General features: G+C 74.6%; 52 protein-coding genes, 1 tRNA gene and 1 pseudogene (1 of these 54 cut by a window edge). 24 read left to right on the plus strand and 30 right to left on the minus strand.

All coding sequences use genetic code 11. The annotated features are described in order from the left end of the window. On the minus strand, window positions 1-196 hold a 196-nt coding region (locus tag AB0E62_RS30465; protein WP_362200903.1), incomplete at its 3' end, for an FAD-dependent monooxygenase. Between the two features lie 186 nt (window positions 197-382). Between AB0E62_RS30465 and AB0E62_RS30470 the strand changes: the two genes are divergently transcribed. Next, window positions 383-874: a DUF1360 domain-containing protein gene (locus AB0E62_RS30470; RefSeq protein WP_362200906.1), complete on the plus strand. Its 492-nt coding sequence runs from the start codon at window positions 383-385 to the stop codon at window positions 872-874. 83 nt (window positions 875-957) lie between these two features. Here the strand turns inward: AB0E62_RS30470 and AB0E62_RS30475 are convergent, their stop codons facing one another. Beyond that, window positions 958-1,695, minus strand: coding sequence for an MgtC/SapB family protein (locus AB0E62_RS30475; protein ID WP_362200909.1), 738 nt, complete (start codon window positions 1,693-1,695; stop codon window positions 958-960). Window positions 1,696-1,880: 185 nt separating this feature from the next. On the opposite strand from AB0E62_RS30475, the gene AB0E62_RS30480 reads away from it, so the two are divergent. From AB0E62_RS30480 to AB0E62_RS30495, 4 genes are all read left to right on the plus strand, one after another. Then, window positions 1,881-2,315: a DUF2267 domain-containing protein gene (locus tag AB0E62_RS30480; protein ID WP_362200912.1), complete on the plus strand. Its 435-nt coding sequence runs from the start codon at window positions 1,881-1,883 to the stop codon at window positions 2,313-2,315. 215 nt (window positions 2,316-2,530) lie between these two features. Beyond that, complete coding sequence (locus tag AB0E62_RS30485; RefSeq protein WP_362200915.1) at window positions 2,531-3,070, plus strand: ANTAR domain-containing protein; 540 nt, start codon at window positions 2,531-2,533, stop codon at window positions 3,068-3,070. A 205-nt stretch (window positions 3,071-3,275) separates the two neighbouring features. Beyond that, window positions 3,276-4,439, plus strand: a complete 1,164-nt coding sequence (locus AB0E62_RS30490; protein ID WP_362200918.1) for an AI-2E family transporter — start codon at window positions 3,276-3,278, stop codon at window positions 4,437-4,439. 410 nt (window positions 4,440-4,849) lie between these two features. Continuing rightward, on the plus strand, window positions 4,850-5,950 hold the full coding sequence (locus AB0E62_RS30495; protein ID WP_362201156.1) for an aromatic acid exporter family protein: 1,101 nt from the start codon (window positions 4,850-4,852) through the stop codon (window positions 5,948-5,950). A 10-nt stretch (window positions 5,951-5,960) separates the two neighbouring features. Here the strand turns inward: AB0E62_RS30495 and AB0E62_RS30500 are convergent, their stop codons facing one another. The 3 genes from AB0E62_RS30500 to AB0E62_RS30510 form a co-directional block, all read right to left on the minus strand. Continuing rightward, entirely contained in the window at window positions 5,961-6,461 is a 501-nt protein-coding gene (locus tag AB0E62_RS30500; protein WP_362200921.1) for a molybdenum cofactor biosysynthesis protein, read from the minus strand. A gap of 9 nt (window positions 6,462-6,470) precedes the next feature. Beyond that, the gene (locus AB0E62_RS30505; RefSeq protein WP_362200924.1) at window positions 6,471-7,673 is read right to left on the minus strand and encodes a SpoIIE family protein phosphatase; all 1,203 of its coding nucleotides are present in this window, start codon (window positions 7,671-7,673) and stop codon (window positions 6,471-6,473) included. Window positions 7,674-7,858: 185 nt separating this feature from the next. Continuing rightward, complete coding sequence (locus AB0E62_RS30510) at window positions 7,859-8,686, minus strand: alpha/beta hydrolase (RefSeq protein ID WP_362200926.1); 828 nt, start codon at window positions 8,684-8,686, stop codon at window positions 7,859-7,861. Between the two features lie 57 nt (window positions 8,687-8,743). On the opposite strand from AB0E62_RS30510, the gene AB0E62_RS30515 reads away from it, so the two are divergent. Then, on the plus strand, window positions 8,744-9,226 hold the full coding sequence (locus tag AB0E62_RS30515) for a MarR family transcriptional regulator (RefSeq protein ID WP_362200929.1): 483 nt from the start codon (window positions 8,744-8,746) through the stop codon (window positions 9,224-9,226). Between the two features lie 16 nt (window positions 9,227-9,242). On the opposite strand, the gene AB0E62_RS30520 is transcribed toward AB0E62_RS30515, so the two are convergent. The 11 genes from AB0E62_RS30520 to AB0E62_RS30570 all read right to left on the minus strand — a co-directional run bounded on the left by AB0E62_RS30520 (window position 9,243) and on the right by AB0E62_RS30570 (window position 20,980). Next, window positions 9,243-10,004 carry a lysozyme gene (locus tag AB0E62_RS30520; RefSeq protein ID WP_362200932.1) on the minus strand — a complete coding sequence of 254 codons (762 nt, stop codon included), beginning with the start codon at window positions 10,002-10,004 and terminating at the stop codon, window positions 9,243-9,245. Between the two features lie 377 nt (window positions 10,005-10,381). Further along, a complete protein-coding gene (locus AB0E62_RS30525) occupies window positions 10,382-10,543 on the minus strand; it encodes a hypothetical protein (protein WP_362200935.1) in 162 nt (53 codons plus the stop codon). A gap of 296 nt (window positions 10,544-10,839) precedes the next feature. Beyond that, complete coding sequence (locus AB0E62_RS30530; RefSeq protein ID WP_362200938.1) at window positions 10,840-11,493, minus strand: 1,4-alpha-glucan branching protein; 654 nt, start codon at window positions 11,491-11,493, stop codon at window positions 10,840-10,842. A 37-nt stretch (window positions 11,494-11,530) separates the two neighbouring features. Beyond that, a complete protein-coding gene (locus AB0E62_RS30535; protein WP_362200941.1) occupies window positions 11,531-12,202 on the minus strand; it encodes a spherulation-specific family 4 protein in 672 nt (223 codons plus the stop codon). Beyond that, entirely contained in the window at window positions 12,199-13,098 is a 900-nt protein-coding gene (locus tag AB0E62_RS30540; RefSeq protein ID WP_362200944.1) for an NAD-dependent epimerase/dehydratase, read from the minus strand. The genes AB0E62_RS30535 and AB0E62_RS30540 overlap by 4 nt, the downstream gene beginning before the upstream one ends. 7 nt (window positions 13,099-13,105) lie before the next feature. Further along, window positions 13,106-13,819: a sugar phosphate nucleotidyltransferase gene (locus AB0E62_RS30545; protein WP_362200947.1), complete on the minus strand. Its 714-nt coding sequence runs from the start codon at window positions 13,817-13,819 to the stop codon at window positions 13,106-13,108. 37 nt (window positions 13,820-13,856) lie between these two features. Beyond that, window positions 13,857-14,858, minus strand: coding sequence for a GDP-mannose 4,6-dehydratase (locus tag AB0E62_RS30550; RefSeq protein WP_362200950.1), 1,002 nt, complete (start codon window positions 14,856-14,858; stop codon window positions 13,857-13,859). 41 nt (window positions 14,859-14,899) lie between these two features. Continuing rightward, a complete protein-coding gene (locus AB0E62_RS30555; protein WP_362200953.1) occupies window positions 14,900-16,300 on the minus strand; it encodes a hypothetical protein in 1,401 nt (466 codons plus the stop codon). Continuing rightward, window positions 16,297-17,808: a GT4 family glycosyltransferase PelF gene (pelF, locus tag AB0E62_RS30560; protein WP_362200955.1), complete on the minus strand. Its 1,512-nt coding sequence runs from the start codon at window positions 17,806-17,808 to the stop codon at window positions 16,297-16,299. Before pelF ends, AB0E62_RS30555 begins: the two co-directional genes overlap by 4 nt. A gap of 122 nt (window positions 17,809-17,930) precedes the next feature. Further along, on the minus strand, window positions 17,931-20,060 hold the full coding sequence (locus tag AB0E62_RS30565) for a hypothetical protein (RefSeq protein WP_362200958.1): 2,130 nt from the start codon (window positions 20,058-20,060) through the stop codon (window positions 17,931-17,933). Between the two features lie 395 nt (window positions 20,061-20,455). Beyond that, window positions 20,456-20,980, minus strand: coding sequence for a hypothetical protein (locus tag AB0E62_RS30570; RefSeq protein WP_362200961.1), 525 nt, complete (start codon window positions 20,978-20,980; stop codon window positions 20,456-20,458). Window positions 20,981-21,367: 387 nt separating this feature from the next. On the opposite strand from AB0E62_RS30570, the gene AB0E62_RS30575 reads away from it, so the two are divergent. Further along, complete coding sequence (locus AB0E62_RS30575; protein WP_362200964.1) at window positions 21,368-21,601, plus strand: DUF5133 domain-containing protein; 234 nt, start codon at window positions 21,368-21,370, stop codon at window positions 21,599-21,601. Window positions 21,602-21,707: 106 nt separating this feature from the next. Next, window positions 21,708-22,616, plus strand: coding sequence for an SGNH/GDSL hydrolase family protein (locus AB0E62_RS30580; protein WP_362200967.1), 909 nt, complete (start codon window positions 21,708-21,710; stop codon window positions 22,614-22,616). A gap of 40 nt (window positions 22,617-22,656) precedes the next feature. Here the strand turns inward: AB0E62_RS30580 and pgm are convergent, their stop codons facing one another. Both pgm and proP read right to left on the minus strand, forming a co-directional pair. Further along, entirely contained in the window at window positions 22,657-24,297 is a 1,641-nt protein-coding gene (pgm, locus tag AB0E62_RS30585) for a phosphoglucomutase (alpha-D-glucose-1,6-bisphosphate-dependent) (protein WP_362200970.1), read from the minus strand. A 242-nt stretch (window positions 24,298-24,539) separates the two neighbouring features. After that, window positions 24,540-26,138 (minus strand): glycine betaine/L-proline transporter ProP, encoded by a 1,599-nt coding sequence (proP, locus tag AB0E62_RS30590; RefSeq protein WP_362200973.1) that lies wholly within the window; start codon window positions 26,136-26,138, stop codon window positions 24,540-24,542. Between the two features lie 201 nt (window positions 26,139-26,339). Between proP and AB0E62_RS30595 the strand changes: the two genes are divergently transcribed. From AB0E62_RS30595 to AB0E62_RS30620, 6 genes are all read left to right on the plus strand, one after another. Beyond that, on the plus strand, window positions 26,340-26,519 hold the full coding sequence (locus AB0E62_RS30595; RefSeq protein WP_362200976.1) for a hypothetical protein: 180 nt from the start codon (window positions 26,340-26,342) through the stop codon (window positions 26,517-26,519). 106 nt (window positions 26,520-26,625) lie between these two features. Then, window positions 26,626-27,111, plus strand: a complete 486-nt coding sequence (locus AB0E62_RS30600) for a TrkA C-terminal domain-containing protein (protein WP_362200979.1) — start codon at window positions 26,626-26,628, stop codon at window positions 27,109-27,111. Window positions 27,112-27,116: 5 nt separating this feature from the next. Next, complete coding sequence (locus tag AB0E62_RS30605) at window positions 27,117-28,364, plus strand: cation:proton antiporter (protein WP_362200982.1); 1,248 nt, start codon at window positions 27,117-27,119, stop codon at window positions 28,362-28,364. Window positions 28,365-28,396: 32 nt separating this feature from the next. Beyond that, complete coding sequence (locus AB0E62_RS30610; protein WP_362200985.1) at window positions 28,397-29,020, plus strand: DedA family protein; 624 nt, start codon at window positions 28,397-28,399, stop codon at window positions 29,018-29,020. A gap of 84 nt (window positions 29,021-29,104) precedes the next feature. Continuing rightward, a complete protein-coding gene (locus AB0E62_RS30615; RefSeq protein WP_362200988.1) occupies window positions 29,105-29,278 on the plus strand; it encodes a CsbD family protein in 174 nt (57 codons plus the stop codon). Window positions 29,279-29,520: 242 nt separating this feature from the next. Continuing rightward, window positions 29,521-29,973: an ATP-binding protein gene (locus tag AB0E62_RS30620; RefSeq protein WP_362200991.1), complete on the plus strand. Its 453-nt coding sequence runs from the start codon at window positions 29,521-29,523 to the stop codon at window positions 29,971-29,973. A gap of 247 nt (window positions 29,974-30,220) precedes the next feature. On the opposite strand, the gene AB0E62_RS30625 is transcribed toward AB0E62_RS30620, so the two are convergent. Further along, complete coding sequence (locus AB0E62_RS30625) at window positions 30,221-31,936, minus strand: thiamine pyrophosphate-binding protein (RefSeq protein ID WP_362200994.1); 1,716 nt, start codon at window positions 31,934-31,936, stop codon at window positions 30,221-30,223. Between the two features lie 243 nt (window positions 31,937-32,179). Here AB0E62_RS30625 and AB0E62_RS30630 point away from each other — a divergent pair, with 243 nt between their 5' ends. From AB0E62_RS30630 to AB0E62_RS30645, 4 genes are all read left to right on the plus strand, one after another. Then, entirely contained in the window at window positions 32,180-33,790 is a 1,611-nt protein-coding gene (locus tag AB0E62_RS30630; protein WP_362200997.1) for a ubiquinol-cytochrome c reductase cytochrome b subunit, read from the plus strand. After that, a complete protein-coding gene (locus AB0E62_RS30635) occupies window positions 33,787-34,740 on the plus strand; it encodes a 4Fe-4S dicluster domain-containing protein (protein WP_362201000.1) in 954 nt (317 codons plus the stop codon). Before AB0E62_RS30630 ends, AB0E62_RS30635 begins: the two co-directional genes overlap by 4 nt. Next, window positions 34,737-35,753 (plus strand): NrfD/PsrC family molybdoenzyme membrane anchor subunit, encoded by a 1,017-nt coding sequence (gene nrfD / locus AB0E62_RS30640; RefSeq protein ID WP_362201003.1) that lies wholly within the window; start codon window positions 34,737-34,739, stop codon window positions 35,751-35,753. The genes AB0E62_RS30635 and nrfD overlap by 4 nt, the downstream gene beginning before the upstream one ends. Before the next feature lie 117 nt (window positions 35,754-35,870). Further along, window positions 35,871-36,653, plus strand: a complete 783-nt coding sequence (locus AB0E62_RS30645) for an HD domain-containing protein (protein WP_362201006.1) — start codon at window positions 35,871-35,873, stop codon at window positions 36,651-36,653. Here the strand turns inward: AB0E62_RS30645 and AB0E62_RS30650 are convergent. The 4 genes from AB0E62_RS30650 to AB0E62_RS30665 are packed head-to-tail and all read right to left on the minus strand — an operon-like array spanning window position 36,587 to window position 39,818. Next, entirely contained in the window at window positions 36,587-37,153 is a 567-nt protein-coding gene (locus AB0E62_RS30650; protein WP_362201009.1) for a hypothetical protein, read from the minus strand. The two genes, AB0E62_RS30645 and AB0E62_RS30650, sit on opposite strands and share 67 nt — an antisense overlap. 6 nt (window positions 37,154-37,159) lie before the next feature. Further along, a complete protein-coding gene (locus tag AB0E62_RS30655; RefSeq protein WP_362201011.1) occupies window positions 37,160-37,519 on the minus strand; it encodes a hypothetical protein in 360 nt (119 codons plus the stop codon). Beyond that, window positions 37,516-39,174, minus strand: a complete 1,659-nt coding sequence (locus AB0E62_RS30660; protein WP_362201013.1) for a cbb3-type cytochrome c oxidase subunit I — start codon at window positions 39,172-39,174, stop codon at window positions 37,516-37,518. Before AB0E62_RS30660 ends, AB0E62_RS30655 begins: the two co-directional genes overlap by 4 nt. Beyond that, a complete protein-coding gene (locus tag AB0E62_RS30665) occupies window positions 39,171-39,818 on the minus strand; it encodes a cytochrome c oxidase subunit II (RefSeq protein ID WP_362201015.1) in 648 nt (215 codons plus the stop codon). Before AB0E62_RS30665 ends, AB0E62_RS30660 begins: the two co-directional genes overlap by 4 nt. Before the next feature lie 202 nt (window positions 39,819-40,020). On the opposite strand from AB0E62_RS30665, the gene fdh reads away from it, so the two are divergent. Next, window positions 40,021-43,281, plus strand: coding sequence for a formate dehydrogenase (fdh, locus tag AB0E62_RS30670; RefSeq protein ID WP_362201017.1), 3,261 nt, complete (start codon window positions 40,021-40,023; stop codon window positions 43,279-43,281). Between the two features lie 6 nt (window positions 43,282-43,287). Here the strand turns inward: fdh and selD are convergent, their stop codons facing one another. Beyond that, window positions 43,288-44,301 (minus strand): selenide, water dikinase SelD, encoded by a 1,014-nt coding sequence (gene selD, locus AB0E62_RS30675; RefSeq protein WP_362201020.1) that lies wholly within the window; start codon window positions 44,299-44,301, stop codon window positions 43,288-43,290. A gap of 37 nt (window positions 44,302-44,338) precedes the next feature. On the opposite strand from selD, the gene AB0E62_RS30680 reads away from it, so the two are divergent. Further along, window positions 44,339-44,431 (plus strand) — tRNA-Sec (locus AB0E62_RS30680). 41 nt (window positions 44,432-44,472) lie between these two features. Here AB0E62_RS30680 and AB0E62_RS30685 read toward each other — a convergent pair. Both AB0E62_RS30685 and selA read right to left on the minus strand, forming a co-directional pair. Continuing rightward, window positions 44,473-46,209: pseudogene (locus AB0E62_RS30685) on the minus strand (SelB C-terminal domain-containing protein); the annotation flags it as partial. After that, on the minus strand, window positions 46,209-47,600 hold the full coding sequence (selA, locus tag AB0E62_RS30690) for an L-seryl-tRNA(Sec) selenium transferase (protein WP_362201023.1): 1,392 nt from the start codon (window positions 47,598-47,600) through the stop codon (window positions 46,209-46,211). The gene selA and the pseudogene AB0E62_RS30685, both read right to left, overlap by 1 nt. 132 nt (window positions 47,601-47,732) lie before the next feature. On the opposite strand from selA, the gene AB0E62_RS30695 reads away from it, so the two are divergent. Then, window positions 47,733-48,131: a hypothetical protein gene (locus tag AB0E62_RS30695; RefSeq protein ID WP_362201026.1), complete on the plus strand. Its 399-nt coding sequence runs from the start codon at window positions 47,733-47,735 to the stop codon at window positions 48,129-48,131. Window positions 48,132-48,238: 107 nt separating this feature from the next. Here the strand turns inward: AB0E62_RS30695 and AB0E62_RS30700 are convergent, their stop codons facing one another. From AB0E62_RS30700 to AB0E62_RS30710, 3 genes are all read right to left on the minus strand, one after another. Continuing rightward, the gene (locus tag AB0E62_RS30700) at window positions 48,239-49,261 is read right to left on the minus strand and encodes an MASE1 domain-containing protein (protein WP_362201029.1); all 1,023 of its coding nucleotides are present in this window, start codon (window positions 49,259-49,261) and stop codon (window positions 48,239-48,241) included. Between the two features lie 434 nt (window positions 49,262-49,695). Continuing rightward, window positions 49,696-50,526: a PP2C family protein-serine/threonine phosphatase gene (locus AB0E62_RS30705; RefSeq protein ID WP_362201032.1), complete on the minus strand. Its 831-nt coding sequence runs from the start codon at window positions 50,524-50,526 to the stop codon at window positions 49,696-49,698. 84 nt (window positions 50,527-50,610) lie between these two features. Continuing rightward, on the minus strand, window positions 50,611-50,931 hold the full coding sequence (locus tag AB0E62_RS30710) for a hypothetical protein (RefSeq protein WP_362201035.1): 321 nt from the start codon (window positions 50,929-50,931) through the stop codon (window positions 50,611-50,613). Window positions 50,932-51,234: 303 nt separating this feature from the next. Between AB0E62_RS30710 and AB0E62_RS30715 the strand changes: the two genes are divergently transcribed. The 3 genes from AB0E62_RS30715 (at window position 51,235) to AB0E62_RS30725 (ending at window position 54,705) form a co-directional block, all read left to right on the plus strand. Further along, window positions 51,235-51,552 carry a hypothetical protein gene (locus tag AB0E62_RS30715; RefSeq protein WP_362201038.1) on the plus strand — a complete coding sequence of 106 codons (318 nt, stop codon included), beginning with the start codon at window positions 51,235-51,237 and terminating at the stop codon, window positions 51,550-51,552. Window positions 51,553-51,967: 415 nt separating this feature from the next. After that, a complete protein-coding gene (locus AB0E62_RS30720) occupies window positions 51,968-53,122 on the plus strand; it encodes a Cmx/CmrA family chloramphenicol efflux MFS transporter (protein WP_362201041.1) in 1,155 nt (384 codons plus the stop codon). A gap of 137 nt (window positions 53,123-53,259) precedes the next feature. Next, window positions 53,260-54,705 (plus strand): glyceraldehyde-3-phosphate dehydrogenase, encoded by a 1,446-nt coding sequence (locus AB0E62_RS30725; RefSeq protein ID WP_362201044.1) that lies wholly within the window; start codon window positions 53,260-53,262, stop codon window positions 54,703-54,705. 156 nt (window positions 54,706-54,861) lie between these two features. On the opposite strand, the gene AB0E62_RS30730 is transcribed toward AB0E62_RS30725, so the two are convergent. Beyond that, window positions 54,862-55,942: the 3' portion of an alkaline phosphatase PhoX gene (locus AB0E62_RS30730; RefSeq protein WP_362201047.1), read on the minus strand. 287 nt of this gene lie beyond the right edge of the window; only the last 1,081 of its 1,368 coding nucleotides appear in the window; its start codon lies off the right edge, out of view — the gene reads right to left on this strand; it ends in the stop codon at window positions 54,862-54,864.

Consider the following 55,942-nt stretch of genomic DNA (forward strand, 5'->3'; position numbering starts at 1 on the left):
CGAAGCGCTCGGCCAGGCCCAGGTCGTCCAGCAGGGCGAGGGTCGACGGATGGACCGTGTCGCCGCGGAAGTCGCGCAGGAAGTCGGCGTGCTTCTCCAGCACCGTCACCCGGACGCCGGCGCGGGCGAGCAGCAGCCCGAGCACCATGCCCGCCGGTCCGCCGCCCACGACACAGCATGTGGTCCTGCCGTCCATCGCCGTACCGCCCTTCTCAGGAGCAGTTGTTCATCCCGTGTTGTTCATCGCATGTTATTCATCGCATGATGAATATATACCCCGCCCGGCCGCCGTCACAAGACCGCGTGTCGCCGCCGGCCGGCAGGGCACTCGTCCCGCGCCCGGTACGGGGCCGCAGGACACCGGTGGAATCTTGGAGGGCTCATGACAACGGACGCCGCACGCTACGACGACGGGGAGGACCTGCCGCTGGGCGGGTACGCCGCTCTCGCCTCCGCGTTCGCGGCGGGCATCGGCGGCTTCGCCCTGGTGGCCCGGCGCCGGGGCGTACGGCTGCCGCAGGACGTGCCGCCGTGGGACGTGCTGCTGATGGGCACGGCGGCGTACAAGGCGTCCCGGGTGGTGACCAAGGACAAGATCACCAGCTTCGTCCGGGCACCGTTCACCCGGCGCGCGGACGAGGGCAAGGCCGCCGAGGTCATGGACGAGCCGAAGGGCAGCGGGCTCCGCAAGGCCGTCGGCGACCTGGTCTCCTGCCCGTTCTGCACCGCGGCCTGGGCGGCCGGCGCCCTGGCGTGCTCGTACGCCGCGTCCCCCCGGCTGACGCGGCTGGTCGGCGCCGGCTTCGCCGCGCTCACCGTGGCGGACTGGCTCCAGTACGCCTGGACGGCGACCCAGCAGGCGGTCGAAGGCTGAGCGGGAGGGGGGACGGACCCGCGGCCGGGTGGAGGCGCGGGCGGGTGGAGGCGCGGGCGGGCGGTCATTCCTCCGCGACGCGGTCATTCCTCCGCCGACGCGGTGGACAGTTCCACGTCCAGCACGCCGTCGTCCCGGAACAGCTCCGACGCCAGCCCCGAGGGATCAGCGGTGCCCTCCAGGTGCAGCAGCACCCGGGCGGCGTCGTCGGTGCGGCCGGGCAGCCGTTCGACCTTGACCTGCACGATGCGGAACCCGCGCCGGGTGCAGGTCTGCAACAGGCGGGGCAGCAGCGCCGACCCGGTCCGGTAGGTCAGGCGCGCCTCGAACGAGGTGGCGGCCCGGCCGGGGACCAGCCGGGCCGCGAGCCGCGGGAAGCCCCGGACCACCAGGAAGTGCAGGGCCGTCACCGCCAGCGCCAGCACGGGCAGCCCGCCGCCGCAGGCCATGCCGACCGCGCAGGTCAGCCAGATGGTGGCGGCCGTGGTCAGACCCCGCACGGCGTCCCGTCGTACGAAGATCAGCCCGCCGCCGATGAAGCCGATCCCGGAGACGATCTGCGCCGCGACACGTGAGGGGTCGAAGGACACGCTCTGCAGGCCGAGCACCGCGGCGAAGCCGTGCTGGGAGACCTCCATCATCAGGGCGCTCGCGATGCCGACCAGGGTATGGGTGCGCAGCCCCGCGCTCTTCTGCTGGGCCTCGCGCTCCCAGCCGATCAGGCTCGACAGCAGCAGGGCCAGCCCCAGTTCGGCCAGCTGCCGCGGACCCTGCCCGTTCTGGAGGTCCCACAACGGTGCCGCCAGTCCCCCAGCCGCCATGCGCACCTCCCGCCTCCGCGTTCGATTCCCGCTGCCGACACGTACCCCGGGACGGGCGGCCGACGCAACCGGGAGCCCGTCCCGGGTCGCCGGTGACCCGGGACGGGCGCGGGGTACCCGGCGCGGGGGCGCCCCGCCCGCGGGACGGACGTACGGTGCGCGATCGTGCGGAAGGGACCGGTCTCATGCGGCACGACGAGATGATCGGGAAGGTGCAGGCGCTGGCCCAGTTGCCGGACCGGGGTACGGCCGAACGGGCCGCGCACGCGGTCCTCAGCACGCTGGCGGAACGGCTGCCGTCCGGGCTCGCCCGGCATGTGGCCGCCCAGTTGCCGCCGGACATGGCGGCGGCCGTGCGGGAGGCCGCCGACGCCTCAGCCGGGCGGGACTCCGGTGCGGCGGGCGAGCGGTTCGGACTGACCACCTTCACCGGACGGGTCGCGGTCCGGGCCGGCACCGACGAGGACCGGGCGCTGCGGGACGCCGCCGCGGTGCTGGAGGTGCTGGACGCCGCGCTCGCCCCGGAACTGACCGAGCGGATGGCGGGCGCCCTGCCCGCGGACATCCGGGAACTGCTGCCGGTGAAACGCGCGACGGAGGACATGGGGCGCTTCGGCTGACGACGGCCACCGGGCCAGCGGACCGCGCAGGAGACCCGGGCCCGCCAGCAGGCGTCGTGCGCCCGTCACAGCCGAGGACCTGCGTCACCCGGCCCGCCGCACTTCCGCCGGGCCGCCCCCTGGGACGGCGGACCGTGCGGCCGATTCACTTCGTGTGCGGGCGCCCGCCGGGGGCAGGCGTAGGCCGTGACGCCCCCCACCCGAAAAGGTGCTCCATGGCCTTCTTCGCCCTCTCCCGCATCCGGCCCCTGGCCCTGCTCTCGACGACCGACCTGGCAGCGGAGTACGACCGCCTGCTGGAGGAGAACCGGCAGCTCCAGCGCGCCGTGACCTCGCACGCGGTGATCGACCAGGCCATGGGTGCCGTGGTGGCACTGGGGCAGATCGCCCCGGAGGAGGCCTGGCGGGCGCTGCGGGACGTGTCCCAGCGCACGAACGTCAAGCTGCGGACGGTCGCCGAGCACGTCCTCGACTACGTCCAGGGCGGCGCCCTTCCGGAACCCGAGCGGAGGGAACTGGCGAAGGCGATCGTCCGCTACCGCCGGTGCGGCGGGCGGCCCGCGCCCCTCGGTGACGGCCTGCCCGCGCCCGCCGACGCCACCGGAAGCGGGGCCGGCGCGGCAGCCGGCCCCGGCGGAGCCAGCGGTGCCGGGAGCGCGGCCGGCCGGGGGGCCGCAGCACCCACCGGTCCTCGACCTGGTCCAGCCCGAACAGCATCAGGCCGAGCACGGGGAACAGCAGAACCGTCACGGTGATCACCGGGGGCTCTCCCTCCCTGCCGACGACCCTGGCCGGGTGCCCCGATCCCCGTACGGCCCATCCGCTCCGCTTGTGAAGGTCCGGTGACCACGTGGTGCCGGCACCCGTACACCCGCACGCGCGCCGGGCGCGCCGTCCCCGCGCGGTGTGCTTACGGTGCTGTGAGGTGACCGGGCGTCAGGCACTGAGGAGGCGGCGGCGGTGGTGGGCGATGCGCGCCGCTCCGGGGGCGGGCGGTCCGGCCGGACCCGGGGCGCGGTCCTGGGCAGCCGGCCGGCGTACTCGGTGCGCCGGCCGGTCCCGCCCCGCGCCGGGCCCGTGGCGGCGGAGCGGACGGTGCCCTGGCTGCGGGTGGCCGCGTCGTACGCCTGGCGGCTGATCCTCGTCGGGATCGCCGTCTACGGCGTGTTCAGCGTCCTCGGCAGCTTCCAGCTGATCGCCGTGGCGCTGTTCGCCGCGCTGGTGGTGACGTCCGTGCTGCGCCCGCCGACCGATCTGCTCGCCCGGTTCCTGCCCCGGCCGCTGTGCGTGGCGTTGACGCTGCTGGGCAGTGTGGTGCTGTTGCTGGGACTGCTCGCGCTGGTGGGCAGCGCGGTGGCTGACGAGTCGGGCCGGCTGACGGGTGAGTTCCGCGGCGGGGTGCACCGCATCGAGGAGTGGCTGCGCCGGCCGCCGTTGCGGCTGGGGCCCGGCGCGCTGTCCCGGTTGCAGGATCAGGTGACGCACTACGTGGCCACGCACCGGTCGGCGCTGATCGGCAGTGCGGTCGGCGAGCTGGGCCGGGTGGTGGAGCTGGTGACCGGCGCCGCGCTGGCGCTGTTCGCGTCGGTGTTCTTCCTGCACTCCGGGGAGCGCCTGTGGGCCTGGGCGCGGAACCGGCTGCTGCCGAGCGGCGCCCGTGCGATGTGGGACCGGGCGGGCGGGGCGGCCTGGCGGACGTTCGCGGGGTACACGCGGGGCATCATCATCGTGGCCGCCACCAACGCCGTCCTGGTGGGCGTGGTGCTGCTGGTGCTCGAGGTGCCGCTGGCGCTGCCGCTGACACTGCTGGAGTTCTTCGCCGCGTTCGTTCCGCTGGTGGGCTCTCCGGTGGCGCTCGGCGTGGCCACGGTGGTGGCGCTGGCCGGGCGGGGGCCGTGGACCGCGGTGGGGGTGCTGGTGCTGATCGTGGTGATCGGCCAGCTGGAGGGGCATGTGCTGCATCCGCTCGTGATGAGCTGGGCGGTGCGGCTGCATCCGCTGGTCGTGGCCGTGTCGGTGATCGCGGGCAGCATCGTCGCGGGGGTGATCGGCGCGGTGGTGGCGGTGCCGCTGGTGTCGGTGGTGTGGGCGGTGCTGAACGCCCTGCGGGCGGTGCCACCCTGAGGTGTGAACCGCCCGAACAAGGGATCAGTTGTTCCCTGGAACAGGTGATCGTCGCTCGTGCGACCACCGTGACCGGTGTGCCGGGACGACACTCATGGGGTGTGAACGGACGGGCTGCAGACCGGAGTTCACCATGTCCCACTCGGAAACACCGCAAGGAGCAGCACGACATGAACCTTCTCACCGACATCCTCGCCGGGCTCGCCCACTTCCTCGGGTGGCTGGTCTGACGCCGCGAGGCGTGTGAGGAAGGCGGCGCCGTCCCCCCCGTCCCAGGGAGGCGGCGCCGCGGTCGTGTGCTCGGTCCCACGGCGCCACCCTCGTGCGCCGGCGCATGGAAGGGCGCGGGAGGTGGCACCCGGGACCGTGTGCGTGGGATACGAGTGACGTGGCAGGCGCTGCGGCGCGATCTGTCGTCCGCCGCGGACGCGGCGCGGCGGGCCTGGGCGGGACCCGGCCGGGAACGGGACCTGGCCGTACAGGCGGTGAAGGCGGCGTTCGCCGCGTGGCTGGCCTGGGCGGTGGCGGGCTGGTGGCTGAAGGCGCCGGTGGCGTTCGTCGCGCCGTGGGTCGCGGTGGTGCTGGTGGAGTCGACCGTCTACCGGTCCATCGCGCACGGGCTGCAACAGCTCGCGGCGATCGCGGCCGGCACGATCGCGGCCACGGCGGTCGGGCTGCTGCTGCCCAGCACGGTGGCCGCGATGGCGGTGGTGCTGCCGCTGGCGATGCTGCTGGGCCGGTGGCAGCGGCTGGGCAGCCAGGGGGTGTACGCGGCCACCGGTGCCCTGTTCGTCCTGACCAACGGATCGGTGAGTGTCGCCACCTCGGGCGCCCGGCTCGCCGAGGCCCTGTTCGGCGCGGTGGTCGGCATCGCGGTCAACGCGCTCGTGCGGCCGCCGCTGTATCTGCGGGACACCGAGGCGTCCCTGCGGGACGCGGTGGAGGAGGCGCACGGCATCCTGCGGGACGTGGCGGACGGCCTGGCCGCGGGCCGCTGGGACGCCGGGGAGGCCGGCGCCTGGCACGACCGGGCGCTGCGGCTGCCCCGGCTGGTGGAGCAGGTCCGCTCGGCGGTGGAGTGGAGCCGGGAGAGCCTGCGCGCCAACCCGCGCCGCCGCGCCGGTGCCGCACCGTCGGCCGACGGGTGCGAGGACGCGCTGGTGGTGCTGGACTACGCGGCCGTGCACACCGTCGAGGTGACCCGTACGGTGCTGGAGGCCGCCGCCGAGGACCACGCGGCCACCCGGCCGGACCCGGCACTGGCCCGGCGGTACGCGCAGTTCCTGTGCCGGACCGCCCGCGCCCTGCGGCTCTACGGTCACAGCCGGTTCGGCGACGACCGCGAGGACGAGCTGCGCGAGGCCGTCTCGGACCTGCGCGGCGCCCTCACCGTGCTGCGCCGGGACCTGGCCCGTGCCACGACGGACGACCCCGACCAGGTCGCCACCTACGGCGCGCTGCTGGCCCAGGCCCACCGACTGGCCGACCAGCTGCTCGCCTCGGGCACCTAGCCGGAGGCCGTCAGGCTCCGGGGCCGGGGTGCCGTATCCCGAACTCGGCGGGGCCGACGGCGAGGACGCCGTCGGTCAGCGGCCGGCACCGCACTCCCCCGCCGCCGCGCAGGAAGCGCTGGGCGCCGGGTCCGAGGGTGACGTCCATCCAGGCGCAGGGCCGGGCGGCGCGGCGCACCTCCAGTTCCACCGCCCCGTATCCGCAGTCGAGGACGACCGTCGCGCCCACGCAGGCGTCGATGTCGACCCCGCTCAGCAGGACGTTGCGCCGGGTCAGGAGGAGGTCGGCCGGATATGGCGGGGACAGTCGCTCGGCCGCCATCAGGGTGACCGACGCGTCCCGGTGGGCGGCCTGGTCGAAGTACCGGTCGCCGACGATGCCGAGGCCGGCGCGCACCTCGGCGCGGGTCACCCGTTCCCCGGGCGGCAGCTCGGGCGGGCCGTCGCCCGGCCGGCCGGCGAGCCGGTGCACCGGGGAGACCAGCAGTTGGAGTATCCGGACGCGCGGCACCCGCCGAGCCTAGCCGGGGAGGCCGGAGGCCGGCCGCGGGGCGTCCGGCTCCCACTCGACCATGACGATCGTGGCGTCGTCGCGCAGCCGGCTGTCCTGGGAGTCCAGCAGTGAGTGGATCAGGCGCCGGAGGGTCTCGGGGGCGATCTCGCCGGTGGCGCTGGCCCGGATGACGTAGTCCGCGAACCGTTCCAGGCCGAGCAGCCGGCCGTCGGCCGTGCGCGCCTCGGTGACGCCGTCGGTGTAGAGCAGCACGCGGTCCCCGGGCTGGAGCTGGGCCGTGTGCACCTGCCGGTCCCGCGCGGACAGCAGGGACCGCAGGCCCATCGGCGGGTCGGCCTCGCGGGACAGCGCGTCGACGACGAGCCGCTGTCCGCGGATCAGCAGCGGCGCGGGGTGGCCGCAGTTGAACCAGTCCAGCCGGCCGGTGCGGAAGTCGAGCCGGGCGAGGATCCCGGTGCAGAACTGGTCCGGCAGCCACCGGGTGAGGGCCTCGTCCACGCTGTCCACCAGGACCCGCAGGTCGGCGTCGTTGCGCCGGGCGTTGCGGCAGGCGGCCAGGGCGACCGCGCTGGTCAGCCCGGAGAGCAGGTTGTGCCCCATGGCGTCCAGGACGACGGCGTGCAGGGTGTTGTTGGTCAGGGCGTGGTCGAAGGCGTCGCCGCCGAGGTCGTAGGCGGGTTCGAGGACGGCCGTGGAGACGACGTGGGGGTTGCCGATGGTGCGCGGCGGCAGGAACGCGCGCAGCATCTCGGCGGGCAGGTGCATCTCCCGGGTGCGGGTCCGCCGTACGAAGGTCTCCTTGTACGCGCGTTTGGAGGTGGTCATCATGGCGAGCAGGGCGGCCAGTGCCCGGCCCTGATGCAGGGACTCCGCGGTGAGCGTCCGGGTGTGGACGGCGAGGACGCCGAGGCGTTCGGCGCCGTCGAGCAGCGGGAACCACGCCGTGATGCCGTCCCGCTCGGACTCCTCCACGCGCAGCGACTGGGTGCGGTAGCACCAGCCGGCGAGGGACTCGTCGATGGGCAGGGCCGTGGTGACGTCGGTGAGGGGTACGAGGTGCCGCTGCTGGAGGTCGGCGAGGTAGATCACGGCGTGCCTCAGGCCGAGCGCCTTCGCGCAGCGGGCGACGGCGCTCGCCATGTCCAGGGTGCAGCTGGCGGGGTCGGCGAGGAAGTCCTCCAGCGGGGCCCCGCCCGGTTCTGCGGTCACCTCTGCATCACCACCCAGGCAGCGCTCGTCCTCCCAGCAGTCTCCCCTCGGGGCAGGCGCCCCGCAGTGCCGGTACGCCCGCCCGGGTCAGGCCGCTGCGCCTCCGGGTACCCCGCCGGGGAAGCCCGCGCACACCCGCCGGGGCACGGCCGCCCGGGGGCCCGGCCCGCTCCCCCGCCGCCGGGCTACGGCAACCGTTCCAGGAAGGCGGACAGTTCGGCGTTGAAGGCGTCCGGGTTCTCCATGTTCGGGTAGTGGGCGGCACCCGGCACGGTGACGCTGCGGCCGTCCCTGACGAGGCGCGCGAGCCGGGTGGCCATGGCACGGTGGTCCGGGGAGTCCAGGGCGCCGTTGACGGTGAGCAGCGGGACCTCGATGTCCGGCACGCGCTCCCAGGTCCGGGTGACGGGGACGCGGTGATCGGGTTCGCCGGGCGTGTGCTTGCGCAGCGTGGCCAGCCCCGTCTCCCGGATCAGGCGGACCACTTCGGGGTCGACCTCGGACAGCTCCCGGTCCGGGCCCGCGGCCCACCGCGCGAACGCGTCCGCCCAGCCCTCCAGGTCGCCCGCGGCCAGGCTCCGCTGCTGGTCGGCGATGACCTGGAGCACCCAGGGGTGCTCGAAGACGGGTTCGCTGGTGCCGGCCCCGCAGACGACGAGCGCGCGGACCAGCCCGGGGTGCTCGAGCGCGCAGTCGGTCGCGATGCCGCCGCCCATCGACAGCCCGACGAGTACGGCCGGGGCGGCGTCGAGCCCGCGGAGCAGCGCGGCGAGGTCGTCGGCCTGCCGGAACGGGCGGGTGGCGTTGTCGGAGGCGCCGTGGCCGCGGGCGTCCCAGGCGATGACCCGGTGGCTCGGTGCGAAGGCCCGGATCTGCGCCTCCCACATGCGGTGGTCGGTGAAGCCGCCGTGCAGCAGGACGAGGGGCGTGCCGGAGCCGGTCTCGCGGTAGGCGAGGCGGCCGTCGGAGGTCGGCAGAGCGCGGACGGGAAGGGATGCCAGATCGACAGTCATGACAACCAAGGTGTCATTCCGCGAGCGAGTTGGCAACCAAGGTGTCATTCTTTACCCATGAACGACGACCGCACCACGCCCGCCCGTTCCACCCCGGACGAACTGGCCGAACGCCTCACCGAGGTCTTCGACCTGGTCGGCCCGCTCTACCGGCGGGTGCACCGCAAGGTGGAGCAGGCGGCACCGGTCGAGGGCCTCTCCGTCGGCGTCCGCGCCGTCCTCGATCTGCTGCGCGCCCGGGGCCCGCTGACGGTGCCGCAGATGGGCCGGGCGCAGGCGCTCAGCCGCCAGTTCGTACAGCGGATGGTGAACGACGCGGCACGGCAGGAGCTGGTGGAGAGCGTGCCCAACCCCGCACACCGCCGGTCCTCTCTGATCCGGCTCACCGAGCGCGGCCGGGCGGCGATCGGCGCCGTACGGGCCCGCGAGCACGAGCTGCTGCGCCGGGTCGACGGCGACCTGACCATGGCCGACGTCGACGCCTGTCTCCGGGTCCTCGGCGCGATGCACGCTCTCTTCGACGACGTGGACGTGGACTGAGCCCGGGCCCGCGGGCTCAGCCGGCGGCGAACTCCCGCAGCTTGTCCTGGGAGCCGTTGAAGCGGTCGTGGTCGCCGACCGCGGGGCCCGAAGAGGTGTACTGCCACATGGTGTACGACGACCAGCCGGCCGGCAGCGTCCCCGCGGTGGAGGCGTAGCGCGCGATCCACAGCGGGGTGACCGGTCCGAAGCCGGCGTAGTTCCCGGTGCACTCGGTCCACCAGCTGGTGGCCGTGTAGACGACCGCCGCCCGGCCGGTGCGGGACTTGTAGCGGTCGAGGAAGTCGCGGATCCAGCCGACCATGGCGCTCGCCGACTTGCCGTAGCAGGAGTCGCCGTAGGGGTTCCACTCGATGTCGAGGACGCCCGGGAGGGTCTTGCCGTCGGCCGACCAGCCGCCGCCGTGCGCCAGGAAGTAGTCGGCCTGCGCGGCTCCGCCGGTCGTGTCCGGGGTGGCGAAGTGGTAGGCGCCGCGGACCATGCCGACGTCGAAGGAGCCGTCGTACTGCTGGGTGAAGTAGGGGTTGGTGTAGTACGTGCCCTCGGTGGCCTTGGTGTACGCCCACCGGACACCGCTGTCCCACAGCGCCCGCCAGTCGACGTCGCCCTGGTGGCTGGAGACGTCCACGCCCTCGGTCTGGGTGGCGCGGGAGTCCGGGGGCGGGGCGCCCGAGGCACCGTCGTGCGCGAGGACACCGATGCCCATGTAGGCGTTGCCGCGGGTGAGCGGGCCTCCGGTCGGGTCGGGCGTGACCGGCGCGGCCGGGGGGCTGGACAAGGACAGGAGGAGGACGGTCAGGGCGCCGGTGAGGCGGAGACGGTACCGGCCGGGGAGAAAACATACAGGGGTTCGCACGAGTCCATCTGACCCGGGACGGGCATCCGCCGCACTCCGGACTGCGCCGGGCGAAGCCGTCCGCGGCCGCGGGTTGACCCGTGCGGGTGGCTGTCGTCGGCGGCATCGACGCCGGGCACACCGGTGACCGCTCGACCGAGTCCACAAGCGGCCGGTGCCGCCCCGCCACCCGTCGGAGGGCGGCGCCGTGCGGACACAGGCGGGCGGCGCGGCGCGAGGCGGCTTCGCAACGGTTCAGACGCTGCGAGCGGCCCTCGCCCACCTGTGTGTCACACGCTCGATCGCGGCCTCGTCGCGTCTCAAGTAAAGAGTTTGCCCAGCAGCCAAGCACAGAGGGCGGACAGCAAGCCCACGCAGAAAAGACGGAAGGCAAGCGCCTGCAGTCGCTCCACCGTGCGTTTGTCAGCCTCTCGCTGATCCAGTCCGACTTCAGCCGCGCGCTTCAGCTCGTGCTCGTCCATGACTCCCCCCTTGATCAAGCAGCCCGCTCAGCATGCCAGAACGGCACAGGGCGGGGAACCCGCACGTGAAGCACCACCTCGGCCACTGCCCTGGGGAACCCGTCGGCACCACGCCGCCGCGCGACAGGATCCTCGACCCCACCGAGCCGGGTTTCCCCGGGGAACGCGCCGCGCCGTGAAGCCGCGGAACGGACGCAGACGGGTCCGGGGATCGGCCCGCCGCCTGACCGACCGGCCCGGCCGTCCTGGCATCCCGGCGGCCGGGGCCGCGGTCCGTCACCGGTGGTACGCGGGACTCAGGCCTGGCGCAGTGTCATCAGCACCGCCCACAGCCGGCTGTCGTCCGGGCCCGGCCAGCCGGTGGTGACATGGCCGAGCGTGCCCTGGGGCGCCGGCGGACGCTCCCCGGTGACGGGTTCGAGGACGCGGTGGACGTGGAGGACCGTGCCGCCCGGCAGGGGCAGGTGCGTGCCGTCGGCGTCGTCGGACGGCTCGGGCGTGAACCCGTCCGGCTTCAGGGGGGCGCCGGTGAAGGAGCGGGTCACCTCGCGGTCGGGGGTGTCGGTGATGCTCTGGGCCATCGCCGGGGCCCGGCCCTCGATCAGCGCCAGCACCTCGGCGGTCAGCACCGGGTCGTGGCAGCCGTCGTAGACCCAGCGCGTGCCCAGCACCCCGTGCTCCATGGTGCCGACGAGGGCGTGCCCGGCACCCTCCAGCGGCGCCCCGCGATAGGTGAGCGGTGCCAGGTACGCCGTCCGTCCGGGGCTCGCGGTGTCGGTGGCGACGATGAACTCGATGCCGACCTCGCCCTCGGGGTCGTCCAGCCGGAACCCGCCGGACTTCTCCAGCACCGGGGCGGGGCCGCCGCGGTACCAGGGGCGGCCGGGCAGCCAGCCGGCGAGCAGTTCGGTCTTGGTCGGCTTGATGGTGGTGTGGTGGATGACGGCCATGCCGGTCGCTTCCTCCCGGGTGCGGTTGCTGGTCCGCTCAGCCTTGCACACCGCTGCCGCCGGTCAGTGCCGGGGTCAACGCCGCCCAGGGGTTGGGGGGTTCGCCGGTGACCGGCCCGCACACCGCGGCGCCCCGCTCGTGCGCGGTGCGGACCGCGAGCGGTACGAGGACCTCGGGGACGCCGTAGACGAGGTGGCACAGCCGCTCGGGCGGGTGCCGGGCGGTCCAGGGCGGCCGGGTGAACGACGACACGTACGTGCTCCAGTGCCCCTCGAAGGTGACGGTGAGGTCGGCCAGGCGGACATAGCCGGGCGCCGGATGCACGCCCGGGTTGAGCACGACGGTACCGGCGCCGGAGCGCCTGAGGTCCCGCACCAGCCGGCGGCAGGCGGGCAGCCCGTCCGGGCCGGCGGTCACCCGGTCCAGGAAGCAGCCGTCGGTCGCGTACCACTCCCGGTGCCGGCGTACCTCCTCGGTGATCCGGGCCCGCTCCCGCACGCCGTAGTCGGTGTCGACGTAGCCGAGCAGGCGGGCCCCGGCCGTGCGCAGCGCCCGGGCCACCGCCGTGTACGCGGGGTCGGGGGCGGTGCCGGGCCCGCTCGCCGGGTTGAGGACGACGGCACAGGTGCGGCCGGCCGCCGCGATCAGCCGGTGCCAGGCGCCGGGGTCGTCGGCCGGGTGCACGTACAGCGGTACCAGCAGGCTCACGGCACCCGCTCCAGGGTGGCCGCCCACAGCGCGGCGAGGGCGTCGTCCAGGCTGTGCGCCGGCCGCCAGCCGAGGGCCCGGGCGGCGGCGGAGACGTCCGAGCACTGCCAGGACACTTGTGCCGAGCGCGCCGAGCCGCCCGCGTTCTCCTCCAGGCGGCCCCGGAAGCCGGCGTGCCGGGCCAGGCCGTGCGCCAGCTCCCGTACCGGTACGGCCGTGCCGCCGCCGATGTTGAGCACCCTGGGCAGCGGGGCGGGGGCCGTGACGGCGCGCTCGACCGCCCGGGCCACGTCGCGTACGTCGACGAAGTCCCGGTGGGCGGAGAGGTCCCCGAGGCGCAGCACCGCCTCGGGGTCCCGTCCGGCCGGTCGGAGCAGGGCGGCCAGCCGGCCGGGCAGGCTCGCCGCGGGCGCTCCCGGGCCGACCGGGTTGCCGACCCGCAGCACCACCGCGTCCAGGGCGGCGGAGGTCACCGCGAGGGTGCCCGCCAGCTTGGTCGCGCCGTACGGGGTGACCGGGCAGGCGGGTGCCGACTCGACGGCCCGCACGCCCGGGGTGCCCGGTCCGTACTCGGCGGCCGACCCCAGGTGCACCAGGCGGGCCGTGGGGGCCGCCGCGCACAGGGCCGCGCAGAGCGCGGCGGGGCCCCGGGCGTTGACCTCGGCCAGGGTCACGGGGTCGCCGCCGGTGGCGCCCGCGCAGTTGACCACGGCGTCGGGGGCCGCCGCCGCCAGGGTCTCGGCGAGGCGTTCCGGCCGGTCGCGGGCGAGGTCGGCGGCGAGGCCGGCGTCGGCCGAGCGGCCGGCGGCGAGGACGTGCGCGCCCGGCAGGGCGCGCAGTCGCCCGGCCACATGGCGGCCCAGGTATCCGGTGGCGCCGAGGACGAGGATGCGCATGCGGTACTCAGGCTCCCTTGAGCAGCAGGGACTTGCGGCTGGTGAACTCGGCGTTGGCCCGGTCGTAGTCGTCGGGGCGGCCGATGTCCAGCCAGTATCCGTCGAACTCGTAGGCGTGCGGCGGGTTTCCCGCCTGCAGCAGGTCGAGGACGAGTTCGTCGAAGCCGAGCGGCAGGCCGGGCGTGTAGTCGTCCAGGGTGGCGCGGCTGAGGCCGTAGACGCCCATGGAGACCCGGTAGTCCATGCTGGGTTTCTCGGTGAAGGCGACGACCTTGCTGGCGTCGGTGGTGAGCACGCCGAAGTCGATGTTCACCTTGCGGGCGTAGGTGGCGATGGTGAGCGGCGCGCCGGAGTCCCGGTGGCGGCGCAGCACGTCGGCGTAGTCGAGGTCGGTGAGGACGTCGCCGTTCATCACGAGGAAGGTCTCGGGCAGCCGGTCCCTGAGGCCCAGCAGCGGGCCCATGGTGCCGAGCGGGCTCTCCTCGGTGGCGTAGTCGACGGTCATGCCCCACTGGGAGCCGTCGCCGACGTAGGCGCGGATGATCTCGCCGAGGTGGCCGATCGCCAGGGTGCAGCGGGTGAAGCCCGCGGCCGACAGCTGGCGCAGCACGATCTCCAGGATGGCGTGCTGGTCGCCGATCGGGACGAGCGGCTTGGGCAGCGCGGTGGTGTAGGGCCGCAGCCGGACGCCCTTGCCTCCGGCCAGGATCACTGCGTGCATGGGGCTCCTCCTTGGTGGGGCGATGCGTACCGGACGGTCAGATGTTGTAGATGCCGGTCTTGTAGCGGGCCAGGTTGGCCGGATCGCGGAAGAACTCCACGGTGTGGGCGAGACCTTGCTCCAGGGTGTGCGCGGGCCGCCAGCCGGTGGCCCGGGTGAGCCGGGTGGCGTCGCAGACCAGGCGCATCACCTCGGAGCCCGCGGGCCGGATGCGGGCGGGGTCCGCGCGGACGTCGAGGGCGGTGTCCATCACCTTGCCGATCAGCGCGACCAGGTCGCCGACGGAGATCTCGCCGCCGGTGCCGGCGTTGAAGGTGTGGCCGACGACGTCGGCGGCGGGCGCGGTGCCGACGGCGAGGAACGCCTGGGCGGTGTCCTTGACGAACGTGAAGTCCCGGGTGGGCCGCAGGTCGCCGAGGGTGATGGTGCGCTCTCCCGCCGCGACCTGGCCGATGACGGTGGGGATGACCGCGCGCATGGACTGCCGGGGCCCGAAGGTGTTGAACGGCCGCAGGGTGACGACGGGGGTGTCGAAGCTGGCGTGGTAGCTGTCGGCGAGCCGGTCCCCGCCGGCCTTCGAGGCGGCGTACGGGGACTGGGTGTTGATGGGGTGGTCCTCGGTGATGGGCACGGTCCGCGCGGTGCCGTAGGTCTCGCTGGTGGAGGTGTGCACCAGCCGGGGCGTGCCGAGGGAGCGGACCGCCTCCAGCACGTTGAGGGTGCCGGTGACGTTGGTGTCCACGTAACTGTGCGGCGCCTGGTAGGAGTACGGGATCGCGATGAGGGCGGCCAGGTGGTAGGCGGTGTCGGCGCCGTCGAGCAGGGCGCGGACCGAGCCGGGGTCGCGGACGTCGCCGAGGACGATCTCCACCTGGTCCAGCACGTCCGGGGCGAGGGTCTCCAGCCAGCCGTAGGAGGAGAAGGAGTTGTACTGGGCCATGGCTCTGACCCGGTGGCCGGAGGCGACCAGGGCCTCGGTGAGGTGGGAGCCGATGAAGCCCTCGGCTCCGGTGACGGCGGCGAGCGGTTGGGAGGTCAACAGGGGTGTCCTTCCGGTGGGTCGGCGGTGCGGGGACGGGATCAGACGTGCCGGGCGGGGCGGCCGAGCAGCAGCAGCGCGTACGTCACCAGGGCCAGGACGGCGGCGGCGCAGCACAGGGGCAGGACGGCGGGGTGAGGCGGCGGCCGGAGCATCGGGACGAGGCCGGCCACCGCGGCGGCGGCCAGGCAGATGACGGCCGGCGGCCAGGCGGTGCCGAACGCCTGGAGGAGCAGCGCGGTCCACAGGGTGGCCGCGAGGAGAAGCAGGGGGGCCGGGGCGGCGCCGGTCAGCCGGGCGGCGGGCAGCAGCGGCAGCAGGTAGGCGACCAGGCAGCCGGCGAGGACGGCGGCGGAGCGCAGCAGGAAGCCGGCCGGGGTGGCGGTGGCGCGCAGCGCGGCCACGGACAGGCCCCGGTAGCGGTACAGCAGCCATTCGGCGGGGCCCATGCTGACCGTCAGCACGATCACCGCGTACGGCTCCTGCCGCCCCTCCAGCAGCACCAGCACCCCGGCGGCCAGCCCGAACAGCCCGTACGGCAGGGACCACAGCGGCCGGGGCCGGGTGCCGCCGGCGGTGGCGGCGGCCGGGGTGGCGAGGGCGCCGCGCAGGACGTGGCCGGTGGCGGCGAGGGTGGCGACGAGGGCCAGCAGCGGCAGTCCGGCGCGCACCACGGTGCCGGGTTCCCACCAGGGCAGCACGGCGGCGCCCGCGATCAGCGGGGTCAGCGCGGCGAGCAGCAGCCGCTCGCGGGCCAGCACGAGCAGCACGCCGGCCGCGGCGAGGTACAGCGACTGGGCCGCCGCCGCGAGCAGCACCGGGCCGGGGCCGGCGAGCGGGGCCGCGGCGGCGGTGGCGAGGGCGGCGCCGAGCGGGGCGCCGGTCAGCAGGGTGCGGGCGGCCTCCCGTCGGCCGGTGGCCAGCCGCAGGTGGGCGCGGTGGCCGAGGGCCTGGCCCCAGGCCCAGGAGACCAGGCCGGCGACGATCGGTGCGGCGCTGTGCCGGCCGGGGTGCCACAGCGGCGCGGTGAGCAGGTAGGCGAGGCCGGGCAGGGCGAACAGGACCCCGCGCAGCAGGCAGCGGACGGTGTCGGGGCGCCAGGGGTCGGCGGGGGGCGCGGGTTCCGGGTAGGTGCGGGGCACCTGTTCGTACAGGGCGGTGGCGAGGGAGAAGAGGTTGGGGTGGCCGTAGCGCTGCTTGATCTGCTCGGCGGTCAGGCCCTCGGCCTCCAGCAGGGCGGCGACCTCGTAGGGGTGGACGGCGGGGCCGATGCGGTCGGCGAGGGTGGCGGCCAGCCGGCTGACCGCCTCCGGGTCGGGGCCGTGCCCGGGCAGCCGCAGGGCGAGGGTGTGGTCGTCGCCCCGGGCGGGCGGGTGGGCGAGCCGCAGGGCGAGGGTGTCCTGTTCGGCGCCGCCCGGTTCGAGCGCCATGGGCCCGCTCATCCGGCCAGGCTCCCCGCGGCGGCCCGGAGGTGCTGTCCGCGTGCGGCGGGCTGGGCGAACGGCCGGGCGTGGTGGGGAAGTTCGAGGTAGATGGAGCGGAAGGTGTCGATGGTCTGGCGCAGCGTGAACTGTTCGATCACCCGTAGCCGGGCGGCCTCGCCCATCGCCCGGCGCCGTCCGGCGTCGCCGAGCAGTTCGAGTGCCGCCGCCGCCATGCGCTCGGGGTCGCGCGGCGGGACGACGAGGCCGGTGTCGCCGACGGCCTCGCGGACGCCGCCGACGTCGGTGGAGACGGTGGCCCGGCCGCAGGACATGGCCTCGATCAGGGTGAACGGGAAGCCCTCGCTGATGCTGGAGAGCATCACCACGTTCCCGGCCGCGTAGGCGTCCTTGATGTCGTCGACCCGGCCCTCGAAGGTGACGGCGTCGGCGTGGCCCAGGTCGGCGGCGAGCGCCTCGCAGCGTTCCCGGTACGCCTCCCCGCCGCGTGGGGTGCCGCCGAAGAGGCGCAGCCGGGCCTCGGGTATCTCCTTGCGGACCAGGGCGAAGGCGCGGATGAGGGTCTCCAGGTCCTTGATGGGGTCGACCCGGCCGGCCCAGCTGAGGGTGGGCGTGGCGGGTTCGGGGCCGGCGGGCGGGAAGGCGGCGGGGTCCACGCCGTTGTAGACGGTGCGGATGGACCGCGGGTCGGCGCCGCCCTGTTCCTCCCACAGCCGGTTGTAGCGGTTGCCGGGGGTGATCAGGGCGGCCCGCCGGTAGGTCTCCTCGGCCAGCAGCCGGAAGAAGCCGAGGACGACGGCCTTCACCGGCCAGCGGTAGGGGGCCGTGCGATAGCCGAGGTAACGTTCCCGCAGGTAGACGCCGTGCTCGGTGAGCAGCAGCGGGACCTGGTGCCGTGCCAGGCCGGCCAGTCCCGGCAGGACGGCCACCCCGCCGCTGACGGCGTGGGCCACGCCCCGGCGGGGCGGGGGCGCGGCGAGCGGGCGCAGGGCGTGTTCCAGCAGGGTGGTGGCGGTGACCGCGTCGTGCAGGGTGGGCCGGGCCTCGCGGACGGCGAGGCCGGGGCGGTTCCACACCCCGGCGAGCAGGGAGACGGCCCGGTCGCCGCGCAGGAAGGCGCTGAGCGTGCCCTCGGCGGCGGCCTCGGCGAGGGCGTACAGCGCGGCCGGGAACCGGTCCTCGGCCCGCGGGTCGAGCAGCGCGGTCAGGAAGCGTTCGTAGGCGTCGGCGAGCCGGGTCAGGGCGCGGCCCCGGGGCGGCCGGCCCTGGGGCGGGGCTCCCCACATGGGGACGGACCGCACGCTGTGGACGTGTCCGGGCAGTTCCCATACGACGGGTTCGCTGCCGGTGCCGGTGACGGCGATGACGTCGAAGTCGAGGTCGGGCATGCCCTGGACGAGCTGGTCGCACCAGACGCTGACGCCGCCGTGGCTGTGCGGGTAGGTGCCTTCGGTGAGCAGGGTGACGTGCGCCGCGCCGGTGGGGTGCGCGCCGTGCTGAACGTGCATGGATGGGGCTCCGCGGCCGAGGTGTGGGGTGGTGTCGGTCGGGTCCCGGCCGCCGGTGGGCGGGCGGGACCGGGGCCCGTCCGCCCTGTGCGGGAGCGGACGGGCCCTGGGGCGGAGCGCGTTCAGCTGTCCGAGGTGTACGGGACCCGCTCGGTGACGCCCGCCGGGACCTTGGTGCGCGGGGCGGGCGCGGTGGTGGCGGCGGTGCCGTCCGGGTGCGCGGCGGGCGCGGCGGCGGCGGACGGCAGGGTGAAGGTCAGCGGGGTGCCGGCGGAGGCGGTCCAGCCGGAGACCGCGCCCGCGTACGCGCTGCCGTAGGCGGCGTTGCCGAGGGTGGTGCCGGTGGGCAGGGTGGCGGGGACGGCGGTGCCGCCCGGTCCCTGCACGGTGACGGTGGTGCCGACGCGGTAGGCGGTGACCCGGCCGGCCTGTACGGCGCTCTTCCAGGCGGCCCGGCGCTGGAGTTCGGCGCCGATGGCCTTCATCCGCAGGTTGACGACCGGGGTGTTGTCGGCGAACAGGGCGTCGTAGCCGTCGAGTACGCCGTTCAGGACCGGGTAGGCGATGCGGTCCTCGGCGAGGTTGGACTGGTGGATGAAGTGCGGCTTGGGGTCGTTGGACAGCACGTGGCCGAGGGCGATCCGGGTCTCCAGCGGCACGATGTAGCCGGTGTAGCCGGTGGCGGGGTCCAGCGGGGCCGGCAGGCAGGTGGTGGTGGCCGGGTTGTCCTCGCAGATGCCGCTGCCGCCCTGGGCGCGGCTGGTGTAGAGCCAGTTGTACTCGTCGACCTGTTCGGCCGCCCGGCCCGCGTTGTAGAAGACGTTCATCGGGTAGCGGGAGACGGTGGTGGCCGGGCCGACCCTGCGCTGTTCGGGGTCGCGGGAGTTGTCGGAGGCGAGCCACTTGACGCCCTCGGCGGTGAGCGTGAGGCCCAGGTTGGGGTTGTCCTGCGGCTGCTGCGGCAGGATCTTCAGGCCGGAGTGCTCGCCGGTGACCAACTCCTCGGTGTCCAGGGGGAGTCCCGCGACCTGGCCCCAGACGCGGTTGGTGGCGATCTCGTAGTCGATCGTGGCGAGGCTGACCCACTTGGTGCTGCCGTCGAAGTTGGTGGCGCAGGTCCAGGGCACGACGGTGACGTTCTGCTCGCAGCCGAGGAAGGCGTGCGTGTAGGTGTGGTTGATCCAGCGGAACTCGTTCCGGTCGGCGATCAGCTTGTCGGCGAGCTGGTCGACACCGTCGTTGTCCTCGCGCTGGTCGACGCTGCCGGCGCCGTTATAGGCCAGGTCGAGGGTGAAGCGGTGGCTGTTCTGCCAGGCGATGGCCTGGTCGACGTCCGCCGGGGTCATCCGGATCGGGTTGGGGGTGCCGCCGCCGTTCGCGCAGTCGACGTCGCCGGGCGTGCAGTTCAACTGGGTGTCCCAGCGGTCGTCGGCGGCGAACACGTCGTCCACGTGGACGGCGAAGTAGTTGCGTGAGGCGCCGAGGTGCACCCCTCCGGTCATCCACTCCACGATTCCGCGGGCCAGCAGCCGGAACTGCTGCTGGTACCGGTTGTAGACGAAGGTGACGACCAGTTCGCGCCGGCCGTCGTGGCGGTACTCGCCGACCAGCGAGCCCTGTTTCGTGGTGCCCGGGACGGGTGCCTGCACGTACGGGGTGAAGTCGGCGCCGGCGGCGGGGGCCGACAGGTAGGCGTAACTCTCGCCGACGGTCGGCGAGTTGTCCTCGAAGGGGACGGCGCCGTCGAGATAGCCGAAGGGTCCGGCCTGGCCGGCGGGGGTGACCTGGGCGCGGACGCCGTCGACGCTGCCCGAGTAGCCGCCGAACGTGGGGACCTGGAGACCGACCTGCGGCCGTGCGTACGTGTAGGCGTCGACCTGCGGGATCGCGTACGTCTGTTCGTAGGCGGCGAGCGCGCTCATCTCGGCGCTGCCGGCCGCGAACGGGTTGTCGTTGGGCAGGACGACGGCCTGGTACTTGGCGCGCGGGCGGCCGTCGACGGTGTCGGCGAGGAAGGCCGCGTCGATGGTGGGCCGGTCGGCTCGGGTGAGGTCGACCGTGGTGTACGGCGTGCCCGAGGTGTCGAGTTCGGCGGTGATGGCGGCGGTGGCCGGGCCGCCATCGCTCACCACCAGGACTCTGAGGTCGATGCGGGGCGTGGTGGTGTCGGCCCGGGCCGGGCCGGCCGGCAGGGCGAGCGCGGCGATGAGCGCGCCCGCCGTCAGGGCGGTGGTGCGTATGGTCCGCTTCATTGCGGTGAAGTCCCCTCCCCGGACAGGGGTGAGCACGGCTCCCATGGAGCGGACGCACCCCCTCGCGCGACGCCGGCGTCCCCCTCAGAACCCGGTCGCCTCGCTTCCGTCGCGTCACATGGTGATGTCTCTGTGGAGCTTTTGTGGTCGAGTTACGAAACATGACGGAAAAACGTGCGCGTCGGCTGTCCGCCGAGGCAACCAGGCGGGCCTCTTTCCCGTCCGCGGCGCCTAGTGGTACAGACCGCGGGACGGGCCCGGCGGGCTGGTCCGGCCACTGGACGACGCACCGGCGGACCGTGCGGTCCGCCGGGCGATGTGTCCTGGTGCGCCCCGTGACGGGCGCGCCGCAGGGGCTTTTTCCGGTCACCGGCGCGCGGTCGCCGCCCCGCCCGTCAGGCGCAGAGCACCCGCGTTTCAGGGGTGTAGACCGGCCCGCCGTTGGTGTTGCTGCTGTCGCTGAACTCGGCGTAGTAGTACGAGTAGAAGCCGATGTTGCCGTTGCAGCCGGAGTCGGCGGCGACCTGGAGGGTCAGCGTGACGGTGCGGCTCTGGCCGGGCGGGATGGTGGCGCCGTAGTTCGCGCCGAGGTTGCTCGGGCCGGTGCCGGAGCACGGGGTGGAGCCGGAGGCGGTGGCCAGGCTGCAGCCGGTGAAGCTGTACTTCAGGTCCGGGCGCTGGGTGGTCAGCCAGGTCGGGTCGATGGTCTGGTACACGAACCAGACGTCGTAGGTCTTGTTGTTGGTGAGCGTCATCGAGAGCTTCACCGTGCCGCCGGGGGTGGTGGTGGCGGAGTCGGTGGCGAAGGTCAGGGTGGTCGGCGCGGGGTCGGCGCTCGCGCTCGGGACGAGGCCGAAGACGGCGAGGAGGAAGGCGAGGACGGCGGTGAGACCGAGGCGTCTCGGCAGAGGTGATCGCATGGCCCGGGAGGCTAGGCACGGGCCTGGGGTGGCGTCTGTACCCGTGCACGGATCCGGAGCCGGATCGGCCGAAAGTGATCCTCGTGTGAAGAAGCTGCGATGGCGGTGTGATGTCACGTCCGCTCGCGCATCCCCGCACGCCGGACGCGGTGCACACGCGGGGAGGGCGCCAGTCGGCGGCCCGGTGGGGCACGGGACTCCGTTGGCGCGGACCCGCCGTCCCCTCCGGCGACGGAACGGGGGCCACCGCTTGTGAGGTGGGCCTTTTCCGGCCACAGAACGGATTCCGGCCGCCGCACGTCACACCGGCCTGGGCATGTCCCCGGAACGCGGGGGTATCCGGCCTGCGAATTCGTTCGTTCGGGGGATCATCAGGAGGCGAAGCGCATGCTCATGGCACACCCCGCGGTACTGAAGGACCTCATCGCCCAGTACGAGGCCCTGTCCCTGCTCGGGGCCGAGGAGAGCACCCCCGAGGCCCGGCAGCGGCTCGCGGACATCTCCTACACGCTGTGCGTGGCCACCGGCACCCGGGATGTCGACATGGCCCTGATCGCCGCCCGCCACCGCCTGTCCGGGGCCCGCCCGGAGGACGACTCCCTGCTCCAGGCGTCCGCCTGAGCCACGCCTCCCCCCAACTCGCCGCCTCCCGCTTCTGGCCGCCGGCGGGTGCCGGACGGTATACAGATCCGGTCGAACGGCGAGGGCGAGCACAGGCGGAGGGCCTATGGGGCGCGAGAAACGGCGGGCGAGGCGGCGGGCCGCCGCACTGGCGGCGGCGCTGGGCGGATGCGTCCTGGCCGGGGCGGCGACGGCACCACCGGCCGGGGCGCACACGGGGCACCCGGGCGGGCACGGCCGCCCGGCCGCGTATGTGGCGCTCGGCGACTCCTACGCCTCGGGCCCCGGTATCCCGGCACAGGTGGACGCCGGCTGCGCCCGCTCGGACCACAACTACCCCTCGCTGGTGGCCGCCGAGCGGAGGACGGACTCGTTCACGGACGTGAGCTGCGGCGGGGCCACGACGGCCGAGATGGGGCGGGCCCAGGGCGCCAACCCGCCCCAGCTCGACGCGCTGGACCGGCACACCGACCTGGTGACCGTGCAGATCGGCGGCAACGACGTCGGCTTCAGCGCCGTCATCGGCACCTGCGCCCGGCTCGCCGCCCAGGACCCGCAGGGCAACCCCTGCGAGCGCGCGTACCGGACCTCGGGGCACGACGAGCTGGCGCTCGCCGTGCTGCGCACCGCACCGAAGGTGGACCGGGTGCTGCGTGCGGTGCGCGTCCGGGCCCCGCACGCCCGGGTGCTCGTCGTCGGCTATCCCGCCCTGCTGCCCGACGACGGCAGCGGCTGCTTCCCCCAGGTCCCGTTCGCGCGGGGGGACTTCCCTTACCTGCGGGACACCGAGAAGCGGCTGAACGGCATGCTGCGGCTGGTGGCCGCGGTGAACCGGGCCGAGTACGTGGACACCTACAGCCCCACCAGGGGCCACGACATGTGCCAGGCGCCCGCCGACCGGTGGATCGAGCCGCTCCAGCCGGCCGCTCCCGCCGCGCCCGCACATCCCAACGCCCGCGGCGAGGCCGCCATGGCACGGGCCGTGCTGGACCGGCTGGAGCGGGGACGCGGCTGAACCGGGGCGGCCCCCGCCGGGAGCCGCCCCGCGCGCCCGGTCAGCCGCCGAGCGCGCCCAGCACCACCGCCTGGGCCTCCTCCTGCACCCGCGCGAGGTGGTCCTGGCCGAGGAAGGACTCGGCGTACACCTTGTACACGTCCTCGGTGCCCGAGGGCCGGGCGGCGAACCAGGCGTTGTCGGTGGTGACCTTGATGCCGCCGATCGCGGCGCCGTTGCCGGGGGCCTCGGTGAGCACGGCCGTGACCGGCTCCCCGGCCAGGGTGTCCGCGGTGACCTGGGCCGGCGACAACTTCCCCAGCAGCGCCTTCTGTTCGCGGGTGGCGGGCGCGTCGATGCGGGCGTAGGCGGGGGCGCCGAAACGTTCGGTCAGGGCGGCGTAGTGCTCCGAGGGCGTCCTGTCGGTGACGGCCGTGATCTCGGCGGCGAGCAGGGCCAGGATGATGCCGTCCTTGTCGGTGGTCCACACCGAGCCGTCCCGGCGCAGGAAGGACGCGCCGGCCGACTCCTCCCCGCCGAACCCGAGGTCCCCGCCGACGAGTCCGTCCACGAACCACTTGAAGCCGACCGGTACCTCGACCAGCCGGCGGCCGAGGTCGGCGGCGACCCGGTCGATCATGGTGGAGGAGACCAGGGTCTTGCCGATGCCCGCGGCGGCCGGCCACTGCTCGCGGTGCCGGTAGAGGTAGGAGATGGCGACCGCCAGGTAGTGGTTGGGGTTCATCAGGCCCGCGTCCGGGGTGACGATGCCGTGCCGGTCGGCGTCGGCGTCGTTGCCGGTGGCGATGCGGAAGCGGTCGCGCTGCTCGATGAGGGAGGCCATCGCGTACGGCGAGGAGCAGTCCATGCGGATCTGCCCGTCCCAGTCCAGGGTCATGAACCGCCAGGTGGGGTCGGTGTGCGGGTTGACCACCGTCAGGTCGATGCCGTGCTGCTCGGCGATCCGGCCCCAGTAGGCGACGGAGGCGCCGCCGAGCGGGTCGGCGCCGATGCGCACCCCGGCCGCGCGGACGGCGTCCAGGTCCAGCACGCTCGGCAGATCGCCGACGTAGGTGCCGAGGAAGTCGTACCGCCCGGTGGTGTCCGCGGCGAGCGCGCGGGCGTACGGAAGCCGGCGCACGTCCTTCAGGCCGCCCGCGATGATCTGGTTGGCGCGGTCCTGGATCCAGGCGGTGGCGTCGGAGGCGGCGGGACCGCCGCTCGGCGGGTTGTACTTGAAGCCGCCGTCGGCGGGCGGGTTGTGCGACGGGGTGACCACCACGCCGTCGGCGAGGCCCGAGGCGCGGCCCCGGTTGTGGGTCAGGATCGCGTGCGAGACGGCGGGGGTGGGCGTGTAGCCGTCCGCGTCGTCGATGAGCACGGTCACCTCGTTGGCGGCGAAGACCTCCAGCGCGGTGGCCTTCGCCGGCTCGGACAGGGCGTGGGTGTCGGCGCCCAGGAACAGCGGGCCGTCCGTGCCCCGGGCGGCACGGTATTCGCAGATGGCCTGGCTGGTCGCGGCGATGTGGTCCTCGTTGAAGGCGCTCGCCAGGGACGAGCCCCGGTGGCCCGAGGTGCCGAACGCCACCCGCTGCGCGGGGTCGGCCGGGTCGGGGTGCAGCGTGTAGTACGCCGTGACCAGCCGGGCCACGTCGACGAGGTCCTCGGGACGGGCCGGCCGGCCGGCTCGTTCGTGCGGCATGAGTACCCTTTCTCCGCATCGGTGTTCGGTCGTTCGCTCACCGCACATCTTTCCTCGTGGGGGGCGCGCCGGGCGAGCTCACCCCTCCAGCGGGGACACACTGTCGAAGGTGCGTCCGGCGAGCAGCGGTGCGGTACCGCGCGAGGCCGGGCCTGTCTGCCCGGGCCCGGCGGAGGCGGGGGTGGCGCGGGCGGGCGGCCGGCGCCCGGCTCACCCCCGCCGTGTGCGCTCCCCCGCCCGCCTCACCCCCGCCGTGTCCGCTCCCCCTCCCGCTCCCGCGCCTCCTTCCGTGCAAAGGCGTACAGCTCCTTGGAGGTGGCGATGAGTTCGCGCCGCTCCTCGCTCGAGCCGACCATCGGCTGCGAGCCCTTGAGCGGCACCTGGGCGCTCTCCGGCAGGAACCGCACGGTGAGCAGGCCGATGGCGCCGGCCAGCATCAGGTAGTAGGCGGGCATCAGGTCGTCGCCGCTCAGCTCGACCAGGGCGGCGGTGACCAGCGGGGTGGTGCCGCCGAACGCGGCGACCGCGAAGTTGAAGCCGATGCCCATGGCCGCGTAGCGCACGGCGGTCGGGAACAGCGCGGGCAGGGTGGCCGCGCTGGGCGCGGCGAAGCAGGCCAGCAGGGTGGCCAGCAGCAGCACGCCGGCGATCGGCGGCCAGGTGCCGTCCGCCTTGATCAGCCAGAAGGCCGGCACGGCGAGCACGATCATCGCGGCGGCGCCGACGGCGTAGAGCGGCCGCCGTCCCACCCGGTCGCTGAGCCGGCCGAGGAAGGTGATCAGGATGACGATCCACACCATGCCGACGAGCACCAGCAGGTCGGCGGTGCCGCTGGAGCGGTGCAGGGTCTCGGTCTGATAGGTCGGCAGATAGCCCGTGACCATGTAGTTGGTGACGTTGTAGAGCAGCACCAGCCCCATGCAGACGAGCAGGGCCCGCCAGTGATTGCGGACGATGTCCTTGAACTCGCTGCCGGCCGACTCCTGCGCGAGGGCCTTCTCGTGTTCGTCCAGCTGCTGCTGGAAGGCTGGGGACTCCTCCAGTTTCATCCGCATGTAGAGGCCGATCGCACCGAGCGGTCCGGCGATCAGGAACGGCACGCGCCAGCCCCAGGAGAGCATCTGGGCGTCCGTCAGGGCCAGGTTCAGCGCGGTGACCAGGGCCGAACCGAGGGCGTAGCCGGCGAAGGTGCCGAAGTCGAGCCAGCTGGAGAGGAAGCCGCGCCGGCGGTCCGGGGAGTACTCGGCGACGAAGGTGGTGGCCCCGCCGTACTCGCCGCCGGTGGAGAAGCCCTGGACCATGCGGGCCAGCAGGAGCAGCACGGGCGCGGCGATGCCGAGGGTGGCGTACCCGGGGATGAGACCGATGGCGAAGGTGCCCGCGGCCGTCATGATCATGGTGGTGGCGAGCACCTTCTGCCGGCCGATCCGGTCACCGAGCGGCCCGAAGACCAGTCCGCCGAGGGGCCGCACGACGAAGGCGGCGGCGAAGGTCGCGAACGAGGAGATGACCTGGGCGGCCGGGGAGGCGCCGGGGAAGAAGACCTTGCCGATGGTGGCGGCGAGGTAGCTGTAGACACCGAAGTCGAACCACTCCATGCAGTTGCCGAGCGCGGAGGCGCCGACGGCGCGCCGCAGCAGCGGCGGCTCGACGACCTGCACGTCGTCGGTGCGGAAGGCCCGCCGGTTGCGGTGCAGCCTGCGGCTCAGTTCCTCGCGGACCTGGTGCGGCAGCCGTGCCACCGCCTTCGGCACCCGCGCCGTGCTCCGCGCCCCCCGCTCCCCGCCGGACACGGGCCCCGCACCGGACGTGGGCTCCTCGCCGGACCTCTCACCGCTCATGAGCGCCTCCTTCCGCTCGCCGTCTTGATCACCGCCTGCCCCTCTCGCCGGGCCGGAAACGGAATCTCTTCGTCCAGTCCCGGCGGCGGGAATATGAGGCAGGCCACAGACGTAAGGAAAAAGTAGGACATAATGGAGGTCACCGGACGACACCGTCAGCGACCTTCGCGCGACCCGTCATCGCAAGGAGCCGTTCCCCTTATGGCGCACGGAGCCCACCCCAGCCCCCTTCTGCCGCCCCGTCCCGACCTGACCCTCGCCCGCGACTGCGACCAGCGCCTCGGCTGGGGCACCGTCGTCACCCACGAGGGGCACCACGAGCTGTGCCGCGACTGCCAGCCGGGCCCCACCGCAGGAGGGTGCGGCGACCCCCGCCCCTAGCGCGGCACCGGCCCCCTCTCGCCCCACCCGGAACGATCACGTTCCGGATAAGCTTCGGGTAACGATTTCACCAAGAGATGTTCAAGGCCGAGGCAGGGGGCTTTCCATGAGTACCGCACGCACCAGCAGGACACCGTTGCCGGGCATCGGTGTCCGGTACGACCTGACGACCCGCGAACACCGCAATCTGTCGGTGGTCGCCCACCGGGACGGCTCGCGGACCCTGAGCGCCTACCGGAACGACGACCCCGACGCCTGCGCGCTGTCGGTCCGCCTCACCGGGCAGGAGGCTGAGGCCCTGGTGGACGCCCTGAAGCCGACCCATCACAGCCCCACCCTGCTCTCCACGACGGAACTGGGCCTGGTGGCCGAACGGATCGAGCTGCCCGGGACCTCCTACTGGAACGGACGGCTGCTCGGCGACACCCGGATGCGCACGGAGACCGGGGTGTCGATCGTGGCCGTCCTGCGCCGCGCCGAGGCGATCCCCTCCCCCGGCCCCGGCTTCCGGCTGGCCGGCGGGGACACCCTGATCGTCATCGGTACCCGTGAGGGCGTGGACGCCGCCGCCGCGATACTCGGACGGGAGTGACCGGGATGCATTCCTCCGCGGTCTTCCTGATCGAGTTCGGCGCGATCATCCTCGGCCTCGGCCTGCTCGGCCGGCTCGCCGCCCGGCTGCGCTTCTCTCCCATCCCGCTGTATCTGCTGGCCGGGCTCGCCTTCGGCGAGGGCGGGCTGCTGCCGCTCGGCACCAGCGAGGAGTTCGTGGCCATCGGCGCCGAGATCGGCGTCGTCCTGCTGCTGCTCATGCTGGGCCTCGAGTACACCGCCGGCGATCTGGTCTCCAACCTGAAGACCCAGTACCCGGCCGGGATCGTCGACGCCGTCCTCAACGCCCTGCCCGGCGCCGCCATGGCCCTGCTGCTGGGCTGGGGCCCGATCGCCGCCGTCGTCCTGGCCGGCATCACCTGGATCTCCTCCTCCGGCGTCATCGCCAAGGTCCTCGGCGACCTCGGCCGGATCGGCAACCGGGAGACACCGGTGATCCTCAGCATCCTGGTGCTGGAGGATCTGTCCATGGCGGTGTACCTGCCCGTCGTCACCGCCCTGCTCGCCGGGACCGGCATCGCCGCGGGCAGCGCGACGCTGGCCATCGCGCTCGGCGTGGCGGGCGTGGTGCTGCTGGTCGCGGTCCGCTACGGCCGCCACATCTCCCGCTTCGTCTCCACCGACGACCCCGAGAAGCTGCTCCTCGTGGTCCTCGGCCTGACCCTGGTGGTCGCCGGGGTCGCCCAGCAGCTCCAGGTCTCGGCGGCGGTCGGCGCGTTCCTGGTGGGCATCGCCCTGTCCGGGGAGGTCGCCGAGGGCGCGCACAACCTGCTGGCACCGCTGCGGGACCTGTTCGCGGCGGTGTTCTTCGTCTTCTTCGGCCTGCACACCGATCCGGCGAGCATCCCGCCGGTCCTGCTGCCCGCGCTCGCCCTGGCCGCCGTCACCACCCTCACGAAGATCGCCACCGGCTGGTGGGCGGCCCGTCGCGCGGGCATCTCGGGCCGGGGCCGCTGGCGGGCCGGCGGCACCCTGGTGGCCCGCGGCGAGTTCTCCATCGTCATCGCGGGCCTCGCCGTCACCTCCGGCATCGACTCCGACCTCGGCCCGCTGGCCACCGCCTATGTGCTGATCCTGGTCGTCCTCGGCCCGCTCACCGCCCGGTACACCGAGCCGCTCGCCCTGCGGCTCACCGGCCGCCCGGCCCGCCCGCGCCCGGCGCCGGAGCCCGGGGCCGAGGACGGCCCGGACGCCGTCGCGCCGGACCAGGAGGCACCGGTCAGCCGCTCCTGATCACCGTGACGGCGCCGACGTACGGTGGGGGCATGTCGTCGCCTCCCCTGCCGGGACCGCTGGCCCAACTGGAACCGCTGCTCGGCCACTACGGTTACTGGGCCGTGGCGGCCGTGGTCTTCGTGGAGGACTTCGGGGTCCCCGCGCCCGGCGAGACGATCCTCCTCGCGGCGGGGGTGTACGCGGGCGCGGGCCGGCTGGACGTGGTGGCCGTGGCGCTCATCGCGTTCGCCGCGGCCGTCGCCGGGGACAACCTCGGCTATCTGATCGGCCGGGCCGGCGGACGGGCCTTCGTGCACCGGTGGGGCCGGTACGTCCTGCTGACCCCGAAGCGGTTCGAGGCCGCCGAGCGCTTCTTCACCCGGCACGGCGGCAAGATCGTGACCGTGGCCCGGTTCGTGGAGGGGCTGCGCCAGGCCAACGGCATCATCGCGGGCACGACCGGCATGCGCTGGCGCCGCTTCCTCGCCTTCAACGCTCTCGGCGCGGCCCTGTGGGTCGGCCTGTGGACCACCCTCGCCTGCCTGGCGGGCAGCCACATCACCGCGGTCCACGACCGCGTCCGGCGCTACGAACCGTACGTCCTCCTCGCCGCCGCCGTCGTGATCGCGGGGTTCGTCGTACGCCACCTCGTGCGGCGGCACCGCGCCCGCTGACCCGCCGGTCTGGTTTGGACGGCGGTGGAAGGGCAATCCGGAGGGGGACCGCAGACCGCGTCCTACGTAGGGAAGTGACACACGATGGCCGGCAACCAGAAGGCGAAGGCCAAGGCGGAGCAGGCCAAGGGCAAGGTGAAGGAGGCCGTGGGCCGCGCCGTGGGCAACGAGAGCATGGAGGCCGAGGGCCGCGCGAAGGGCGCCAAGGGGGACGCCCGGCAGTCCAAGGAGAAGGCGAAGGACGTCTTCAAGCACTGACCGAGACGGCTTCGACCGACGAGGTGTGTGCCGGTCCGGCCACGCAACGGGCCCGGGTGTCCCCGCGCGAGCGGAGGTCCCGGGCCCGTTCATGCGCGCGGGACCGGACGTTCGTGCCCATCCGGGGGATTCCTCGCAAACGTCCCCTTGACCGGCGCCCCAGCGGGTAGCCGAGCAGGGACGGCACGGTACCCCTGTGCACAGGAAGGGCCCCTGACCCCAGAGGAAAAGGGCAACGAGATATGGACATCCCTCTCAGGACTCACGCGACGACGACGCGGGACCGCCCGGCGGTGTTGCGCTACAGCCGCACCTGGGACACCGGCGTCTCCAGCATCGCTGAGGCCAGAGACGCCGTCGCCGACCTGCTCGCGCGGGCGCGGCCGACCCCGGGACGGCGTCCGGTGCAGGATGCCCAGCTCGTCGTCAGCGAACTCGTCACCAACGCGGCCAAGCACGCGCCCGGTCCGTGCGCGCTGGGCCTGGAGCTGCTGCCGGGCGCGCGGGCGCTGCGCGTCACGGTCACGGACACCTCCCGGGAGCCGCCGCGCAGGCGTCCCCCCGACCCCCGTCGGGTCGGCGGCCACGGCCTGCACCTGGTGGCGATGCTCGCCCGCGACCTGGACGTGACCTGGCTGGCCCACGGCAAACGGGTCACGGCGACGGTGCCCCTGACCACGGACCCGACCGGCTGACCGCGGGCACGTCACAGCCGTCGAGCGCCGCCGGGAGCGGACGCCGGGCGTGAGCCCGGCGGTGCCGTCAAGCGGCGTACCGCCGACGGACGACACCGCCGCGTCCGATCGTCCCCCTGCGTGCGGGGCCAGTCCAAGGGCCCTGTCGATCAGGACCTTGCCGCCGCCCGTGGTCACGGGCGGCGGCATCGGCCACCACGTCCTCGACGCGGCCCCCAGGCCGGACGGCAAGGGTGACGGCAACCGGTCAACGAGCACGGGCGCGGGTCAGCCGCCGCCCCCAGGAGCCCGCACCTGGCATCCGGGCGGAGCCTGTCCGCGCTGTCGCCCAGTCCGGGGGTGTCTCGCCGTCCACCACGAACTCGAGCAGCACAGGACCGCGCCGGCCCAGCGCCTCGGCCCAGGCGGAGCCGACCTGCCGGGGCCGGTCGCAGCGGACGGCGGGCAGCCCGGCGAGGCGCGCCCACTCGGCGTACGGCAGCGCGGGGACCTCAGCGGAGAGCGGGATCAGCGGATCGCCCACGGCGGCCCGGCGCTGCCAGGTCAGCCGGTTCAGGTCGCCGTTGCTGAAGACGCAGAACACCAGCGGGGGCAGATCGGCCAGCCGGTCCAGATGACGGCGGACGGTGATCAGCTCGTTCAGGCCCCCGCCTTGCAGAGCCCCGTCGCCGACGAGGGCGATCACCGGCCGGCCGGGGGCGGCGAACCGGGCGGCCACGGCGTAGGGCACGGACGCGCCCGGCAGTCCCAGGTGGCCGGAGAGCAGCGAGCGCATGCCGGTGCGGAGCCGGAGATGGCGGGTCCACCAGTCCAGCGCGGTGCCGGAGTCGGTGGTGACGACGGCCCCCTCCGGCAGCCGCTCGGACAGCTCGGCGACCACCGACCGCGGGTTGACCGACGTACCGAAGTAGCGGTGGGCCCGGGTCTCCCCCGCCGCCCGCCACGCCCGCACCGTGCGCTCCACCCGGACGGCCCAGCCACGGTCCGCGCCGCCGCGCAGGAGCGGGAGCAGCGCGTCCAGGCAGGCCGTCGCCTCGCCGTTCACCCGGACGGCGGAAGCCCCGGGGTCGAGCGGGCAGTCCTCCGGGTCCCGGTCCACGGTGACGATCCGGCACCGGTCCGCGGCCGGGAGCAGCGCGGGGTCCAGGTCCTCCGCGCCGACGAGCAGCAGTGTGCCGCACTCCCCCAGCAGGGCCGCGGCGGCCTCACTGCCGAGCGGGCCCGCCACGCCGGCCAGGTACGGCAGGTCGTCCGGCAGCGTGTCCCGGGCCAGGGCGGTCGTGGCGACACCGGCGCCCAGCTGCCGCGCCGCCCTGGCCGCCCGCCCGGCCGCCGCGCGGCCCCCGTTGCCGACCAGCACGACGGGACGGCCCCCGCCGCCGAGCACCTCGGCCGCGCGCCGGACGGCACCCGGGTCCGGCCGGCGCACCGGCGACGGGACGCTCGGGGCACCGGACGGACCGCACGGTCCGGGCGGTGCCGGGGCCGCGAGGGTCTCGTGGGGCAGGACGAGGCCCGCCGCCCCCCGGTCGCCGAGCGCGGCCCGGACCGCGCGGTCGAAGGCGTCGCCGACCAGCTCCGGCGCCGCCGCCTCCTCGCAGTACACGCAGACCTCCGCCAGGTGGCGTACGGCCGGGCCGCCGTCACGCCGGGGCGCCGGGTCGGCGCCCACCAGGGCCAGCACCGGCGCACGGTCGGCCGCCGCGTCGTACAGCCCGGCCAGCAGCCGCAGCACACCCGCTCCCGGCGGGGCGAGGCAGCAGCCGGGCCGGCCGGTGAGCTTGGCCTCGGCGCAGGCCATGAGCGCGGCGGACTCCTCGCCCCGCGTCTGCACGAACTCCGGGGCCCCGGCGCCGCCGAGGGCCCGCACCAGCGGGTCGACGGCCAGGGCCGGCACGCCGTACACCCGGCCCACGCCCGCCTCCCGCAGCCGGGCGGCGAGCCTGTCGGACACGTTCACCACGGCGACCTCCCTGAGCCCCGGCGGCCACTGGTCCGGGCCACCGGGTAGCCGCGCGCCGAACCCCGCAAACGGACCGGGCCGACCGGGCGGCCGTCCCGGACGCGCGGAGCCGGGCCGGGCGTGCCAGGCTCGGAGGGGAAGCACGCGCAGTGAGTGATCCGGCACCGGGCGGAGGGCGGGCACGCGGTGGAGGTGTCTCAGGAACGGGAGCCGGCCCGGCGCCCGGGCCGCGGGGAGCGCCTGGTGACGGCGCTGGACCAGCGGCTCCCGGCCGTCGCCGCGGGCCGCGAGTTCCTGCGCAAGTCCTTCCCGGACCACTGGTCGTTCCTGCTGGGCGAACTCGCGCTGTACAGCCTGCTGGTGCTGGTGCTCACGGGCGGATGGCTGACGTTCTTCTTCCACCCCGACATGACGGAACACCCGTACACCGGCTCGTACCCGCCGCTGCGCGGCACGATGACCACCGGGGCGTACGCGTCCGTGCTGCACATCAGCTTCGACGTGCGCGGCGGTCTGCTGATGCGGCAGGTGCACCACTGGGCGTCGCTGGTGTTCGTCGCGGCCGTCGGCGTCCACCTGCTGCGGATCTTCCTGACCGGCGCGTTCCGCCGGCCCAGGGAGCTGAACTGGACGGTCGGGGTGACGCTGTTCCTGCTCGCCCTGCTGGAGGGCTTCTGCGGCTACTCGCTCCCCGACGACCTGCTGTCCGGCACCGGTCTGCGCACCGCGCAGGGCATCGTGCTGTCGGTGCCGGTCGTGGGGACGTACGTGTCGTTCCTCCTCTTCGGCGGCCAGTTCCCGGGGCACGAGATCATCTCCCGGCTGTACGTGACGCACGTCCTGCTGGTACCCGGTCTGCTGCTGGCGCTGGTGGGGGTGCACCTGACGTACGTCGTGGTGCACAAGCACACCCAGTGGGCGCGGCCCGGCCGCACCAACCGGAACGTCGTCGGCAAGCCGCTGGTGCCGCAGTACACGGCGAAGTCCGCGGGCCTGTTCCTGATCGTGGCGGGGGTGCTCGCGCTGATGGGGGCGCTGTTCCAGATCAACCCGGTGTGGGACTTCGGGCCGTACCGCGCCGACCACGTCTCCCTGGACTCGCAGCCCGACTGGTACGTGGGCTATCTGGAGGGCGCGCTGCGGCTGATGCCGGGCGCGGAGACGGACGCGGCCGGGCACACCGTCGTCTGGGACGTGTTCCTGCCCGGGGTCGTGCTGCCCGCGGTGCTGTTCCTCGGCCTGTACGGCTTCCCGTTCCTCGAGCGGTGGCTCACCGGTCCCGGCCCGGAACAGCATCTGTGCGACCGGCCGCGCGACCGGCCCGCCCGGACCGCGCTCGGCGCCGCGGCCGTCTCGGTCTACGGCGTGCTGCTGCTGGCCGGCGGGCAGGACGTGCTGGCCTATGTGTTCGACCTGCCGGTGGAGCTGCTCACCCGCGTCCTGCGCGCCGGGGTGTTCGTCGTGCCGTTCGTGACCTACCAGGCCACCAGACGGGCCTGTCTCGGGCTCCAGGCGGCCGACCGGCGGCGGCTGCTGACCGGGGAGACGACCGGCGAGGTGCGGCGCACGGCGGGCGGCGGCTACGAGGAGGCGCACACCCTGCTGCCCGGCGAGGAGGTCTGCCGCATGCTCGTGCGGGACATGCCCCGGCCGCGGGCCGCGGGCTCGGAGGCCTGGCGCTGGCTGCGCCGGCACCGGCTGCGCAACGCCCTCAGCCGCTGGTACTTCGGCCGGAGCGTGGAACTGCCGGCCACGCCGGGGCAGCGCCGCCGGGTGGCCGCCGTGCGGGCCGCTCCGGGCGCGGGGGCCGGGCGGGAGGCGGAGGACGCCGTGAGCGAGGAGGAGACGCCATGACGGACGGCGCCGACCGGCGCGGGAACGCGCTGTACGGGCCGCAGCCGGACGTGTCCGGCGCGGCCGGCTACCCCGACGCCCCGCCGCGCGTGGGCTTCTTCACCGACACCTCCGTGTGCATCGGCTGCAAGGCGTGCGAGGTGGCGTGCAAGGAGTGGAACGCGATCCCGGAGGACGGCCTGGAGCTGACCGGCATGTCCTACGACAACACGCGTGGCCTCGGCGCCGACACCTGGCGGCATGTGGCCTTCGTGGAGCAGGTCCCGTCCGGCGGGCCGGGGGCGGCCGGGGACGGCGTGGACGTGTTCGCCGCAGCGTCCCGGCTCGGCACCGGTACGGAACCCGGCGGGCCGGTCCCGCCGGTGGCCCCGGACGGCCGGACCGAGCTGCGCTGGCTGATGTCCTCGGACGTGTGCAAGCACTGCACGCACGCGGGCTGCCTGGACGTGTGCCCCACGGGAGCGCTGTTCCGCACCGAGTTCGGCACGGTCGTCGTCCAGCAGGACGTCTGCAACGGCTGCGGCTACTGCGTGCCCGCCTGCCCGTACGGTGTCCTCGACCGGCGGGAGGGCGACGGGCGGGTGTGGAAGTGCACCCTGTGCTACGACCGGCTGGGCGTCGGCCTGGAGCCGGCCTGCGCCAAGTCCTGCCCGACCGACTCCATCCAGTTCGGCCCGCTGGAGGAGCTGCGGGAACGGGCGCGGGAGCGGGTGGCGCGGCTGCACGCGGCCGGTGTGACCGACGCCCGCCTGTACGGCGAGAGCCCCGGGGACGGGGTGGGCGGTGCCGGCGCGTTCTTCCTGCTGCTGGACGAGCCGGAGGTGTACGGGCTGCCACCGGACCCGCAGGTCACCACCCGGGACCTGCCCGCGATGTGGCGGCACGCGGCGGCGGCCGCGGTGACCCTGGCGGCCCTGGCCCTGGGCAGCTTCGCGAGGAGGCCCGGATGAGCGAGTCGGACGTCACGCGGGACGGGGTGCGGGGCGCCCGCCCGGGCCGGGAGGCGGTGACCGGCGCCCAGGCGGGCCGCCGGAGGCGGGGCGGCCGGGGTGAGCGGCCGGTGGTGCCGGAGGCGGAGTTCGCGTCGTACTACGGCATGCCCGTCCTCACCAAGCCGCCGTGGAAGCCGCTGGACATCGCCGGGTACCTGTACCTCGGCGGGCTGGCCGGGGCGTCCTCGCTGCTGGCGGCCGGGGCCCGGCTGACCGGCCGGCCGGGGCTCGAGGCGCCGGCGCACACGGCCGCGGCCGGGGCGATCTCGCTGTCGCTGGCGGCGCTGGTGCACGACCTGGGGCGGCCGGCCCGCTTCCTGAACATGCTGCGGGTGTGCAAACCGACCTCGCCGATGAGCGTGGGCTCGTGGCTGCTGGCGGCGTACGCGCCGCTGACGCTGACCGCCGCGGCCACCGAGGTCGCGGGCCGGTACCGGCTGCTGGGTTCGGCCGCCACGGCGGCCTGCGCCGTCCTGGGCCCGGCCGTGGCGACCTACACCGCGGTGCTGCTCGCGGACACGGCGGTGCCGTCCTGGCACGAGGGCTACCGGGAACTCCCGTTCGTCTTCGCGGGTTCGGCGGCCGGTGCCGCGTCCGGGCTGGCGCTGCTCGCGGCACCGGCCGCCCAGGCCGGTCCCGCGCGCCGGCTCGCCGTGCTCGGCACCGCTCTCGAACTGGGCGCCTTCCGCACGATGAAGCGGCGCATGGGCCTGGCCGCGCGGCCGTTCGGGCTGGGCCGGGCGGGTCTGCTGGTCCGGGCGGCGGAGCTGCTGACGGCGGGCGGCGCGGCCCTCGCGCTGTGCTCCGCGCGCGACCGGCGCCTCGCACGGGTGTCCGGGGCGGCGCTGCTGGCGGGCTCCGCGGCGCTGCGCTTCGGTGTGTTCCACGCCGGGGTGGCCTCCGCCGAGGACCCCGTGTACACGGTCGTACCGCAGCGGGAACGCCTGAAGGCCCTCGGGTCACGCCCCTGACCGGGCCGGGCCGGCACTGGCGGAATTCCGTGACTGCCTGTCACTTTCGCCGCTGTCGGCCCGGATCCGCCGTTCCTAGGCTCACGGTGACCAGTCGCTCGTGAGAGGAACGCACAGATGACCGAGGCACACACCGACGGACGCGACGTCACCCGGCGCACGATGCTCCGGCGCGGGGCCGGTGCCGCCGCGGCCGGCGCGGCGGCCGCGGTCGCCGGTCCGCCCGCCGCCGCCCACGCCCGGCCGGGCCGGGCCGCCGCGCTGCCCGCGGCGGTGGCCGGGGTCCGGATCCCCGACAGCGAGGTGGCCCGGCACACCGTGGCCTTCGCCCGCAGTGTCAGCTCCCCGTCGCTGTTCCATCACGTGCTGCGCAGCTATGTCTTCGGCGCGCTGGTGTTCGACCGGCAGGGGACGCGTTACGACCGGGAGCTGGGGTTCGTCGCCGCCGTGCTGCACGATCTCGGTCTGGTGGAGGCGTTCCAGACCCCGACCGAGCGCTTCGAGGTCGACGGCGCCGACGCCGCGCGCCGTTTCCTGCGCCGGCTGCGGGTGCCCGCCGAGCGGGTGGACGTGGTCTGGGACGCGATCGCCCTGCACACCAGCGCGGGCATCGCGGCCCGCAAGAGGCCGGAGATCGCCCTGGTGTCCGTGGGGTCGGCGCTCGACTTCACGGGGAACGGGCTGGACCGGATCCCGGCCGACGTCCTGGCGGAGGTGCTCGACGCCTTCCCCCGACTGGAGTTCAAGAAGGTCGCGCTGGAGACGATCCTGTCGCTGTGCCGCAGCAAGCCGATGGGCGAGCTGATGCACCCCTTCGCCGAGGTCGGCCGCCGTCACCTCCCCGGCTTCCCGGTGCCCTCCGCGGAGGACCTGCTGATGAACGCGCCGTTCGCGGAATGAGCGGGCCCGGGGCCCGGGGATGCCGCCCGGGCCTCGCGTTCCTCCCGGTTCACCCACGCCCAGGTGACCGCCGCCGCGGTGATGCCGAGCGGCAGCATGCCGGTGATCATGGCGAGGCCCGCCGCCGGGCGGCCCGCGGCGACGACCCCGACGACCGGCAGGTCCAGCAGCGGTGCCGCGAGGAAGAGGTACAGGCACCGGCCGGCGTCGTCCAGCCGGTGCCGGGTGCGGGCCAGGACCGGCAGCCAGAACAGCACGGCCGCCCCGAGCAGCACGGGCTGGGTGACCAGGGCCCCGCCCGGTGGCCGCAGGACGCCGAGGTCGCCGAGGACCGCCCAGGCGTGCGCCAGCACCAGCAGGGGCAGGGCCACGGCGGCGGGGACGGCGGTCCGCTCCCACAGCGGGGAGCGGCGCAGGGCGTGGACGACGGCCGGGACGGCGGCGGCGACCAGGAGCGCCGGCCCGGCCGTCACCACGACCGACGTGTGCGCGGGATGCACGGCCGGTCACCTGTCCCGGGCCGTGGTGCCGCGTACCGCGAGCACGGCCGAGACGCCCAGCAGGGGCACGGCGACGAACAGCAGCCAGTGGCCGTAGACGAAGCCCAGGGCGACCAGCAGCAGGCCGGCCGCGGCGGGCGGCACCGCGCCCGCGCCCCGGTCCGGGACCCGGTAGCGGACGTGCTGGTCGGGCGCCCGGCGGGAGGAGAGCAGCACCGCGCCGGCCGCCAGCGCGAGGAGCAGGACGACGCCGCCCCACAGCCAGAACACCAGCGGGCTCTCGCCGTAGACCGCGAGGACGGCGAGGAGGACGCCGTTGAGCAGCGCCCAACCCGCGACCACCACGGCGGACAGGTGCCGTCTCATGCGCGGCCGCCCTCCCGGCGCTTGAGGTCGAGCAGCGGGGCGAAGCTGGTGACGGGCGGCAGCGGGCGGTCCGCCGGGAAGTTCAGGCGCGGCGGCGGGGACGGGGTGGCCCACTCCAGGGTGTGCCCGTCCCACGGGTCGTCACCGGCCGGGCGGGCGCTGCCCAGGCGGCGGGCGTGCAGGGTCCGCACCACGTTGACCACGAACACCGCCATGCCGGCGGCGAGGAAGGCCGCGCCGGCCCCGGAGAGCAGGTTGAGGGTGCCGAAGCCGTCGAACGCGGCGTAGGTGGCGACCCGGCGGGGCATGCCGAGGTAGCCGAGCGCGAACATCGGCAGGAAGGTCAGATTGGTGCCGACGACCAGCAGCCAGAAGTGCAGCCGCCCCATGCCCTCGTCCAGCAGCACGCCGGTGACCTTGGGGAACCAGAAGTAGACCGCGGCGAACAGGCCGAAGGCGCTGCCCGCGAAGAGCACGTAGTGCAGGTGGGCCACGACGAAATAGCTGTCGGTGACGTGGTAGTCGATCACGGGGGTGCCCACCATGACGCCGGTGAGGCCGCCGATCAGGAACTGCGGGATGAAGGCGAGCGCGAACAGCATCGGGGTGCGCAGCCGCGGCCGGGCGCCGAGGACGGTGCCGAGCATGCCGAAGTACTCCACGCCGGCGGGGACGAGCAGGGCGATGGAGGTCAGGGAGTAGTAGTCGTTGGCCGCCTGGCCGGTGGCGAACATGTGGTGGCCCCACACGCTCATCGAGAGGGCGGCGAACACCAGCAGGGACAGCACGGTGCCCCGGTAGCCGAAGAAGCGGCGCCCGCAGAACACCGCGAGCACCTCGGCGACGGCGGCGAGGTACGGGAAGAACATCACGTACACGACGGGGTGGCCGTAGAACCAGAAGAGGTGCTGGTAGCCGATGTTCCACGCGTTGGACGCGAAGAGAGAGGCGTCGGCGCGGCCCACGGCCAGCAGGGCGAGGGCGGCCAGCAGGGCCGGGAAGGCGCCGATCACCATCAGACAGGTGGCGATCATGGCCCAGCAGAACACGGGCAGCCGCAGCATGGTCATGCCCCGGGTGCGGCGGCGCAGCAGGGTCCACAGCACCGCCCAGCCCTGCAGGATCGCTCCGGTGACGGCGAGGAGGACACCCACGATCCACAGGTCGCTGCCGGTGCCGGGCGAGAACTCGCCGTCGGCCAGCGGCGGGTAGGAGAACCAGCCGGCGGCGTGCGCGCCGGCCGGGGTGGCGAAGCCGGCGAGCAGGGCGAGGGCGCCGCCCGCGTAGAGCCAGTAACCGAGGAGGGTGAGCCGGGGCAGGGCGATGCCGGGGGCGCCGGTCTGCAACGGGACCAGGTAGACGCCGAGGCCCAGCGCGAACGGCGTCATGACCAGGTAGATCATCCCGGAGCCGTGGACGGTGAAGACCTGGTCGTACAGGTGCGCCCCGAGGAAGGTCTCCTCCGGGCGGGCGAGCTGACCGCGCATCAGCAGGGCGAGGACGCCCATGAGCAGCATGAGCACCAGGGAGGTGCCGGCGGTGAGCAGGCCGATCCGCTTGTGGTCGGTGGTGGCGGCCCAGCCGAGCCAGCCGCCCGGCGGGACGGACCGGCCGTCGTCGTCCGGCCGGGCCCGGGCGGGCGGTGCGACCGTCATGCGGCGGCCGGCCCGCCGTGCGCCCAGCGGTCGTACGCGCGGGGGGACACGGCCTCGATCCAGAAGTCCATGGTGTGGTGCCGCTGGCCGCAGAACTCGGCGCACCGGCCGCGCCAGCGGCCCGTGCGGTCCAGGGTGAGGGTGAGGGTGTTCACGTGGTGCGGGAAGGCGTCGGTCTTGTAGCGCAGCGCGGGCACCCAGAGGGAGTGGACGACGTCCCGGGAGGTGAGCCGGAACTGGACGGTCCGGCCGGCCGGCACGACGAGGGTGGGCATGTCGTGGCCCTCGCAGGTGCCGGTGACGCTGCGGCGGGCCGGGGAGCCCGGGTAGCGGAAGGTCCAGCACCACTGGAAGCCGGTGACGTCGACGCGCAGCGGACGCGGGCCGGCCGCGGGGTGCTCGCGGTGGTTCTGCCAGGCGGTCCAGGCCACCAGGAAGACCGCGAAGGCCGCGAGGGCGGCGACGTAGTAGGCCTCCAGGCGCGGCCGTTCGGCCCGCTCGGCCGGCTGGGGGCCCTCCGGCGTGCCGGGGCGCCGGTGACGCAGGAGCGTCCAGGCCAGCAGGCCGAGGACGGCGAGGAACACGGCACCGGCGATGGCCGTCTCCACCGTGAACACCGTCCCGAAGACATGGCGCTGCCTCACGGCGCCACCGTCTTCGCCCCGCCGCCCCTGACCGTCATCCGATCGCTCCCGTCACTCACTCGGGACCGTGACCATCCGGACATTACGGGCACCTCCTCGGGTCCGGGTGCCGACACACCGCAGTGGCACCTCCCCGGCGGCCGGAGATGCCGTGCGCGCGAGGCGGCGGGACAATCGAGGCACCCGAGCGGGAGGAGGAGCCGTGGGCGTACGCACCTGGATCGACTCCTGGCCGGTCTACCGGCAGCTCACGGGCACGGATCCGCTGGGCCGGGGAGCCGCCGCCAAGAGCGCGGCGAGCGCCCGGCTGACACCCCGGGTGGCCACGGCCGACCGGGTGGTGAAGTCCGTCTGCCCGTACTGCGCGGTGGGCTGCGGCCAGAACGTGTACGTCCAGGACGGCCGGGTCACGCAGATCGAGGGCGACCCGGACTCCCCCGTCTCCCGCGGCCGGCTGTGCCCCAAGGGCGCCGCCAGCCTCCAGCTGACCACCGGGGACGCCCGCGAGCAGCACGTCCTCTACCGGCGCCCGTACGGCACCGGGTGGGAGCGGCTGGACCTGGACACGGCGATGGACATGATCGCCGACCGGGTGATCGAGGCCCGCCGGGCCGGCTGGCAGTGGGAGGTCGACGGGGCCCGCACCCGGCGTACCCTCGGCATCGCGAGCCTCGGCGGCGCCACGCTCGACAACGAGGAGAACTACCTGCTGAAGAAGCTGTTCACCGCGCTCGGCGCGATCCAGATCGAGAACCAGGCGCGCGTTTGACACTCCTCCACCGTTCCCGGTCTGGGAACCTCGTTCGGCCGCGGCGGCGCGACCACCTTCCAGCAGGACCTCCAGCACGCGGACTGCATCGTCATCCAGGGCTCGAACATGGCCGAGTGCCATCCGGTCGGGTTCCAGTGGGTGATGGAGGCCAAGGCCCGCGGCGCCAAGGTGATCCACGTCGACCCGCGGTTCACCCGCACCAGCGCGCTCGCCGACCTGCACGTGCCGCTGCGCGCGGGCACGGACATCGCTTTCCTCGGCGGGATCGTCAACCACGTGCTGCGGCACGGGAAGTACTTCCGCGAGTACGTCGTGGCGTACACCAACGCGCCGGTGATCCTGCGGGAGGACTTCCGGGACACCGAGGACCTGGCCGGTGTCTTCTCCGGCCTGGACCGCGACAACCGCGGCTACGACAACACCAGCTGGCAGTACGAGGGCACCGAGGTGCAGGCGGCCTCCGGCGAGCGGGACCAGGAGTACGAGGACCGCACCCGGGGCGGCACGTCCGTGACCGAGGCCGCGCGCGGCGAGGCCCACGGCTCCGGCGGCGCGGTGATCGGCGAGGGCGAGCCGGAACGGGACGAGACGCTGTCCCACCCCCGCTGTGTCTTCCAGGTGCTCAGGCGGCACTACGCCCGCTACACCCCGGAGCTGGTCGAGCGGGTCTGCGGGGTGCCGCGGGACGTGTTCGAGCGGGTGTGCGAGCTGGTCACGGAGAACTCCGGACGCGACCGGACGACGGCCTTCGCCTACGCGGTCGGCTGGACCCAGCACACGGTGGGCGTGCAGAACATCCGGGCGGCCTCCGTCCTGCAACTGCTGCTCGGCAACATCGGCCGGCCGGGCGGCGGCATCCTGGCGCTGCGCGGGCACGCCTCCATCCAGGGGTCCACGGACATCCCGACCCTGTTCAACCTGCTGCCCGGCTACATCCCGATGCCGCACGCGCACCAGAACCAGGACCTGGACGCGTTCGTCGCCGCCGAGGCCGCGCACAAGGGCTACTGGGGCAACATGCGGGCCTACCTGGTGAGCCTGCTCAAGGCGTACTGGGGTGACGCGGCGCGCGCGGAGAACGACTTCTGCTTCGACTACCTGCCCCGGCTGACCGGCTCCCACTCGACGTACGAGACGACGACGGCCCAGCTGGACGGCGTCTGCAAGGGATACTTCCTGATCGGTGAGAACCCGGCGGTGGGCAACGCGAACTCCAGGCTGATGCGGCTCGGCATGGCGAACCTGGAGTGGCTGGTGGTGCGGGACTTCTCGCTGATCGAGTCGGCGACCTGGTGGCGGGACGGGCCGGAGACCGAGACCGGCGAGCTGCGCACCGAGGACATCCGCACGGAGGTGTTCTTCCTGCCGGCCGCCGCGCACACCGAGAAGGACGGCAGCTTCACCAACACCCAGCGGCTGCTCCAGTGGCACCACCAGGCGGTCCAGCCGCCCGGCGAGGCGCGCAGCGACCTGTGGTTCGCCTACCACCTGGGCCGGATCATCCGGGCGAAGCTCGCCGGGTCCGACGACGGGATGGACCGGCCGGTGCTCGACCTGGCCTGGGACTACCCGACGAAGGGTCCGCTCGCCGAACCGGACGCGGAGGCGGTCCTCGCCGAGATCAACGGCCGCGGCCCGGACGGCGGCCCGCTGTCCTCGTACGAGGAGCTGAAGGACGACGGCTCGACGGCCTGCGGCTGCTGGATCTACTGCGGGGTCTACGCCGACGGTGTCAACCAGGCGGCCCGCCGCAGGCCGGGCCGGGAGCAGGACTGGGTCGCGGCCGAATGGGCGTGGGCCTGGCCGGCCAACCGGCGGATCCTGTACAACCGCGCCTCCGCCGACCCCGAGGGCCGGCCGTGGAGCGAGCGGAAGGCGCTGGTGTGGTGGGACGCGGAGCGCGGCGAGTGGACGGGCCACGACGTCCCCGACTTCACGAAGGACAAGGCGCCCGGCCACGTCCCGCCCGAGGGCGCGACCGGACCGGAGGCACTGTCCGGCACGGACCCGTTCATCATGCAGGCCGACGGAAAGGGCTGGCTGTACGTCCCCTCCGGCCTCACGGACGGCCCTCTGCCCGCCCACTACGAGCCGCAGGACTCCCCCGTCCCGAACCTCGTCCACGACCAGCAGCGCAACCCGGTACGGCAGTTGCTGCCCCCGCACCCCGGCAACCGCTACCAGCCGAGCGGCGCCGAGCCCGGCTCCTCGGTGTTCCCCTGCGTGGCCACCACCTACCGGCTCACCGAGCACCACACGGCGGGCGGGATGTCCCGCTGGCAGCCGTACCTGGCCGAGCTCCAGCCGGAGTTCTTCTGCGAGGTGTCCCCCGAGCTGGCCGCCGAGCGGGGCCTCGCGCACACCGGCTGGGCCACGATCGTCAGCGCCCGGGGCGTGATCGAGGCCCGGGTGCTGGTCACCGCCCGGATGGTCCCGCTGACCGTGCACGGGCGGACGCTGCACCAGGTGGGACTGCCCTACCACTGGGGCCCGAACGGATACAGCACCGGCGACGCGGCCAACGAACTGGTGCACCTGTCCCTGGACCCCAACACACACATCCAGGAGACGAAGGCGTTCGCCGTCGACATCCGCCCGGGACGGCGGCCGAGGGGCGAGGCGGCCCTGGCACTGGTGCGGGCGTACCGGATCCGGGCGGGCATCGACGAGCGGACCGGGACCGAGCCGTGAGCGGTCCTACCGCAGGACCAGGGAGTGCGGCCCGCGCGGCACCAGCTCCCCCACCACGGGCGCTCCGGGCACCTCCCCGGCGACGAGCAGCCCGCCGGAGGTCTGCGCGTCGGCGAGCAGCAGCCGGGTGTCCGCGTCGGTGTCCCCGAAGTCGGTGTGCGGCGCGACCCACTCCAGATTGCGCCGGGTGCCACCGCTGACGTAGCCCGCCTCTACGGCCTGACGGGCGCCTTCCAGATACGGCACGGCGGCCGTGTCGACCACGGCGGTCACCCCGGAGGCGCGGGCCAGTTTGTACAGGTGGCCGAGGAGGCCGAAGCCGGTGACGTCGGTGGCACACTCGGCGCCGGCGGCGAGCGCGGCCTCGGCGGCCTCCCGGTTCAGGGCGGCCATCGTGGCGACGGCGTGCGCGAACCGCTCGCCGGTGGCCTTGTGCCGGTTGTTCAGCACTCCGGTGCCCAGCGGCTTGGTCAGGGACAGCGGCAGCCCCGGCCGGCCCGCGTCGTTGCGCAGCAGCCGCCCGGGGTCGGCGACGCCGGTGACGGCCATGCCGTACTTGGGTTCGGGGTCGTCGACGCTGTGTCCGCCGCCGACGTGGCAGCCCGCCTCGGTGGCGGTGTCGAGTCCGCCGCGCAGCACCTCCCGGGCGAGGTCGAACGGGAGCCGGTCGCGCGGCCAGGCGAGGAGGTTGACGGCGAGCACGGGCCGGCCGCCCATCGCGTACACGTCGGACAGGGCGTTGGCGGCGGCGATCCGGCCCCAGTCGTACGGGTCGTCCACGACCGGGGTGAAGAAGTCGGCCGTGGCCACGAGGGCGGTGCCCCGGTGCGTGACCACGGCCGCGTCGTCGCCGGTGGCCAGGCCGACCAGCAGCGGGGTGTCGCCTCCGGTGAGCGCGGGCGCGGTCAGGTGGGCGACCACCTCCTCGAGTTCGCCGGGCGGGATCTTGCAGGCGCAGCCGCCGCCGTGGGCGAACTGGGTGAGCCGTACGGGCGCGGGACGGGCCGGTGTCGCTGTCATGGCGGTGGTCTCCTGGGGCGGTAGCCTGACGGGCGGTGGAGGCGTGTGGGTGCCTGGTGGCCCTCCCGGTCTTCAAAACCGAGGGGCCCGAGGATCTCGGGCCGGCGGGTTCGATTCCCGTCCGTCTCCGTCTCCGTTCACCGGGTCCGTCCGGCAGCGCCGGCGCCGCGCGTCCACGCGCTCGGTATGGCCCCGGGCGTCCAGGAACTCCAGCAGCGGTACGGCCACCCGGCGGGTGGTGTCCAGCGCGCGCCGGGCCTCGCTGAGCGTGAACGGCTGGGGCAGCGCCCGCAGCACGGCGGCGGCCACGGCGTCCGCGCCGGGCAGCAGCACGATCCCGTCGGCGATCCGCAGCAGCGCCCCGCCGGCCGCCGCCGCGGCCAGCGCCCGCCGGTCCAGGCCGAGTTCGGCGAGCCGGCCGGCCTCGGGCGCGCGGAACGGGGCCCGGGCGAGGTCCCGGCGCAGGGCGTCCACGCCCGCCCGGACGGGGGCGGGCAGGGCGTCCCGCGGACCGTCGGCGGGGTACAGCCGGCCCCGGTCGGCGCGCAGCCGGGGCAGCCGCGCGGCGAGCGCGTCGACCAGGGCGCGGTCGGGCAGTCCGAGCAGCCGGCGGGCCGTCTCGGTGGGCAGGCCGGGGTCCAGCGGACGGGCGCGGGCGTGTTCGCCCACCCGGGCGACGAGCCGGTCCCTCAGCTCCGCCCAGTGCGCCGGATCGGCCAGCCAGTCCCCGGCGACCGGGTTCCCGGGCGCGGGCACGCCCATGGCGCGCAGCTCGGCGCGCCGGATCAGCTTGCGGCGGCGCAGTTCGGCGGCGGGGTCGGGGCGGCCGGTCATGGTGGCCAGTTCCGCCGCGCGGGCCCGGCCGGCGCCGCGCCGGGTCAGCCGGGGCGGCCGTACGTCCAGGACGGTGGCCCCGAGGGGGGTGCGGCCGCCGCCGGGCGCGCGCAGCACCGCCCGGTCGCCCACCCGCAGCGGCAGGCCCCGGCGCAGGGTGAGCCGGGCGGTGTCCGGGCCGAGCGGACGGACGGTCACCGGCACGGCGGCCGTACCGATGTGCAGGGTGAGGCAGCGGGGCAGCGCGGCCGCGTCCTCCCCGGTGACGCGTACGTCGGTCACCTCGGCGCACAGCCAGCGGTCCGGGGTCAGCAGCACCTGTCCGCGGCGCAGCGCGCCGTCCCCGGGCCCGTGCACATTGACGGCGACGCGGGCCACCGCGCCGACGGCGGTCCGCTCCTCGCGCAGGCTCTGCAGGCCGCGCACCCGCAGCGTGGCCGTGCCGTCGGCGGTGACCAGCCGGTCGCCGACCCGCAGGGTGCCCGCGCCGAGGGTGCCGGTCACCACGGTGCCGTGACCGCGGACGGCGAACGCCCGGTCCAGCCACAGGCGTACGTCGGCGTCGGGGTCGGGGGCGGGCAGCCGGTCCGCCAGCCGGGCCAGTGCGGCACGCAGCTCGTCCAGGCCGGCGCCGGTGACCGCGCTGACGGCGGCCGAGGCGACCGGGCCCAGCGAGGTGGCGGCCAGGCGTGCGAGGGCGTCGGCGCGCACCGGCCCGGGGTCGGCGAGGTCGCCGCGGGTCACCGCGAGGACGGCGTGCCGGACGCCGAGCGCGTCGAGGACGGCCAGGTGCTCCGCCGACTGCGGCTGCCAGCCCTGGTCGGCGGCCACCACGAACAGCACGGCGGGCACGGGTCCGACGCCGGCCAGCATGGTCGGCACGAACCGCTCGTGCCCCGGTACGTCGACGAAGACCAGGTCGTCGCCGTCCAGCCGGGTCCACACGAATCCCAGGTCCAGGGTGAGGCCCCGGCGCCGCTCCTCCTCGTGCCGGTCGGGTTCCATGCCGGTGAGCGCGCGGACCAGCGCGGACTTTCCGTGGTCGACGTGTCCGGCGGTGGCGAGGACCCGCATCAGGCCCGACCGTCCCTGGCGGGCTCCTCCACCGCGGCCCGGTGCACGGCGGGCCGGGCCGACCGTACGGCGTCGGCCAGCCGGCCGTCGTCCTCGGGCGGGACCGACCTGAGGTCCAGCAGGCAGCGCCCCGCCTCCAGCCGGCCGACGACGGGCAGGCGGCCGGTGCGCAGGGCGACGGCGTACGGCTCGGGCAGGGACAGGGCCGCGCTGGGCAGGGTGACCCCGGGTGCTCCCCCGCCGCCGACCGTGGCGGCGCTCGTGACGGCCCGTACGTCGATCCCGTCGGCGCGCAGCGCGGCGGCGAGCCGGCCGGCGCGGTCCCTGATCCGGTCCGGGTCGGCGGCGAGGGCGCGGGCGGTCGGGGTGGGCGGGCCGGTGAGGGTGGCCTCCAGCGCGGCGAGGGTCAGCTTGTCGACGCGCAGCGCGCGGGCGAGCGGATGCCGGGCCAGAGCGCCGACCAGGTCCTGACGGCCGAGGAGGAGCCCGCACTGGGGGCCGCCGAGCAGTTTGTCGCCGCTCGCGGTGACGAGCGCGGCACCGGCCCGCAGCTCGCTGTCCGCGTCGGGTTCTGCGGGCAGGGCCGGGTACGGGGCGAGCAGGCCGGAGCCGGTGTCGACCACCACGGGGACCCCGAGGCCGGCCAGTTCGGCGGTTCCGGCGGACCGGGTGAAGCCGGTGACGCGGAAGTTGGACGGGTGGACCTTCAGCACGAAGGCGGTCTCCGGCCCGACGGCCGCCGCGTAGTCGGCGGGGGCGGTGCGGTTGGTCGTCCCGACCTCGCGCAGCCGGGCGCCGGTCGACACGAGCAGGTCGGGCAGGCGGAAGCCGTCGCCGATCTCCACCATCTCGCCCCGGCTGACGACGATCTCCCGGCCGGCCGCGAGGGCGGTGGCGGCCAGGACGAGCGCGGCGGCGCCGTTGTTCACGACGTGCGCGGCGCCGGCGGCCGGCACCCGCTCGCGCAGCGCGGCGAGCGCCGAGCGGCCCCGGCGCGCCCGTACGCCGGTCGTGAGGTCGAGTTCGACGTCCGTGGGCCCGGCCGCCTCGTGGACCGCCTGCCGGGCGGCGCCCGACAGCGGGGCCCGCCCGAGGTTGGTGTGCAGCAGCACCCCGGTGGCGTTGAGCACCGGGCGCAGGCCGCTCGCGGTGCCGGGCAGCAGGTCCAGGGCCGTGCGCGGGACCTGTTCCGGCGCGATGCCGCCCGCGCGGGCCCGCTCCTGTGCCTGCCGTACGGCGGCCTTCACCCGGTGCGCGCCGAGCCGGTCCGCGGCGGCGGACAGCCGGGGGTCGCGCAGCAGGGTGTCGGTGCGCGGGATGCGGCGGCGCGCGCCGGCCGTGTCCGCCGGGGTGTCCTCGGCTGTCCGTCCTGGTACCGGCCGCTGTTCCATGGCGCCCTGTTCCTCCCGGTCCCGGCTGTGCCCGTGCGGGTCCGGCCCATCGTCCCCCGCCGCCCGCGCCGCACCGTCCGACACGCCGGGACGCACGTGGGCGGCGGCCGCCGCCCGGGTACTCGGCGCCGCATGAACGCACACGAGCACGCACACGAGCACGCACACGAACCCGAGCAGGGCCGTGACCGGGACCGGGACCGGCGGGACGAGGAGACGACGGCGGCCGGGCGGGCCGCGCGGCGCCGGCGCGAGGAGGAGCGCGAGCGGGCCGGCGCCGAGCCGTTCGACTACCCGTACCCGGAGCGCCGGGCCGGGGTCCGGGCCCGGCGCCACATCAGCGAGGCGCAGGCCGCCGCGGACACCCCGCCGGGGATTCCCGGGGGCTACGGCACGACGGGCGGCGGCCGGCCGGGGGCCACCGGGGCCGGCCGCCCGCCGGTTACCGGGCGCCGTACCGCCTCGTCCGGCACTCCGGCGGCCGAGCCCGGCAGCGACGACGAGGGCCCGACGAACCGCTCGGCGCGCTGACGTCACGGCGTGGGTGGAACCGGCGCGGGGCCGGGGCCGGTCTCGGGTGCCGGTCGAGCAGGGGTGATCGGGCGGGGCAGGTCTCGCCGGTGGTGCGGCCGGGGCGGTCAGGGGATGCCGGTCGGGTGGGAGCGGTTCCCGGGGTCGCCGGGGTCCGGGCGCGGCCGGGGCGGTGGGGCCTCCCCGGCGGTGAGGTGTTCGAGCACCTCGACCAGTTCCTGGCAGGCATTCTCCACCGAATCACGGGTGTTGCGCTGCTCGATGATCACGGCGGACAGCAGCAGCGCGGTCAGGGCGGTGGCCCCGTTGAAGGCCTGGAGCTTCAGCATCACCTCGATCCGGTTCAGCCCGGTGAACGCGCCGGTGCCGTCCGTCGCGGCGACGGTGGCCACCACGGAGGTCAGCAGCGCGCACAGCATGCTGCCCACCAGCTGGAAGCGCAGTGCCGCCCAGATGACGACCGGATAGACGAGGAAGAGCATGCTGAGCGGGCTGTACGCGGCCAGCGGCACCAGCAGACAGGCGACGACGGCCAGCGCCGTCGCCTCCCTCCACCGGCCCAGGGGCAGGGGCAGGCGCGCCCGGTGCAGCGACAGCAACAACGGGGTGACGATCAGCACGCCCATCGCGTCCCCCACCCACCAGGCGAGCCAGACGGGCCAGAAGCTGTGGGCGGCCAGGCCGTCCGTCAGGACGAGGAAGCCGGCGCCGACGGTCGCGCTGACCAGCGTGGCCGCCAGCGCGCCCAGGAACACCAGGGCGAGGCCGTCGCGCAACCGGCTCAGATCGGTGCGGAAGCGTGCCCGGCGCAGCAGGAGCGCCGCGCACACGGGCGCCGCGGTGTTGCCGAAGAGGACCCCGAGGATGTCGACGTCGGGTGTGGTCAGGGACAGCACGGCGAAGAAGGCGCCGAGCGTGATGCCGGGCCAGCAGCGCAGGCCGAAGATCAGCAGGGCGGCGACGGCGACGCCGGTGGGCGGCCAGATGGGGGTGACGACGGCGCCCTCGACGGTCAGCTCCCGCAGCAGGCCGAGCCGCGCCGCCGCGTAGTAGCAGGCGGCGACGGCGGCCACCTGGACGGCGAGCCCGCCCGGCCGGCGCAGCTCCTCGATACCCACCACAGCAGCCATCTCACACCGGCGGGCGCGGCTCGGCGAGGCGAGACGCGGTCCCGTCCGGCCCTATGGCTGAACGCCGGGGCCGTCACGGGGCCCGGCCGACGGAACGCCGGGCGGTCACGGAACCGGCTGACGGCACGCCGGGCGCCAGAGGAGCCGACCTACGGTACGTCGGGGCCGACATGGAAACCGGCCGACCGCACACCGGGCCGCCAAGGAAACCGGCTGAACGCACGCCCGGTCGCGGAACCGGCCGACCGCACGCCCGGCCGCCGGGGAAACCGGTCGCCGGCCACCGGCCGCTCACCGCCTGGGCCCCCGCGAACGCGGAACTCTGCCGTCGGACACCACCCACCACGGCGAAGGCCCGCCCGGCTGAGCACTCCACGGCCACGGCATCCGGCCGGCTGGACGAGCCGCCCCAGGGGCGGCCCGCGGCGGGCCGGTCAGGCCAGGGTGCTGGGGCCGTCCAGGCCCACGACCAGGACAGCCGCGTCGTCGTCGTGTCCGACGCTCTCCGCGCCCTTGATCACGGCCGCCGCGAGCGCGTGCGCCTCCAGACCGGCGACGGCGGCTATGCCCGCGAGCCGCACCACCTGGTCCAGGCCGTCCTCGATGTTCAGCGAGGGCCCCTCCACGACGCCGTCGGTGACCAGCACGAAGACGCCGCCGGTGGTGAGACGGTGCCGGCTCACCGGGAACTCGACACCTCGCTGGATGCCGAGCGGTGGTCCGCCCTCGTCGTCGACGACCCCGGACTTCCCGTCGGCCGTGGCCCACACGAACGGGATGTGGCCGGCCCGGGCGCTCTCCAGCACGCCGGTGGCCGGGTCGAGCCGCATGAAGGTGCAGGTCGCGAACAGTTCGCTGCCCAGGGAGAGCAGCAGGTCGTTGGTGCGGGCCAGCAGTTCCCCCGGCTCCCCGGTGACCGAGGCGAGCGCCCGCAGCCCGGCCCTGACCTGCCCCATGAAGGCCGCGGCCTCGATGTTGTGTCCCTGTACGTCGCCGATGGACAGCCCGATCCGGCCGTCGGGCATGGTGAACGCGTCGTACCAGTCGCCGCCCACGTTGAGGCCGAGGTTGGCCGGCGTGTACCGCACCGCGACGTGGACGCCGGGGGCGTCGGGCAGGTCCCGGGGGAGCATGCCCCGCTGGAGGGCGATGGCCAGCTCGACCTGGGTGCGCTGGAGCTGGGCGCGACGGCGCGCCTGGGCGGTGAGCGAACCGAGTCGGGCGAGCAGCTCGTCGCCTTCGTCCGTGGAGCGCTTGCGGGGCATCGATCACTTCCGGCGGGGCGGTGACTCTCGTCGGGCCGGTAGCCCGAATTCGGCAAACGCCTAGATTTTACCTATTTAGTACGATCAGCGGATCTCGGAGTCGATGCCGGTGACCACCGCCGGGCCGAGCGGTGCGCTCCGCTCGTCCAGTCCCACGTCCCGCAGCGCCTCACCGGCGAGCCGGCGGGCCGCCTCCTCGGCGTGCGGGCGGGTGTCCGCGTCGACGGTCAGGCGCAGGGTGAAGGTGTTGTCGTCGTTGACGCTGAGCACATCCAGGTCCTCCGCGCTGCCCATACGGGTGCCGTGCGGATCGGCGGGCCTGAGCGCCCCGGCCAGCCGGGTGCGGGTGTCGGCACCGATCCCGGCGGTGAAGGTGCCGGGGACGCTGATCACATAGGTCGTCATGAGACGGTCCTTTCCTCGGGCGTCCCCCCGTCTACCCCGATTCCGGGGCTTCGCACGGCCTCGGCGGGGTACGCCCGGCCGAGGCTCCGCGTCCCCGTCGCCGCGGGCCGCCCGTCGTCACTCGAACGGTGGACCTGCCCGTGTGGGCTCCGGGGGCGGGCCGGGCGGCGGTGGGAGATTACGGAGGCGCCCCGGTCCGCGCCCACCGCCTCCCGGTCCGCGCGCCCTGTCGTCCGCCGTCCGCCGTCGGTCGTCCGTCGCCCCCGTCCCTCATCCGACCCCGAAGTACCCGAAGGACATCCCATGCGTCTGTATCGCCGTCCGCTCGCCGCCGTGCTCGGCGGTCTCGCCCTCGCCCTGACCGCCGCGGGCTCCGCGCTCGCCGCCGACGGGACGTTCACCTGGACCGGACCGCAGGGCAAGGCGTACAGCATCCAGAACCCGCCGGACAACAAGTGCTTCGACATGGCCCAGGAGGCGCGCGGGGCGCGCAACGGGACGAAGAAGGCGCTCGTCGTCTACACCCAGAAGCGGTGCAAGGGCACGTCGACGCGGCTCGCCCCCGGAAAGTCGGCGCCCAGCGGCACCCGCTTCGCCAGCGTCGTCTTCAACCCGCGCTGACCGCACGCGCCACCCGGCAGCGGGGCTCCGCCCCCACACACCTCCATGCGCGCCACCGCGGGAAAACCGGTGGCGCGCGCCCGGGGCCGCGCGTTAGCGTGCGGGACATGTCCAGCCCCGAGGCATCCAGACGCTAGCCACCGGCCGTCCGGTGGCTTTTCGTCGTTCGTACGCCACCACCGGGCTGCCGTCCTCCGGGTTCCGGACCGGCACGCACCTCTTTCTCCTCGTGCCTCCTCACTCGTCCGTGTGATGCGTCGCCCTCGTGCGGGCGGCGGTGCCGGCCGGGACCGCACGCGATGCCCCGCGCGTCCGGCCGCTCGTCCGCGGCCGCCCCAGGACCGCACTCACCGGTCGTGACCGCCGCGGGTCCGCGTGCTCGCTACCCGTCCGCGACACGGTGTGTGGAGTCTTGATGCCTTTCGCTCTTCATCTGCTCGGGCTGGCGGTCTTCGCCCAGGGCACGTCCGAGTTCATGCTGGCCGGCCTGGTGCCGGACATCGCCCGCGATCTCGGGGTCTCGGTCCCCACGGCGGGCACGCTCACGTCCGCCTTCGCCGTCGGCATGGTCGTGGGCGCGCCGGCGGCGGCGCTGCTCGGCCGGCGCCGGCCGAGCCGGCAGTCCCTGCTGCTGTTCCTCGGGGTGTTCCTGGCCGCGCATGTCGTCGGTGCGCTCACCTCCGACTTCCTGGTGCTGCTCGCGACCCGGGTGGTCGCGGCCCTGGCCAACGCCGGTTTCCTCGCCGTCGGGCTGACCGCGGCGACGCGCATGGTCGCCCCGGACGCCAAGGGCCGGGCCACCGCCGTGCTGCTCGGCGGTACCACGCTCGCCTGTGTGGCGGGGGTGCCCGGGGGTGCCGTCCTGGGTCAGCTGCTGGGCTGGCGCTCGGCGTTCTGGGCGGTGGCCCTGGTGTCCGCCCCGGCGCTGGTGGCCATCGCCCGGTCGGTGCCGCGCGGCCCGGCGGCCGGTGGGCCCGTCCCGGGCGCGGGTACGGAGCTGCGGGCGTTGCGCCGCCCCGGGCTGCTGTCGGTGCTGTGCGTCGCCGCGCTCGTCAACGGCGCCACCTTCTGTACGTTCACCTACCTGGCGCCGCTGGTCACGCAGGTGTGCGGACTCGGGGCCGGCTGGGTGCCGGGGGTGCTGGCGCTGTTCGGCGCGGGGGCGTTCGCCGGGGTGACGGCGGCGGGCCGGCTGGCGGACCGGGGAGCCCGGCCGGTGCTGCCGGTGGCCGGCGCCGCGCTGTTCGCCGGGTGGGCCGCGCTGGCGCTCGCCGCCGGGCGGACCGGTGCGGCCGTCGCCCTGGTCCCGGCCCTCGGCCTGCTGGCCTTCGGGGTCGGCTCCACGCTGGTCACCCGGGTGCTGTACGAGGCGGTCGACGCGCCCTCGCTCGGCGGCGCGTTCGCGACATCGGCGCTGAACGTGGGCGCCGCGCTCGGCCCGGTCCTGGGCGGGGCGGCGCTCGGCGGCGGGCTCGGCCACCGTTCCCCGGTGTGGGTGAGCGCGCTGCTGATGGCCGTCGCGGGCCTGGTCGCCCGCTGCCGGACGCACCGCGCGGAACAGCCCGCCTGAGACCGGGCGCCGGCGCGCCGGTGAACCCGCCCGGGACCGGGTGCCGGCGTGCTGGTGAAGTGGCCTGGAGGGGGCTGCCGACCCGCCATATCCGTGTGGTTATCATATGAGCGCTGCCTAGCTCGAAAGATGGATCTGTGACTGTCAACGACGACTCGTTCACCAACTGGAAGATCCGCGAAGAGATCGCGGAGTCGATGATCCCGCTCATCGGGAAGCTGCACCGCGAGCGGGACGTGACCGTCCTGCTGCACAGCCGCTCCCTGGTGAACAAGTCGGTGGTCAGCATCCTGAAGACCCACCGCTTCGCCCGGCAGATCGCCGGTGCCGAGCTGTCGGTCACCGAGACCATGCCGTTCCTCCAGGCCCTCACCTCCCTCGACCTCGGGCCGTCCCAGATCGACCTCGGCATGCTGGCCACCATGCACAAGGCCGACGAACGCGGCCTGAGCGTCGAGGAGTTCACCGCCGAGGCGGTCGCCGGTGCCACGGGAGCCAACAAGATCGAGCGCCGCGAGCCGCGCGATGTCGTCCTCTACGGCTTCGGCCGCATCGGCCGCCTCGTCGCCCGCCTGCTGATCGAGAAGGCCGGTTCCGGCAACGGCCTCAGGCTCCGCGCCATCGTCGTGCGCGGCGGCGGTCCCCAGGACATCGTCAAGCGCGCCTCGCTGCTGCGCCGCGACTCCATCCACGGCCAGTTCCAGGGCACGATCACCGTGGACGAGGAGAACGGCGCGATCGTCGCCAACGGCAACGCCATCAAGGTGATCCACGCCGACGACCCGACGTCCGTGGACTACACCGAGTACGGCATCCGGGACGCCATCCTCATCGACAACACCGGCAAGTGGCGCGACCGCGAGGGCCTGTCCCGGCACCTGCGCCCCGGTATCGAGAAGGTCGTGCTGACCGCGCCGGGCAAGGGCGACGTCCCGAACATCGTGCACGGCGTCAACCACGACACGGTCAAGCCGGAGGAGCGGATCCTGTCCTGCGCCTCCTGCACCACCAACGCGATCGTCCCGCCGCTGAAGGCGATGGACGACGAGTACGGTGTGCTGCGCGGCCACGTGGAGACCGTCCACTCGTTTACCAACGACCAGAACCTGCTGGACAATTACCACAAGTCCGACCGCCGTGGCCGCTCCGCGCCGCTGAACATGGTCATCACCGAGACCGGTGCCGCCTCCGCCGTCGCCAAGGCGCTGCCCGACCTGAAGGCGAAGATCAGCGGCAGCTCGATCCGGGTCCCGGTGCCGGACGTCTCGATCGCGATCCTCAACCTCCAGCTGGCCCGCGAGACCACCCGCGAGGAGGTCCACGACTATCTGCGCGAGGTGTCGCTGACCTCGCCGCTCAAGCGCCAGATCGACTTCATCACGGCGCCCGACGCGGTCTCCAGCGACTTCATCGGCTCCCGCCACGCCTCGATCGTGGACGCGGGCGCCCTCAAGGTCGACGGCGACAACGCGATCCTGTACCTGTGGTACGACAACGAGTTCGGCTACTCCTGCCAGGTCGTCCGCGTCGTCCAGCACGTCTCGGGCGTGGAGTACCCGACGTACCCGGCCACCGCGGTCTGACCGCACCCGCGCCGCGTACGCGTACGGCCGCCGACCGGGTTTCCGGGCGGCGGCCGTTCCGTCGCCGGGGCGGGCACGAGGAGTCGGTGTCCGGCCCGTGCCGGGACCAGGGGCACGCGCTCCCGCCCGGCCCCGGCACGCCGGGCCGTCAGCCCGCTATCCGCGCCATGGTCCGGTCACGGCGAAAGTGGTGCCCGGGGTGTAGCAGTTGAGGTACATCGTCTCCGCGCCGGGGGCGAAGGTGACCCCGGCGAACTCGCCCCACTCCGGCTTCTGGTCCGTCCCGATGTTCTGCCGGCCCCGGGCCATCGGGTACACCTCGCCCCGGCGGGTCAGCCCGAAGACGTGCTGGGCGCCGTTGCCGTCCTCGCAGACCATCAGGCCGCCGCCGGGCGCGAGGCAGATGTTGTCCGGGGACTCGCCGGGCAACCGCACATCGGTGTCCGGCCCGAAGACGACGACCAGGGTCAGCCGGCGGTGTGCCGGGTCGTAGCGCCAGATCTGGCCGTAGTGGTCGGCCGCGGAACCGTCGGCGCTGCGCGCGAAGGACGACACGAAGTACACGCTGCCGCCGCCCCAGTAGCAGCCCTCCAGCTTCTGCGCGTGGGTGATGCCCCCGGGGCCGTAGTCCTGGAACCGGGTCGGCGTGGCGGCGGCCAGCGGGTCGGGTACGTCCACCCACTCGATGCCGTCGAAGCGCGTCCCGGTCTCCTGGACCGTCGACAGGTCCGGTACGCCCGGCACCCGCATCGCCTGGAGCCGGCCGCCCGCGCGCAGCGAACCGACGCCGCCCAGCGGCCGGTGCGGCAGGAAGCGGTAGAAGAGGCCGAAGGGCTTCTGGAAGGCGTCCTCCGTCTCGTAGAGGACGCCGCTCAGCGGGTCGACGGCGACCGCCTCGTGCTGGAAGCGGCCCAGCGCGGTCAGCGGCACCGCGCCGGTGCGGTGCGGGTCGGTGGGGTGCACCTCGAAGACGAACCCGTGGTCCTTGGTGTAGCCGTTGGTGCCGGCCCTGTCCTCGGTCTCCTCGCAGGTCAGCCAGGTGCCCCACGGGGTCGGGCCGCCCGCGCAGTTGACGGCCGTACCGGCGACGGCGACCCGCTCGGCAAGCACGCGCTGGTGTCTGTCCAGGGTCAGGGCCGTACAGCCACCCTTGCCCTCGGGGTCGTAGGTGAGACCGGCGACGGCCGGCACGGGAATCTGTGCGGTCGCCCGGTTCTCGTGGTTGCGGACGAGGTGC

Source organism: Streptomyces sp. NPDC038707, assembly GCF_040636485.1.
Lineage (GTDB): Bacteria > Actinomycetota > Actinomycetes > Streptomycetales > Streptomycetaceae > Streptomyces.

Bases quoted from the DNA above. Each gene is read 5' to 3' on its own strand.
- selD (WP_362201020.1), bottom strand. From the start codon at position 44,301: ATGACAGCGACACCGGCCCGTCCCGCGCCCGTACGGCTCACCCAGTTC.
- AB0E62_RS30510 (WP_362200926.1), bottom strand. From the start codon at position 8,686: ATGACTGTCGATCTGGCATCCCTTCCCGTCCGCGCTCTGCCGACCTCC.
- AB0E62_RS30635 (WP_362201000.1), top strand. From the start codon at position 33,787: ATGACGGACGGCGCCGACCGGCGCGGGAACGCGCTGTACGGGCCGCAG.
- AB0E62_RS30515 (WP_362200929.1), top strand. From the start codon at position 8,744: ATGAACGACGACCGCACCACGCCCGCCCGTTCCACCCCGGACGAACTG.
- AB0E62_RS30645 (WP_362201006.1), top strand. From the start codon at position 35,871: ATGACCGAGGCACACACCGACGGACGCGACGTCACCCGGCGCACGATG.
- AB0E62_RS30610 (WP_362200985.1), top strand. From the start codon at position 28,397: ATGTCGTCGCCTCCCCTGCCGGGACCGCTGGCCCAACTGGAACCGCTG.
- AB0E62_RS30605 (WP_362200982.1), top strand. From the start codon at position 27,117: ATGCATTCCTCCGCGGTCTTCCTGATCGAGTTCGGCGCGATCATCCTC.
- nrfD (WP_362201003.1), top strand. From the start codon at position 34,737: ATGAGCGAGTCGGACGTCACGCGGGACGGGGTGCGGGGCGCCCGCCCG.
- AB0E62_RS30545 (WP_362200947.1), bottom strand. From the start codon at position 13,819: ATGCACGCAGTGATCCTGGCCGGAGGCAAGGGCGTCCGGCTGCGGCCC.
- AB0E62_RS30660 (WP_362201013.1), bottom strand. From the start codon at position 39,174: ATGACGGTCGCACCGCCCGCCCGGGCCCGGCCGGACGACGACGGCCGG.
- proP (WP_362200973.1), bottom strand. From the start codon at position 26,138: ATGAGCGGTGAGAGGTCCGGCGAGGAGCCCACGTCCGGTGCGGGGCCC.
- AB0E62_RS30620 (WP_362200991.1), top strand. From the start codon at position 29,521: ATGGACATCCCTCTCAGGACTCACGCGACGACGACGCGGGACCGCCCG.
- AB0E62_RS30600 (WP_362200979.1), top strand. From the start codon at position 26,626: ATGAGTACCGCACGCACCAGCAGGACACCGTTGCCGGGCATCGGTGTC.
- AB0E62_RS30705 (WP_362201032.1), bottom strand. From the start codon at position 50,526: ATGCCCCGCAAGCGCTCCACGGACGAAGGCGACGAGCTGCTCGCCCGA.
- AB0E62_RS30525 (WP_362200935.1), bottom strand. From the start codon at position 10,543: ATGGACGAGCACGAGCTGAAGCGCGCGGCTGAAGTCGGACTGGATCAG.
- AB0E62_RS30615 (WP_362200988.1), top strand. From the start codon at position 29,105: ATGGCCGGCAACCAGAAGGCGAAGGCCAAGGCGGAGCAGGCCAAGGGC.
- AB0E62_RS30530 (WP_362200938.1), bottom strand. From the start codon at position 11,493: ATGGCCGTCATCCACCACACCACCATCAAGCCGACCAAGACCGAACTG.
- AB0E62_RS30570 (WP_362200961.1), bottom strand. From the start codon at position 20,980: ATGCGATCACCTCTGCCGAGACGCCTCGGTCTCACCGCCGTCCTCGCC.
- AB0E62_RS30710 (WP_362201035.1), bottom strand. From the start codon at position 50,931: ATGACGACCTATGTGATCAGCGTCCCCGGCACCTTCACCGCCGGGATC.
- AB0E62_RS30575 (WP_362200964.1), top strand. From the start codon at position 21,368: ATGCTCATGGCACACCCCGCGGTACTGAAGGACCTCATCGCCCAGTAC.
- AB0E62_RS30555 (WP_362200953.1), bottom strand. From the start codon at position 16,300: ATGAGCGGGCCCATGGCGCTCGAACCGGGCGGCGCCGAACAGGACACC.
- selA (WP_362201023.1), bottom strand. From the start codon at position 47,600: ATGGAACAGCGGCCGGTACCAGGACGGACAGCCGAGGACACCCCGGCG.
- AB0E62_RS30475 (WP_362200909.1), bottom strand. From the start codon at position 1,695: ATGGCGGCTGGGGGACTGGCGGCACCGTTGTGGGACCTCCAGAACGGG.
- AB0E62_RS30720 (WP_362201041.1), top strand. From the start codon at position 51,968: ATGCCTTTCGCTCTTCATCTGCTCGGGCTGGCGGTCTTCGCCCAGGGC.
- AB0E62_RS30485 (WP_362200915.1), top strand. From the start codon at position 2,531: ATGGCCTTCTTCGCCCTCTCCCGCATCCGGCCCCTGGCCCTGCTCTCG.
- AB0E62_RS30565 (WP_362200958.1), bottom strand. From the start codon at position 20,060: ATGAAGCGGACCATACGCACCACCGCCCTGACGGCGGGCGCGCTCATC.
- AB0E62_RS30480 (WP_362200912.1), top strand. From the start codon at position 1,881: ATGCGGCACGACGAGATGATCGGGAAGGTGCAGGCGCTGGCCCAGTTG.
- AB0E62_RS30715 (WP_362201038.1), top strand. From the start codon at position 51,235: ATGCGTCTGTATCGCCGTCCGCTCGCCGCCGTGCTCGGCGGTCTCGCC.
- pgm (WP_362200970.1), bottom strand. From the start codon at position 24,297: ATGCCGCACGAACGAGCCGGCCGGCCGGCCCGTCCCGAGGACCTCGTC.
- AB0E62_RS30700 (WP_362201029.1), bottom strand. From the start codon at position 49,261: ATGGCTGCTGTGGTGGGTATCGAGGAGCTGCGCCGGCCGGGCGGGCTC.
- AB0E62_RS30595 (WP_362200976.1), top strand. From the start codon at position 26,340: ATGGCGCACGGAGCCCACCCCAGCCCCCTTCTGCCGCCCCGTCCCGAC.
- AB0E62_RS30655 (WP_362201011.1), bottom strand. From the start codon at position 37,519: ATGAGACGGCACCTGTCCGCCGTGGTGGTCGCGGGTTGGGCGCTGCTC.
- pelF (WP_362200955.1), bottom strand. From the start codon at position 17,808: ATGCACGTTCAGCACGGCGCGCACCCCACCGGCGCGGCGCACGTCACC.
- AB0E62_RS30695 (WP_362201026.1), top strand. From the start codon at position 47,733: ATGAACGCACACGAGCACGCACACGAGCACGCACACGAACCCGAGCAG.
- AB0E62_RS30540 (WP_362200944.1), bottom strand. From the start codon at position 13,098: ATGCGCATCCTCGTCCTCGGCGCCACCGGATACCTGGGCCGCCATGTG.
- AB0E62_RS30580 (WP_362200967.1), top strand. From the start codon at position 21,708: ATGGGGCGCGAGAAACGGCGGGCGAGGCGGCGGGCCGCCGCACTGGCG.
- AB0E62_RS30470 (WP_362200906.1), top strand. From the start codon at position 383: ATGACAACGGACGCCGCACGCTACGACGACGGGGAGGACCTGCCGCTG.